This is a genomic window from Variovorax sp. Soil_C_12 (genome assembly GCF_057657375.1).
Genome location: NZ_JBDGIO010000009.1, coordinates 109,556 through 164,548, shown reverse-complemented (window position 1 = coordinate 164,548; position 54,993 = coordinate 109,556). Strand labels below are relative to the sequence as shown.

Genomic DNA, 54,993 nt, shown 5'->3' with positions numbered 1-54,993 from the left:
GTAGACCCGCCGCACTTCCGCATCGCCCATCACCGCCCGCGGCTCCCCTTCCGCCAGTTTCTGCCCAAAGTTGATGACGAACAGCCGATCGGCCAGCGACAGCAGTGCATGCACCACGTGCTCGATCCAGATCATGGTCACGCCGCGTGCCTTGATGCGCTTGAGCTCCTCCACCAGCAGCCTGGCCTCGGGCTCGGTCAGCCCGCCCGCGATCTCGTCCAGCAGCAGCAGCTTGGGCCGCGTCGCGAGCGCGCGTGCCAGCTCCAGCCGCTTGCGGTCCAGCAGTGTGAGCCCGCCGGCCGGCTTGTTGGCATGCGCCATCAGCCCGGTCTCGGACAGTACCTCGTGGGCTGTCTTCCAGGCCTCCCGCTCGGGCTGGCCGCCGCCGAAGCAGGCGGCCGTGACCAGGTTCTCGAACACGCTCATGTTCCCAAAGGGCTGCGGCACCTGGTAGCTGCGGCCGATGCCGGCATGGCAGCGCTGGTGCGGCTTGAGGCCGGTGACGTCACGCCCCTCGTACTCCACGCGCCCCGCATCGACGCGCACGTCGCCCGAGATCAGGTTGAACAGCGTGGTCTTGCCCGCGCCGTTCGGCCCGAGGATGCCCAGGGTCTCGCCCTCCGCCACCGCGAGCGTGATGTCGTCGGTGACCTTGAGCGCGCCGTAGGACTTGCGCACGCCGTGCAGCGCGAGAAGCGTCATGACAGCAGCTGCAATGTGCCCGTGGCCGGGATGTTCTTCGCGGCCTCGTTGTTGATGATGCTCAGCTCGACCTTGTATTTCTGGCCCTTGTTCCACTGGCCCAGCACCAGCGGCGTCTTGCTCACGTTCTTGAAGGGCCCCTGCCCGCCCCACTTCACCGGGCCGACCACCGTATCGAGCGAAGTTGCCGCGACGGCGTCGCGCACGTCGCCCGCCTTGGTCGACTTGGCGCGCGAGAGCGCGTTGGAGGCGACCTCGAACAGCGCATGCGCGAAGCCGATGGGCTGCGTCCACTGCTTCTTCGCGCCGGCCTCGTAGGCCTCGGCCAGCGACTTCGCGCTCTGCTTCGTCAGGCTCGACGTGAAGGGATGAGAAGGGCTCCACCACACCTCCGTGGACAGGCCGTAGCCCAGCTCGCCCAGCGCCTCGATCGCGCCCGGGAACAGCAGCGCCTTGCCCAGCGTGACGACCTTGGGCTTGAAGCCCTGTTGCCGGGCCTGCGTGAGGAAGGTCTTGGCATCGGGCGGGATCACCACGCCGGTCACGATCTCGACGTTGTCGCGCTTGAAGGCCGCGATCTGCGCGCTGAAATCCTGCGTGCCGTTCTGGAAGCGGCCCGGGTCGGTGAGCGTGAAGCCCATCTGCGACAGCGGCTTCGGAAAGCCGAGCTCCTTGTCACCCCAGGCGTTGCCGTCGCCGTCGTTGGGGAACAGCCCGCCCACCTTCTTGTTGGTGCTGACCGTCTTCCAGCCGTTGGTGAAGTTGGCGATGACGTCCTCCAGCCCCCAGAACAGGTGGTAGGTCCAGGCAAAGCCCTTGGCCGGATCGCCCTTGCGGCCGAAGAACCAGGGCTGCCAGGGCACCACGCTGGAGACGCAGGGCACTTCGTTGAGCTCGCAGGCGTCGCTCACCGGGTTGGCGGTCTCGGGCGTGCCGGCGGTAAGCACCAGCGCGACCTTGTCCTTGAGGATCAGGTCGTTGGCGACCTCGCCCGCGCGGTTGGGATTGGACTGGCTGTCCTTGAGCACGATCTGCACCGCGTACTTCTTCCCGCCGACGCCGATGCCGTCCTTGAAGGCGGTCTTCATCTGGTCGATGACCCACTTGTCGGCCTCGCCGAAGGGCGCGAGCGGGCCGGTCTGCGGCGAGACGTAACCGATCTTGAGCGTGTCGGCGGCGAACACCAGCGGCGCGGCGCCGCCGGCGGCCAGGGCGGCCGCGGCCTGGGTGAACTGTCTGCGATTGAGGGTCATGGTGGTCTCCTTCTTCGTTGTCTACCTGCACAAAATCAGTTCTCGGCCGGGCGGTGCGCCCTCGTGAAGTCGCGCGCGTTGGATGTTTCAGCGCACGAAGTGCGGCGGGATCTGCGCATCGACGTTGACCCACACGCTCTTGACCTGGGTGTACTCGCGCATCGCGTCGAAGCCCATCTCGCGGCCGTAGCCGCTCTGGCCCACGCCGCCGAAGGGCGAGCCCGGGTTCACGCGCTTGTAGCTGTTGATCCAGACCATGCCGGCATGCAGGTCGCGTGCGATCTTGTGGGCGCGCTGCAGGTTGGTGGTCCACAGCCCGCTGCCGAGGCCGTAGTCGGTGCCGTTGGCGATGCGCAGGGCCTCCTCGTCGTCCTTGAAGGTGAGCACGGTGACGAAGGGGCCGAAGACTTCTTCCTGCGCGACGCGGTCGCGGAAGGAGTTCGCGCGCACCACCGTCGGCTCGACATAGCAGCCCCGCGCCAGCTCGCCTCCGGGCGACTTGCCGCCCGCGAGCACCTCGCCACCCTCGCCCTTCGCGACTTCCACGTAGCTCAGCACGCGCTCGCGATGCTGGGCGCTCGTGAGCGGGCCCATCTCGGTGGCATCGTCCAACGGATTGCCGAGGCGGATCGATTGCGCCAGCGGGATGAACTTGTCGAGGAAGGCATCGGCAATCTTCTCGTGCAGCATCAGGCGCGAGCCGGCGATGCAGGCCTGCCCCTGGTTGTGGAAGATGGCCCAGGCGCTGCCGTTGATCGCTGCCTGCAGGTTGGCGTCCTCGAACACGATGTTGGGGCCCTTGCCGCCCAGTTCGAGCTGCACCTTCTTGAGGTTGCCGGCGCTGGCCGCGACGATGCGCTTGCCGGTCGCGGTGCTGCCGGTGAAGGCGATCTTGGCGATCTCCGGATGCTCGGCGATGTACTGCCCCGCGACGCTGCCCAGACCGGGCACCATGTTGACCACGCCCTCGGGCATGCCGGCTTCGGCCATCAGCTCGACGATCTTGAGCGAGCTCAGCGGCGTGATCTCGGCCGGCTTCATCACGATGCAGTTGCCGGCCGCGAGCGCGGGCGCCATCTTCCAGCTGGTGAACATCAGCGGGAAGTTCCACGGCACCACCTGGCCGACGATGCCGACCGGCTCGCGCAGCGTGTAGTTGAGGAAGCCGGCCTCGACCGGAATGGTCTCGCCCTGGAACTTGTCGGCCATGCCGCCGAAGTAGCGGAAGCAGGCCGCGGTGCGCGGCACATCGAGCGTGCGCGAGTCGCGCACCGGGTGGCCGGTGTCCAGCGACTCGAGGCGCGCGAGCTCCTCGGCGTTGGCCTCGATCAGGTCCGCGAGCTTCAGCAGGATGCGGCCGCGGTCCGCCGCCGCCATGCGGCTCCAGGCCGGGAAGGCGCGCTTCGCGGCGGCGACCGCCTTGTCGATGTCGGCCTTGCCGGCCAGCGCCACCTCGGCGATGGTCGAGTTGTCGTGCGGATTGAGGGTGGCGAGCGTCTCGCCGGACTCGGCATCGACGAAGCGGCCGTCGATGAAAAGCTGGTGGCGGATCGGCGTCTTGAGGCCGGCGGCCTGCTGGATGTCTGCGAGGTTCATGATGGTTCAGTTGTCGGTTCCCCGGGCGGCCAGCCAGGGATAGCGTGCCGTGTCCTTGCCCGCGTAGTCCGGGTCGAGGTAGATGAAGCAGCGCTGGATCAGGAAGTCGCGCACCTCGAACACATCGCACCAGCGGCCCGCGCCCCACTCCGGCACGCCGGCGCGCCAGGGTCCGTCGGCATGCTCGCCGTGGCTCGTGCCTTCGCAGGCGAACAGGTCGGTGCCCGTGAAGATCCAGTTGAAGCCGGCGTAGTCGTGGCGGATGGATTTGCCGCGGCTGCCGACCTCGCCGAAGAGCTTGCCGATCTCGTCCTTGCCGTTGGCCAGGCCCCACTTGGGGAAGTAGACCTGCGCATCGCTCGCGAACAGGTCGAGGATGGAGCCGCCGGTGGAGGTGACGCCGCCGTTGTCGTAGGCCTTGAGGTATTCGAGGGCCACCGACTTGCGTTGCTCGTCGGTCATGGTTTGACGGGTGAGGGCCATGGTGGGTCTCCTTCTTTCACTTGAGTGACTGCATGTACTCGATGAGCGCAGCGCGCTTCTTCGGGTCGTCCTGGAAATAGGCCATCGTGCTGCCGGGCGCGACGGCCTGGGTGTCGGCGAGCCACTTGTCGAGCAGCGCGCGGTCCCAGGTCTTGCCCTTCATCGCGTCGAGGTACTGCTTCGAATAGCTGAAGCCGGGGCTGGCCGCGGCGGGCTTGCCGAGCAGGCCGTAGAGGTTGGGGCCCACGCCGTTCGGCTCGCCCTTGCCGAAGCTGTGGCATTGCGCGCAGGCGTTCTGGGCCAGGCGCTGGCCGGGCGACTGGGCCTGGGCGAAGCTCCCGGCGAGCACGAGGAACGCAGCGAGCGGGAGCAGCAGCGAGGTCCTCATGCGGCGCTCCTTCCCTCGGCATGGGCCGCGTTCGCCGCGCGCAAGGCGAAGGCGATGATCGGCCCCAGCGTCGCGCCGCCGGCCCAGTAGGCGCGGCCGGAGGCCGAGGCCACGCAGTTGCCGACGCCGTAGAGGCCGGGGATCGGCTGGTCGCGGGCGTCGAGCACGCGGCCGTTCGTGTCGGTCTTCGGGCCGCCCTTGGTGTCCAGCGTGCCGGCCACCACCAGCGCCGCGTAGTACGGGCCGGTATCGGCCAGCGGCCACATGGTGGGGTTGCTGCGGCCGGGCTCGGCCTTCACGTCGCCGTTGAAGAGCTGCTCCACCACGCGCTCGCCGCGGTGGAAGTCCAGGTCCTTGCCGGTCTTCGCGAACTGGTTGAAGCGCGCGATGGCGGCCTGCAGGTTGGGCAGGAACTCGGGCGCCAACCGGGCGCCGCCGATGGCACTCGCGTACTTGGCGAAGCGCTCGTCGATGGCGCGCGCCAATTCGGCGAGCGTCGCACCCTTGATCACGTGGCGGTCGTCGGTGCCGGGCGGCACGATCAGCCGTCCGTACTCGGCGCTGGCCGAATGCTGCTGCGAGCGCTGGTCCCAGACCGCGATGCGCACGAGGTTGGGGTACTCGGCCTTGGCGCCATCCCATTCGAAGAAGGTCTGGGCCAGCTCGTTGTACTGCAGCTTCTCGTTGACGTTGCGATGCCCGTACTTGTTGACGAACAGCATCGAGTCGCCGGCCACCGAGAACATGCCGGAGATGGAGCCGTCCTTCGCAATCGCCTTCTCCAGCGGGATCGGGCAGGTCCAGGCGTAGTTCATGTTGCGCAGCTGCGCGCCCAGGGCACCGGCGATCGGCACGAAGTCGCCTTCGTTGCTCGGCGCCGCGCAGCCGCCGAAGATGGGGCCGTTGAGGAAGTTCTTGCGCAGCTCCACGTTGTGGGTGAAGCCGCCGGTGGCGAAGATCACGGCCTTGCGGGCGCGCAGGCGCACGGTGGCGTCGAGCTCGTCCTTGGCCTCGACGCCGATCACGCGGCCGCTCTTGTCCTGAAGGAGCTTCGTGACGCGCATGCCGGTGCGGATCGGGATGCCCTCCTGCCGTGCCTTGGTGGACATGGTGCGCACCGCCACCAGGCCGCCGTCGGACATGCTGGGGATCGCATCCTTGGGCACCAGCACGCGGCCTTTGGGCGCCTTGTCCTCGGGCAGCTCGGCGAAGTAGTCGGGCACCTCGGCCACGTGGCGGTAAGGCAGCGCGCCCTTGGTCGCCAGCAGCTCGGCCGCGGGCGAGGCGCTGTCGTAGAAGGCGGAGCACATGTCGTACTCCCACTGCGTGAAGCCGTAGCGCGGGTGGCTGGGGTCGTAGCCCTGCGGGTTCGACAGCCGCGCGACGTACTTCAGGAAGTCGGGCTTGGGGTCGGCGATGCCGGCCTTCTTCATGGCCTCGTTGTTCGGCACCCAGTACCAGAAGGCGGCCTTGGCGGTGGTGCCGCCGATGCTGCCGGCCTTCTCCAGGATCACGGCGCTGTTGCCCTGCCAGCGCGCGAACAGCGCCGAGGCCAGCCCGCCGCAGCCGCTGCCGGCGACCACGATGTCGTAGGTGGCGTCGAATGCAGGTGCGCTTGCTGCGTCGGCCTCCTGCGTCGAGAGCCCCAGGGTCGCTGCCGCGACGGCTGCCGAGCCTGCGCCGGCTTGCTGCATGAATCGCCGGCGCGAGCTTGCCCCGGCATCGGACCGGATGCGGTCTGCCATTTGTTGTCTCCTCTAGAAGGAAGCGAAACCCAGAAGGACGCGCCGCTTCGCGGCGCGTTTTCCTCCTAGAAGCTCACCGGGATCTCGGGGCTCTCGCCCTTCTGGATCTCGTAGACCAGGCTCGGCGAGCCGTTCTCCCACACCAGCAGCATCGAGCGCTTCGGGCTGAAGCCCTGGTGGCGGCAGTAGGCAGGCATGGCGGCCATGTCGCCGGCCTTCATGATCACGCGCGCCATGGGGCGGCCGGTGTTCTTGTCGCCGCAGTCCCAGTGGATCTCGTCGGTCATCTGGAAGAACCACTCGACGCGGTCGTTGCCATGGATGATCGGCAGGATGTGCTCCTCGGTGGTCGGGCACATGAAGCTGTGCTTGACGACGGAGGTGAAGCTCGGGTTCCACGTCACCTGCGAGCGGCTCAGGAAGCCGAACAGGTTGAAGGCATGCACCTCGTTCTCGAAGCCGGGCTCGGGATGCAACTCGGGCTGGGCCTGCGGCACGTCGGCGAAGGCGCGGTTGACCGGCGCGCCGGTGTCGTCGCTGCGCAGCCGCAGGTCGTCCTTCAGACCGACGCAGCGCTTGGCGAGCTCGCGGGCACGGGTGATCTTGGCCGTGTTGTTGCCCTTCTTGCGGCCGTAGGGCGAGCCGGTTTCCTGCGGCGCGGCGAAGGGGTCGAAGCTCTCGTTGGTCCAGTCGTCGAGCATGGCCTCGAAGGTGGCGCGGATCTGGGCGGTGGGGAAGTTCTCCAGCAGATCGATGCCGGCTTCCTTCATGGTGCCGTTGTAGCTGCCGGCGTAGAGGTCGACCGACTGGTAGTGGTTGACGGTGCCGACCACGTCGTCGAAGTTGACCCAGCCGTAGAAGAAGCCCCAGGCGACGTCGCGCATCAGGGCGCGCAGGTAGTTGCCGACGTCCAGGGTGTGGCTCATCGGGCGGCCGTCCCGGGTCTTCCAGGTGATGTGGGCGAAGTACTCGTCGCGACGGAAACCGAAGCTGCCGAGCGTGAATGCCTTGTAGCCGAGCGTGGCGTCGGGCTGGGACGCGATGACGTTGGCGAGTTCTGCGGGTGCGTTCATGGCTTTGTCCTCTGGTTTGGCTGGGCTCAGTGGGTCTGGCAGATGTCGGCCCATCTCTCGATCGAGAGGTCGCCCTTGCACGTTTGCAGCACGATCACGCCGGGCTCGCCGGGCGTGCGGAACTGGTAGGCGGTGTTCTTCGGCAGCAGGCCCTGGTGGCCGCGCGTGAGCTTCATCCAGCCCATCTTCTGGCCCTTGGGTTCGCCCTTCACGAGGACGGCGCCGTTCTTGTTCTCATCGCCGACGGTCTGGGAGGCATCGAGCTTGACGAGGTGGACCTCGACCTCGCCGTCCATCACCAGCGCGAACTCGTCGTGCGCGCAGGTGTACCAGGGCGAGCTGCCCTCGGCGCGCAGGGTCTCGAGCACGTAGATCTGGTTCTGGCCGAACACGACCTTCTCGTAGGGCTTGCTCTTGCTGGCGATGTCGAAACAGTTGGACATCGCGTAGTGCTTGACGTCGTCGGCGATGGGCTCGACGTGGCCCTTCTCGTAGCTCTTGAGCGATCCGAAGCGGGTCTGGTAGGCGGTGGCGGTCATGGGCTTGTCTCCTGGGGGTCGTCCTTGCAGCGCTGCTGCGATGGAACGAACTGTAGGAAGCCGGGGGCGCCTTCGGTAGGGATCAAAAGCGGGCCGCATTGTTCGCCGAATGCGATCAATCGGCAGGGTTTTCCCGGTGAAGCCTAAACGTCGGCCACCAATTCAGCCGGCAACAACCCCCGCTCGACCATCTCCGCATCCCAAGGCGCCACCCGCGTGAACGCCGCCGTGATGTGCTCGATGAAGAGCTTGAGCTTGAAGGCGTTGCGCGAGGTGCCCGCATAGACCGCGTTGAGCGAGAACGACGACAGCTGATGCTCCGGCAGCACCACCTTCAACTCCCCGCGCAGGATCGGATCGCCCGCCACCAACGTCGGCAGGCACACGATGCCGGCATGCTCCAGCGCGTACTCGCGCAGCAGGTGCACGCTGTTGGTGAGCAGCGCGGCGGTCATGTAGATCGTCACCTGCTCGCTCTCGTGATGAAAGGTCCAGCGGTCGCGGCTCGGGTAGCCGGAGTAGAGGCCCAGCCGGTGCTTGTGCAGCTCGCGCGGCGTCTGCGGCGTGCCGTTCGCGCGCAGGTACTCGGGCGTGGCGCAGAACACGCGGCGCACCGGGAACAGCGGACGCGACACCAGCTCGGTCGAGGCCGCGGGAAAGATCTGCAGCGCGCAATCCACCCCCGCCTTGACCGGATCGACCACCGTGTCGCTCACGATCAGCTCGAGGTGGATGTCGGGATAGCTGGCCTGGAAGGCGCGCAGCACCGACGCCAGATGGCCCAGCACGAAGCCGGTCAGCGCATGAATGCGCAGCGTGCCCGTGGGGCCGGCGCGCGCGCCGCGCATCTGGTCCATGACGTCGTTGGCCCGGCCCACGAGCTCGGTGCAGTCGCGCAGGAAGGCCTGCCCGACGTCGCTGAGCCGCACCACGCGCGTGCTGCGGTGGAAGAGCGGCGCGCCCACGTGCTCCTCCAATTGCTTGACCCGCGTCGTGACCACCGACTTGGCCACCCGCATCTGCCGGGCCGCCTCGGCGAAGCTCTGCGTCTGCGCGACCCGGACGAATGTCTCTATGTTTTCTAGTCGGTCCATGGCTTCGCAATGTAGCGGCCGCGCGCGGCATGCGCCCTTGGGGGCGGTGCTAACCTCGGTCCATGTTCAATCCCACCCAGGAAGAAGTGCGCCGCTTCTTCTGCGACGTCTACGCCAAGAGCCGGCAGGGCCGGCCGATGGAGGCGCTGGAGATCATCGCCAGCCGATGGATCGACGAGCACCCCGAGTACCACGCCGACCTGGCCGATGCCGACGCGGCGGTGGCCCGCGTCTACGACGGCAAGGACGGACGCGAGAACCCCTTCCTGCATCTGTCGATGCATCTGTCGATCAGCGAGCAGTGCTCCATCGACCAGCCCCGCGGCATCCGCCAGGCGGTCGAGCTGCTGGCCGCGCGCCGCGACTCTCTGCTCGACGCGCATCACGAGGCGATGGAATGCCTGGGCCAGATGATGTGGGAGAGCCAGCGCGCCGGCCGCCCGCCCGACGGCGAGGCCTACGTGGCCTGCGTTCAGCGGCGCGCCACGCGCGACTGATCCGCGCCGCTCTCGCGCAGCAAGGCGATCAGTGCCTGGCGCGCGGCGGAAGGTTCGGCATCGCTGCGCAGCAGCAGGCCCACCGGCTCCTCGGTGCCCGCGGTGTCGACCGCCAGGCGCACCAGCTGGCCGCTGGCGAGGTCGTCGCGCGCGGCGCCGACGGGCGTGAACCACACGGCATCCGAGCGCAGTAGCAGCGCGCGCGCCACCGAGAGGTCCAGCGTCTGCGTTCCATGCGCGGGCAGGCGCAGGCCGAGGCCCGACAGAAAGCTCTCGGTGTGATGGCGCGGGATCGTGCCCTCGCTGTAGATCACCAGGGGATAGTGCAACACCTCCTGCACCGAAGGCGCAGCGCCCGCCAGCGGATGGCCGGCGCGCGCGACCAGGGCCAGCGGCTCGGTGTAGAGCAGCTCGAAGGTGAGGCCGGCCATCAGTTGCGGATCGCTCATGCGGCCGGCCACCAGGTCCAGCTCGCCGGCACGCAGCGCATCGAGCAAGAGCGCGTTGGCGCCGGTCTGCACCAGAACTTGCACCTGGGGCAAGCGCTCGCGCAGCGCGGCCAGCGCCGCCGGCAGCAGGGAAGGCGCCACGCTGGGCAGCGCGCCGATGCGCAGGCGCTGCAGGCGCACGCCGGAGGCGGGCATCAGCGCCTGGGCGCTGGCATCGAGGGCCTCCAGCACGCGCAGCGCATGCGCCAGCAACTGCTCGCCCGCGACGGTGAAGCCCTGGATGCCGCGCCGCCCCGCGCTGCCGCGCTCCACCAGCCGGGCGCCGGCCAGCGCCTCGAGCTCGGCCAGGGTCTTGGACACCGCCGGCTGGCTCAGTGCCAGCCGCTCGGCTGCGCGCGCCAGATGGCGCTCCTGCGCCACCGCCACCAGGCAGCGCAGGTGCCTGAGCTGCACACCGCGCAGGAAGGCTTCGGACTTGGCGGCCATTCAATTACCAAGGCTTATGAAAAATAGCAAGAACGTCAATTTACATCAGCAATGCGCATGAATACAGTCACGCCATCCCCACGAACCCGGAGACAAGTTCATGAGCTCTTCCCCGCAAGACGGCGCGCTGCCCACTCTGACGCCGCGCGACTGGCCCAGCCACCCTTCCTACCTCTACTCCGGCTACAGGTCGACCGCCAAGCGCGGGCCGACGCAGCCGCTGATCCCGCTGAAGGCTTCGCTGGGCGAGCTGCGCCAGCCGGTGTACGGCCACAGCAGCATCGGCGAGCTGGACAACGACCTCACCCGCAACGCGCGCAGGAACGGCGAGCCGCTGGGCGAACGCATGATCCTCACCGGCCAGGTGCTCGACGAGCGCCGCCGCCCGGTGCGCAATACGCTGGTGGAGCTGTGGCAGGCCAACGCCTGCGGCCGCTACGTGCACAAGGTGGACCAGCACGACGCGCCGCTGGATCCGAACTTCCTCGGCGCCGGCCGCTGCCTCACCGACAACGAGGGCCGCTACCGCTTCCTCACCATCAAGCCGGGCGCCTATCCCTGGGGCAACCATCCCAACGCCTGGCGGCCGCAGCACATCCACCTGTCGCTGTTCGGCGAGCACTTCGCCAGCCGGCTGGTGACGCAGATGTACTTCCCCGGCGACCCGCTGATGCAGTACGACCCGATGATCACCGGCACGCCGGAGAAGGTGCGCAACCGGCTGGTCGCCGACTTCAGCCTCGACGTCACGGAAGAAGGCTACGCGCTCGGCTACGTGTTCGACATGGTGCTGCGCGGCGCCGACGAGACGCCTTTCGAAACCCGCTGAAGCACAGGAGACACGCACCATGATGAGCGCACTCGAAACCAACTTCGGCCAGACCCCTTCGCAGACGGTCGGCCCCTACTTCGCCTACGGCCTCGCGGCCACCCAGTACGGCTACGACTTCGACCAGCCCTTCGATGCCGTGCTCGCGCTGGACAACGCGCGCGGCGAGCGCGTCCGCATCGAGGGTCTGGTGATCGACGGCGACGGCAAGCCGATCGACGATGCGCTGGTGGAGATCAGCCAGCCCGACGGCACCGGCGCCTACCCACAGTCGGTGGAGGATGCGCAGGCCATCGGCTTCCGCGCCTTCGGCCGCGCGGGCACGGGCACCGATGCGCAGAAGCGCTTCGTGTTCCACACCGTCAAGCCCGGCGCCGAATCGGCCGGCGAAGCGCCGCACGTCAACGTGATCGTGCTGATGCGCGGCATGCTGCTGCACACCTTCACGCGCATCTACTTCAGCGACGAGGCGAAGGCGAATGCCGAGGACAAGGTACTGGCCGGCGTGCCGGCCGAGCGGCGGCAGACGCTGATCGCGCAGCGCATTGAGACGGGCGGGCAGGTCACGTACCGCTTCGACATCCACATGCAGGGACCCCAGGAGACGGTGTTCTTCGACGTCTGAGGGGGGCACGACCCAAAGAAGAAAGCCCGCTTGCAGCGGGCTTTCTTCTTGAGCGATACCGCTCTTACCTGGCGTGGTGGAGCTTCGAGTCCGGCACCGTTTTCAATTCGCCTGGCAAGGAGCTGATGTAGCTGGCCAGCTCCTTCAGCTCCGTGTTGCTGAACTTCTTGGCCTGCCCGCTCATCACGCCGTTGGAGCGGCCGATGGTCGCGTGCTTCTCGACCTTGTAGGACTTGAGAGCGACGTAAAGGTAGTCGGCGTGCTGGCCGGCCAGTTTGGCGACCGTGCCGTCGTTCGGGGTGTTGAAGTTGGCGCCATGACACTTGGTGCAGGCGTTGTCCTTGTCGCGCGAGATCAGGGCCTGCACGCGCTCGCTGGGCTGCTTGGCCACGGCGGCCGGCGGGGCATCGCCTTCCTGCACGCCTAGCTGGCTGTAGTAGGCGGCAACGTCGGCGATGTCCTGCTCGCTCAGCGAGTCGGCGATGGCGCGCATGGTGGGATGCTTGCGGTCGCCGCCCTTGTAGGCCGTGAGGGCCGAGACCATGTAGGTGGCGCTTTGGCCCGCGATCATCGGGACCTTGTGAACTTCAGGAAAGCTGGCCTGGTAGCCGACGATGCCGTGGCAGCCGACGCACATGGCCACCTTCTTCGAGCCGTTTTCGGCATTGCCCGTGATCTTCTGGGCTTGGGCGGAGACCGTCACGCAAGCGACAGCGAGGGCAAACACCGTGGACAACAACTTGTTCATTTTGCGCGCACAATCTCGTGGAAAACTGGTTTTCTAGTCAACATTTGATTATATGCGGGGGCTCCCGGCGGCCCCGTGCGTGAGGCACCCGTCCAGTGGACTCAGGCGTTGCGCGACGCAGATGAATGGAATGTTGAGTCCTTCATCCACCCCCTCTGCTTTACGCCATCCATGAAATTCAAGGGTTCCGACAACTACGTCGCCACACAGGATCTGATGCTCGCGGTCAACGCGTCCATCGCACTCAAGCGCCCGCTGCTCGTCAAGGGCGAGCCCGGCACCGGCAAGACGATGCTCGCGGAAGAGGTGGCGGGCTCGCTCGGGCTGCCGCTGCTGCAGTGGCACATCAAGTCGACCACCAAGGCCCAGCAGGGCCTCTACGAGTACGACGCGGTGAGCCGGCTGCGCGATTCGCAACTGGGTGACGAGCGCGTGAAGGACATCCACAACTACATCGTCAAGGGTGTGCTGTGGCAGGCCTTCACTGCCGATGAGCCGGTGGCCCTGCTGATCGACGAGATCGACAAGGCCGACATCGAATTCCCGAACGACCTGCTGCGCGAGCTCGACCGCATGGAGTTCTACTGCTACGAGACGCGCGAACTGGTCCAGGCGAAGCACCGGCCGGTGGTCTTCATCACCTCGAACAACGAGAAAGAGCTGCCGGACGCTTTCCTGCGCCGCTGCTTCTTCCACTACATCAAGTTCCCCGACGCCGAGACCATGAAGAGCATCGTGGCGGTGCACTTCCCCAACCTCAAGCAGGAGCTGCTGGCCTCGGCCATGAAGACCTTCTACGACGTGCGCAACCTGCCCGGCCTGAAGAAGAAGCCGTCGACGTCGGAGCTGCTGGACTGGCTCAAGCTGCTGGTGGCGGAGGACATCCCGCTCGAGGCGCTGCAGAGCAAGGACGACAAGGTCGCGGTTCCGCCGCTGGTGGGCGCGCTGCTCAAGAACGAGCAGGACGTGACGCTGTTCGAGAAGCTGGTGTTCATGCAACGCCACAACCGATGAGCGAAGGCCGTCCGTCCACTCGCCAGTTGATGCTGCTGGGCCTGGCACAGGCGGTCCTGTTCATCGTGGGCGCGCTCCTGGGCCGCTGGCTCGGCCTGGCGCTCGGGCTCGATGCCTTCGGGCCCGGCGGCTACAGCAACAGTGCCGTCTTCGGCATCTTGCTGATCGGCCTGGGCGGCGGCGCCGGCGCGCAGCTCGCACGGGCCTGGTTCACGCGAAAGTACGGTTCACCGAGGAGTTGAGGAAGATGGCATTCGTCGAGCCGGTCACGCTGAGGTCGCGCGGCATCGCGCTGGTGCCGCTGGCGCTGGACCACGAGGACGGCCTGCGCGCCGCCGCCGCCGATGGCGAGCTGTGGAAGATCCGCGTCACCTCGGTCCCCGAGCCGCAGGAAACGCGTGCCTACATCGAGACGGCCCTGGCCGCACGCGAGGGCGGCCACCGTTTCGCCTTCGCCGTGACCGACGAGGCCAGCGGCGCGGTGCTCGGGTCGACCAGCTACCATGACATCCTGCCCGCGGTGAAGCGCGTCGAGATCGGCTACACCTGGTATGCCGGGCGCTGCCAGCGCACGCACGTCAACACCACCTGCAAGCTGCTGATGATGACGCACGCCTTCGACACGCTGGGCTGCCACGTGGTGGGCTGGCGCACCGACAACTTCAACCATGCGTCGCAGCGCGCCATCGAGCGCCTGGGCGCCCGCAAGGACGGCGTGATCCGCGGCCATGCGCTGCGCCGCGACGGCACCATCCGCGACACCGTGATGTACAGCCTGCGCTCGGGCGAGTGGCCCGAGGTGCGGGCCCAGCTGCTCTACCTGCTGGACAAGCCGCGCCCTGAAACCCGGGAGTGATTCGCCATGCTGATCGACTTCTTCTACACCCTTCGCTCGGCCAAGCTGCCGGTGTCCGTCAAGGAATACCTCAGTCTGCTGGAGGCGCTGCAGGCCGACGTGGTCGGCCCGAATTCGGAAGGCGCCTTCGGCCTCGACGACTTCTACTACCTCTCGCGCACCGCGCTGGTGAAGGACGAGAAGCACTACGACAAGTTCGACCGCGCCTTCGCCGCCTACTTCAAGGGCGTGGAGCTGGTGACCGACTTCACCAAGGAAGTGCCGCTCGACTGGCTGCGCAAGACGCTGGAGCGCGAGTTCACGGCCGAGGAGAAGGCCAAGATCGAGAAGATGGGCTGGGACGAGCTCATGGAGACGCTCAAGAAGCGCTTCGAGGAGCAGAAGGAGCGCCACGAGGGCGGCAGCAAGTGGATCGGCACCGGCGGCACTTCGCCCTTCGGCCACGGCGGCTACAACCCGCAGGGCATCCGCATCGGCGGCGCGGGCAAGAACAAGAGCGCGGTGAAGGTGTGGGACCAGCGCGCCTACAAGGACTACGACGACAGCCAGGAGCTGGGCACGCGCAACATCAAGATCGCGCTCAGGCGCCTGCGCAAGTTCGCGCGCGAAGGCCACGAGGACGAGCTGGACCTGGACGAGACGATCCACAAGACGGCCGCCAACGCCGGCTACCTCGACATCAAGATGCGGCCCGAGCGCCACAACAACGTGAAGGTGCTGTTGCTGATGGATGTGGGCGGCACCATGGACGAGCACATCCAGCGCGTCGAGGAGCTGTTCTCGGCCGTCAAGACCGAGTTCAAGCACCTGGAGTTCTACTATTTCCACAACTGCGTCTACGACTTCATGTGGAAGAACAACCGGCGCCGCTTCTCCGAGAAGTTCGCCACCTGGGACATCATTCGCAAGTACAACAAGGACTACAAGCTGGTCTTCGTCGGCGACGCGACCATGAGCCCCTACGAGATCCTGCAGCCGGGCGGCAGCGTCGAATACAACAACGAAGAAGCGGGCGCCGAATGGATCCAGCGCCTGACCCATGCCTTCCCCAAGTTCGCCTGGATCAACCCCGAGCCCCAGGGCGTCTGGCAATACCGCCAAAGTATCGCGGTCATGCAACAACTCGTATCCCACCGCATGTACCCGCTGACCCTCAAGGGCCTCGAGGAGGCCATGCGGCTGCTCTCCAAGTAGGCGGCCTCCGACACGCGGCCTAGGCTGGAGGTGCTAACGTTTTTGGGCGGGCTATTGCGAAAAAAGTTGTCACAACTTAGAGACGCCGAGTTACAGTTAACACCTAAGGATTCAAATAAGGCGTTTCGTTGACGCCGGTCCGTGCTGGAGGTGTTGCCATGTCTGCCGTTCTTTCGCTGCCGCTCGATCCGCCGGTTCTCGAGCAACCCCTGCCCGCGGCGGAGCAAGATCCGCGCTTCCAGCCCCGGGGCGACTTCGTGAGCATCCGCGGCGTGCAGCTGCCGCGCGACGAGCTGGTCGATCGCGCCCTTTTCTCGCCGGCCCAGCGCGATCGCCTGCGCAACGCGCTGATGGCCGCCTCTCCCTTCCCGCACCTGGTGCTGGAGAACCTGTTCAATCCGGCTCTGCTGGACCTGGTGGCCGAGGAATTCGATGCCCAGCCCGGCAACTGCTGGGCCGAGGTCAAGAGCCGCTACGAATCGACCCGCCGCTCGGTGCTCGGGCCGACGCTGGGCCCGGCCACCCAGCTGTACTTCGACATCCTCCATTCCGGCTGGTTCATCGACTGGCTTTCGTCCCTGACCGGCGTGCCCTACCTGCTGCCCGACCCCAAGCTGTTCGGCGGCGGTCTGCACGAAAGCCGCACCGGCGCGACCTTCGCCGTGCACCGCGACTTCAACCGCCACCGGCACCTCGGGCTGAAGAACGAGATGGTCTTCATCACCTACCTCAACAAGGGATGGAACCCGGACTGGGGCTCGGGCCTGGAGCTCTGGGACAAGAAGCACGACCGCTGCGTGACCACCGTGCAGCCCGAGTTCGGCCGCACCATCCTGCTGCCGCACGGCCCGATCAGCTACCACGGCCACACCAAGCCGCTGCAGGCACCGGACGACCGCCCGCGCCGTTCGGTCGCCGCCTATTACTACAGCAGCCCGCTGGCCGGCAAACAGCACGGCGACGAATCGGCCTCGGTCTTCATGAAGATGCACCGCATGGACCGGGCCAAGGCCGTCGCACGCATGCTCACGCCGCCGGTGGTCTGGCTGCTGGCACGTAAGGTCACCGGCCGGGCCTGAGCCTCTGAGTTGCTCGCCGCGGCTCCCGCCTACGGGGGCCTCCCCGGGCGTGCTGTCAAAATGGCCGCATGCTCAGGGTGTTTCGGTTGCTCGCGCCGGCGTGGATGCCGGCGTTTTTTTGTGCAGGCCTGCTTCTGCTGCTGCAGGGCTGCAGCCTGCTGCCGAAGAGCGAGCCGGACGACACCGAAGCGGGCGCCAAGCCCGTCGGCGACGAGAAGCCGGCCGGCGCGCGCGAAGCCTTCAGCGTGTCGGTCCAGGCGCCCGACACGGTGCGCGAGTACCTCGAGCGCAACCTGGAGATCCAGCGCTATCGCCAGATCGACGACCTGGGCGCGGCCGAGCTCTCGCGCCTCATGGTGGCCGCCGAAGGCAATGCGCGCGAGCTGCTCGGGACCCTCGGCTATTTCACGCCCACGCTCACGCTGGAGCTGCAGGAGACACCCGAGGCCAAGGCGCCGCGCGAGGTACGCATCACGGTCGATCCCGGCGAGCCCACGCGAATACACCAGGTGCAGATCGACTTCAGCGGACCGATCGCAACCGACCCCACTGCCGAGGTCCAGCGCGAGGCCATCCGCAAGGACTGGCCGCTGCGAACCGGCCAGGTCTTCACCCAGCTCGGCTGGGACAACGCCAAGTCGGCCGCGCTGCGCAGCCTTTCGTCCAAGCGCTTCCCGACCGGCAGCGTGGCGCTGAGCCGGGCCGAGATCGATGCCGACCGCGGCCAGGCCCGGCTGCACGTCGACTACCGCTCTGGCCCGGCCTACCGCTTCGGTCCGCTGGAAGTGCGCGGCAGCGAGCGCTACGACGCCGACGCCGCGCGCCGCATCGCACGCGTACCCACCGGCAGCGACTATGACCAGCAGAAGCTGCTCGATGCGCAGCAGCGCCTGGCCAGCAGCGGCTACTACGACTCGGTCTTCCTCACGCTGGACACCGACGGCAGCAACCCGCTGTGGGCGCCCGTCATCGCCCAGGTGCGCGAGGCACCGCTGCAGAAAGTGGTGATGGGCGTCGGCTTCACCACCGACAGCGGGCCGCGGCTGTCGCTGGACCACATCCACAACCGCATGCCCCTGCTGGGCTGGCGCGCCGTTTCCAAGCTCTCGGTCGATCGCGAAACCCAGTCGCTGGGCACCGAATGGAACGCCGTGCCCGACGACAAGGGCTGGCGCTGGTTCGGCGCCGGCCAGCTCAAGAGCGAGACCTCCGGCAGCTACGAGGTCGACAGCGGGCGGCTGCGCGGCGGCTTGGGCAAGTCGAGCGACCACATCGACTACACCTACTTCCTGCAGTACGACTATGCCCGCAACCGCGGCGTCAACGCTCCGCCGTCGGCCTCGGCGCTGTCGGTCAACTGGGGCTGGACCGGGCGCTACTTCGACGACGCGGGCGTGCCGACGCGGGGCCATGGCCTGGCGCTGGAGCTCGGTGCCGGCTACACGCTGACCGGCGAGCACCTGCCCTTCACCCGCGTCTACGGGCGCTGGCTCGGCATCGTGCCGCTCGGCTGGGCCGACAAGGACGACAGCGCCAGCGCGGCCCGCAGCAGCCGCCTCCAGCTGCGCGCGGAGGCCGGCGCGGTGACCGCGAAAGACAGAGCGCAAATCCCTTCCACCCTGATGTTCCTGACCGGCGGCGACACCACCGTGCGCGGCTATGGCTACCGCGAGATCGGCACCCAGCGCACTGATGGCCAGATCGTCGCCGGCCGCTACATGACCGTGGCCAGCGTCGAATGGCAGCGGCCCTTCGTCTACCAGGGCAAGCTGACCGAGTGGGAGAGCGCAGTCTTCATCGACGCCGGTGCCGTCGCCGACCGGCCTGGCGACCTCAAGACGAAGGTCGGCGTCGGCGTGGGCGCGCGCTGGCGCAGCCCGATCGGGCCGGTACAGGCCGACGTGGCCTACGGCGTGGATACCAAGAAGTTCAGGCTGCACCTGCGGCTGGGCTTCACTTTCTGACATGCAGCCGGACGCACAGCCCTCCCCCACGCCCGTGCGCTCGCGCAGCCGGCGGGCCTTGCGTGCCCTGGCCTGGAGCCTGCTCGCCCTGGTCCTGCTGGTGGGCGCGCTCACGGCCGGCGCCTGGTGGTGGCTGGGCTCGAACCAGTCGCTGGCTTTCGCACTGGCGCGGGCGGCGCGCTACCTGCCCGCTGGCCAGAGCCTGGAAAGCCGCGAGGTCAGCGGCTCGCTGCGCACCGGCGGGCGCATCGGCTGGCTGCGCTGGCAGAGCGAGAGCCTGGCGGTGGAGGTGCATGAGGCCGACATCGGCTGGCAGCTCGCACCCTTGTTGAAGCGCAAGGTGCAGCTCGGCGAGGTGCATGCGACGCGGCTGCTGATCGAGCGCCGCGGGCTGGTGGAGGACAAGCCCATCGAGCCGCTGGCGCCGATCGTGCTGCCGGTGGACGTGGAGCTGCCCTTTCGCATCGACGAACTGCGCTGGGCCGGCCCGCCTGCGCTCCAGGCGGACAAGCTGTCAGGCCGCTATCGCTACGCCGGCGACGAACACCAGCTCGTGATCGAGGGCGTGGACATCGCCGAGGGCCACTACGGCGCACGGGTCACGCTGCAAGGCCCGGCGCCGATGGCCTTCGACGCCGCGCTCGAGGGCCGGGTGCGCGCGCCGCTGGCCGAGGGCCGCAGCATCGAGGTGCTGGCCGAGGCCAGTGCCAAGGGCACGCTCGCGACCGCCGATGCGCGGCTGGCCGTGGCAGCCCAGTTGAAGCCCGCCGAGCCCGGCGCCGAAGCGCCGATGGAAGCGCAGCTGCAGGCCAACATCGCGCCCTGGCAGCCGCAGCCCGTGATCGACGCCAAGGCGCAGCTTCGGAACCTGGACGCGGCCGTCCTGTGGCCCGGGGCGCCGAGCACGCTCCTGACGGGGGACATCGAGGCCGGCCCCGACGGCAGCGCGCCCGGCGGCAGCACGGTCTGGCAGGCCCGTGCCGACATCCGCAATGCAAAGCCCGGCCCCTGGGACAGCGGCCAGTTGCCCATCGAGCAGGTCCAGGCCCGCGCCACCTTCGACGGCAGCACCTGGGCCCTGCCCGAGGCCACGGTGCGCGCCGGCGGCGGCCGCATCGAGGCCGAGGGCCGCTGGAGCCCCGCGCCAGCGCCCTGGCAGGCGCGCGCCCGGGTGCGCGGCGTGCGCCCCGGCGCGCTGCACAGCGAGCTGGCCGGCGCGCCGGTGAGCGGGAGCCTCACCGCCGAGCAGCGCGGCGAGGCGCTGCTCTTCGACGTCGCGCTGCAGGCCGGGGGTGGCGCCGGCAGCAAGGCGCTGCAGGGCCTGCGCCTCGATCGCGCCCTGGCACGCGGCCAGTGGCAGGCCCAGGTGCTGGAACTGCGCACGCTGCGCATCGAGGCGGCCAACGCCAGCCTCGAAGGCAAGCTCCAGCTGCGCGTCGCCGAGCAGGCCGGCAGCGGCGATCTCAAGCTGGTGATGCCAGGCGGCAGTGCCCGGCTGCAGGGCCGCATCGCACCGGCCAGCGGCGGCGGCGAGCTCCAGGCCCGCGTCGACGATGCCGCCACCCTGCAGCGCTGGGTGGAGGGCCTGCCCGAGCTCTCGGCGGTGTTCGCGGGCAGCAGTGCCGAGGGCAGCGCGCAGCTCGACGCCGCCTGGCAGGGCGGCTGGCAGGCCGTGCAGCGCCGGCTGCAGAACGCGAGCGAACCGGCTTCCCGCGGCAGCACGGAGCCGACGCTCAAAGCCACGCTCTCCGTCCCCCGCCTGGCACTCAGGCTGGCGCCGCCTGACAGCGGGCCGGCGACGGAGCTCCAGCTGCGCGACCTGCGGGCCGAGCTGGCCGGCAGCCTCGCCCAGGCCACGCTGGCGCTCAAGGGCGAAGCCGTGAGCGGCACGCAGAAGCTCACGCTCGACACGCATGCCAGCGGCGGGCTCGAACGCGCAAGGCAATGGCGCGCCTCGATCGCCAGCTTGCGGCTGCAGGCGCAGGACACCCAGCGCCGCCCCGGGCCCTGGACACTGGAGCTGGATCGCACGCTGTCCGCCACCCTGAAGAGCGGCAACGCCGGCCGCCTCGAGGTGGAGGCCTCGGCCGCATCCGCCACGCTGCGCGGCCCGGTGCCGGGCACCGTGCGCGTCGAGTGGGAGCCGCTGCGCTACAGCCACAGCGGCACGGCGCCGAACCGCGCGTTCCGCCTGCGTTCGCAGGGCCGCTTGCGCGGCCTGCCGATGGCCTGGGCCGAGGCGATGGGCAACACCGCTACGCTGGCCGAGATGGGCCTCAGCGGCGACCTGCTGCTCGACGGCGACTGGGACATCGACGCCGGCGACGCGCTGCGCGCGCGCGTCCGGCTCGCCCGCGCCAGCGGCGACATCCGCGTGCAGGCCGGCGAGGCCGCACTGGTCACGCGCATCGAGAGCCGCGGCACCGGCACCGCCAGCGAGCGCAAGATGAACGCGGCGACCGAAGGTGCCAGCACCCCGGCCGGCCTGCGCCAAGCCGAGCTCGGGCTCGACGCCGAGGGCGACACCGTGCGCGCCACCCTGGCCTGGGACAGCGAGCGCGCCGGCCAGATCCGCGCCGAGGCCAGCACCCGCGTGCTGCACCGCGCGGACGGCTGGCAATGGGCGCCCGACGCGCCGCTCGCCGGTCGCGTGGCGGCGCGGCTGCCCAGCCTCGGCGTCTGGTCGATCCTGGCGCCGCCCGGCTGGCGCGTCGCCGGCACGCTGGATGCCAATGCCACGCTCTCGGGCAACCGTGCGCTGCCGCGGTGGAACGGCATGTTGTCGGCCGACCAGCTCGCGCTGCGCGCGATGGTCGAGGGGCTGGATCTGCGCGACGGACGCCTGCGTGCCTCGCTGACCGGCGAACGCATCGAGATCACGGAGTTCACCCTCAAGGGCGGCACCGGCAGCAGCACGCGCATCGCGGGGCAGAGCGGCAACATCAGCACCGCGGCCAGCGCCGCGGCCGCCGGTGGCGGCACGCTGTCGGCGCGCGGCGAGCTGAGCTGGGGCACGGCCCCGGCCCCGGCCAGCGGCACCGGCATCCGCATGGCCATGCAGACGCAGCTGCGCGGCCTGCGCGTGCTGGTGCGCACCGACCGTCAGGTCACGCTCTCGGGCGATCTGCAAACACGGCTGGACAACGGCCAGTTCAGCGTGCGCGGCAACCTCACGACCGACCGTGCCGTGATCATCCTGCCCGACGAGAGCGCACCCAGCCTGGGCAGCGACGTGGTGGTGCGCTCGACCGCCAAGGACCGCGAGGAGGCCGAAGCCGCGAAGCGCCGGGCAGCCAGCGAAGACGCGCAGGCCGCCAGGGCGCAGACCGCGAAGCCGCCGGACATCGCGATCGGCTTCGACCTCGGCGAGGACTTCGCGGTGCAGGGGCGCGGCCTGACGACGCGGCTGGAAGGCAAGCTCGACATTCGCAGCACCGCGCTGAACACGCCCCCGCGCATCACCGGCGAGGTGCGCACCGTGAAGGGCCAGTACCGTGCCTATGGGCAGCGGCTGGATGTGGAGACTGGCATCGCGCGCTTCAACGGCCCCTACGACAACCCGGCGCTGGACGTGCTCGCGATCCGGCCCAACATCTCGCAGCGCGCCGGCGTGCAGATCACCGGCACTGCGCAGTCGCCGCGCGTGCGCCTGTACTCCGAGCCGGCGCTGTCGGATGCGGAGACGCTGTCATGGGTAGTGCTGGGCCGCGCCTCGGCCACCAGCGGCGGCGAATCGCTGCTGCTGCAGCAGGCCGCGCTGGCGCTGCTCGGGCGGCTCGGGTCAGGCAGCTCCGGCGGAGGACTTGCAAGCCGCTTCGGGCTGGACGAGATCGGCTTCAAGGGGCCGAGCAGCGGCGGCGACGTGCGCGAATCGGCGGTCACCGTGGGCAAGCGCCTGTCGAAGGATTTTTACCTGACCTACGAGCGCAGCCTGTCGGGCACGCTGGGTTCGCTGTTCGTCTTCTACGACCTCACGCGTCGCCTCACCCTGCGCGGCCAGGCCGGCCAGCAAAGCGGCATCGACCTGATCTACACCGTGAAATACGACTGACCGTGACGAACTGGTAAAGTCGCCACCGCCTTCGTCCTCGTAGTTCAATGGATAGAACGGGGTCCTCCTAAGACTCAGATACAGGTTCGATTCCTGTCGAGGGCACCACGAGACCGAATCAGGGCGTCTCACTAAACATCAGAAACCACGTTCCCCAGCGGTAGCGCCGCGCTGGCGGCAGCGGCATGTACCTGCGCGTCAAGGCGGCAGGCAGGTACTGGCGCATGGACTACCGCGTGAACGGCAAGGCCAAGACCCTGGCTCTGGGCGCCGCGCGACGTGCTGGAGCGGGTTGGTCGCCGCGCAATGCCTATATGGAAATGCAGAGAGATCGGTCCATCCAGCCCGCCCCTGCTTGCGCGGCTGCTGCTTGTAGCCCAAACTGCGTGAAATGAATGCTTTGGTGTTCACCTCTATGGCGGTCAAGGTGATGAAAGAGATTCGACTGCGCTGGGTCGCAGGGGAAGAGCACATCGCGACCGAAAGCGCACCAAGGCGACCTTGCGGAGGGCTCTGGCGTCCCGATTCACCAGAAAATCGGGAGACGCTGCAGAACATCGTGGAAGCCGCTATAGAGGCCTACGGACCTGGTTCGCACTGGATCGAGGAGCGGGAGGCTTGACCCGCGCGCCAAGGGCACCGGGCCCATGTGCGCAGACCTGGTGGTGCGACCTGAACCCCAAAGGGCCGGCCGACGATCGCAGACCCCGCTGAAGCGCGCCGGCGCGAACGCGAACGACAGGCGCGCGACGTTGGCACCTCTCTCCTGCGCCGCCCAGCGCGGCGTCGACGTTGCGAGCTCTGAAGAGGCCAACGCTGGACAGGATGCTCCGCCCGTGACATTCCTCCCGTTGATGTCGCGCCTGAAGGTCGCATACTGTGCTGTGAAACTTTCCCATTAGCCTAGCGATGAACATCTCACCGGCCCGTGATGTGGTTGATCCGCCTGCTGCTCCAGATTGGTCAATGGAGGTCGATTCCGAGCGCACGAGCGACGGCATCCTCTACTTTGCCGACGTGAAGCGAGCCGGCAAGTTGATGTGCCGGGTTGCTCTTGCTGGAGCTGTTTCCGATGAAGCCGAAGCCAGACGGGTCCTGGCCAGCAAAGCTCGAGCCTGGATCGACGAATACCTGGCGCGGAGGCCGGTTAACTCGCCAAGCGAATGAGCGACCAGCCGAAGGCGATCATGAGGGCGACGATGATGGCTGACTTGAGCCACACACGCTCTTTCCGGCGGCGGTAGGAACCGTAGATTGGCCCCAAGGAAGAGGGCCGCATCTCACAACCGCTTTGCGGCAGATCTCGACACCGAGCCCGCCCAGCTTCATGAGGCACTGTGGGGCCGTCGCCAAGAGCAGCAGGAACAGTACACGGTGGGTTGGCGCCGGAATTTGTGCTTCATCGCCTTGGTGGTTGTCGTAGCCCTGGCGGCCATGCCGCCGCTGCCCGTGCCCGAGGTCGCGTTGGATTTGTTGAGCTCGTCCTTGAACGTGTCAAGTATCTGGTTTTGGGCGGGCGTGGACATCGCTACGACCAGCAAGGACGTCGCGCAGCCTCCCTCCTTCAGAACCCAAGACCTTGACGCGTTGGCGACCGGCTGACCGCTGGCTCGGCGCTTGCATGGGATTCCCCGGATGTGAAATTTTCACATCTACTTACTTTTCACTGTATATTGATACGCCCGCCCTACCCCAAGCCATGAAGGAGCCGCGCGATGGACTCGGACTTTCACCTTCGCAAGGTACAAACGCTCAGCCCCAAGGCGGCAAAAATCGCATTGCGAATACTGGATGCCGACCCCAACATCCCGGCCGAATGGATCCTGGCGCTGCGCCCCACCCTCGTGGAGCGCAGCAGCGAATCGGCGTCTTTCGGAACCACCGACTGGATGACGATCGCCGCCATCGAGAGCCCCGTGATCCGTCGGTTTACCGGCCGCTTCGAGAGCCGCGAACAGCGCCACGCGCGGCTGTGGGTGAGCAGCCTTCGCCAAGAGTCAATAAAGGCCGCTCGCTCTCCCATGACCGGCAGCGCCTTCGGCTCGCTCGAATAAAAGGGGAAAGCAAGGCGCTCGACTCGCAGCCCTTGCTCGGCCGAAGCCACCGCGTTTCATGTCGGCGCCGGCGGGGCCGCCTCGCTGACGCGAGAATGGATTCAACTTCTGTCGAGTCCAGTCGAAGAATCTTCCCCAGCGCAGCCATGGAACACGCCGGCAATATCGACCCCAGCCAGTTCATCCATGTGCGCATGGTGCTCAGCATGGTCGTGAGCCTGGTCATCGCGCGGCTGCTTCGGGCTTGGCCAAGTTCGCGCAACACCCGGGGCGCCTGAAGGTCTACGGCGTCCACCTGCTGTGGGCCGGCTTCATGCTGGTCATGCTGATCCACTTCTGGTGGTGGGAATTCGCGCTCATCCGCCTGACGCCTGGCATTTCGGCGCGTCTGCGTTCGTGGTCGGGTACGCGGCCGTGCTTTACCTGCTTTGCGCCATCCTGTTCCCTGACGATATAGCCGAGTACGCGACTACATGGACTACTTCCTGTCGCGCCGCAAGTGGTTCTTCGGCATTCTCGGGCTGATCTACGTTCTGGACGTCTTCGACACCTGGATCAAGGGAACGGCCCATCTGGTGGCGCAAGGCATCGAATACGACTTGCGCACCTTGGCGGGCGTCGTGCTCTGCGCCATTGCCGCGCGCGTCGAGAGCCGGCGTTTTCACTGGGTGTTTGCGGTCGGATGGCTGGCGTACGAGTGTGGTGGATTCTTCGCCTCTACCACGTCCGGGATTGATATCCGGCCAGAATGGCAGGCCAAGCTGCCGCTTTCCCCACAATGACCGCACGCCTTCCCGCCACGCACGAGCTCGCCGTCCTCATCGGCCGCTTCCAGCCTTTCCACAACGCCCACCATACGCTGCTGCGAAAGGCGCTGGATGCGGCGCCGCGCGTCGTGGTGGTGATCGGCTCGGCCTTCCTGGCGCGCTCGCCGAAGAACCCCTTCACGTGGCAGGAGCGCGCGGAGATGATCCGCCTGGCGCTCGCCGAGACCGAGCGACAGCGTGTGTGCTTCGTGCCCATGCGCGACCACTTCGACGAGGAGCGTTGGTTCGCAGAAGTGCGCCTGGCCATCGATGCGGCGCTCGTGCAACAGGGCGCGGCGCCGGCATCCACCACCGGGACGGTGCTGGTCGGTCATGTGAAGGACGCCACGCGCGACTACCTTCACGGCTTCGACGGCTGGACGCTGCAGGCCGAGCCGCGCGTGCACAGCGCGAGCGCGGCCACCGTGCGCGATGCGATCTTCGGCGGCGCAAAGGAAGCACCCGAGGTGCTGGCACGCGCGCTGCCGGCCGCTACGCTCGCCCACTTGCGTCCCTGGATGGAGACACCTCTGCATGCGGCGCTGGCACAAGAGTGGGAGCTCCTGCGCCAGCACGACGCCGCCTGGTCGGTGGCGCCCTACCCGGTGGTGCTGGTCACGGTGGACTGCGTCGTCAAGTGCGGCGGGCACGTGCTGCTGATTCGCCGCGGCCACGCGCCCGGCAAGGGGTTGCGCGCCGTGCCGGGCGGCTTCCTGGAAGCGCGCGAGACGACCTTGCAGTCCGCGCTGCGCGAGCTCGAGGAGGAGACGCACCTGGACCTGCCGCCCGCCGAACTGCTCGCCTGCCTCGCGAGCACCGAGGTGTTCGATCGCCCCGATCGCAGCCAGCGCGGCCGCACCATCACGCACGGGCACTTCTTCGACCTGGGCGACCGGCCGACACTGCCCGACGTGCGCGCGGATGACGACGCGGCCGCTGCGGAGTGGATACCGATTGAAGCGTTGTCCGGCCTGGAGGACCAACTCCTGGACGACCACTTCCAGATGCTCGACCACTTCCTGGGCCTGCTGCCGCGCCCCCTCCTCGGCGCCTGACGCGCCCTCCTGAGGATCCCGACGGCCCCGTTCCGACTAAGCGCAGCGCACGCCCATGACGCGGCCGTTTTCCTCGATTTCCACGATCAAGCGGGCGGCGTCGAAGGGCGTCTGTGCATCCGTCGCCAGCACGCTTGCGCAACGCGCGCGCCAGTGCGCAGGCGCATTTCCTCGAGCAGGGGCATATTGATGCGCCGCCCCAGCCCGAATCGGGCGCGCGCCGCTGTGCAACGCGCAGGCGCATCGATGAAGGCGGGCGGAGGCAGTGCTTCCGATGACAGCGGGCGCGGTTCGCTGCGGAACTGGCAGCCGACCAGCACGACGAGGGGCAGCAGAAGCAGCGACCGGCATACCGGCACGCGCCATCCGCCGACCGGTTTCATGACCGCCGCGGCAGCGGTGTGGCGATGGGACGGCCGGGCAGTTCGTCGTCCGATGTCCCGGCATGGGATGGGGCGCGGGCCGGCTTGCGCACGTTCAGGGACACCACCGTCCACAGCACGAATTGCATGAAGGCGAAGTGGACCACCACGGTCAGGCCTTCCACGTGCCCACTCTGCGCTCGCAGCACGGCAAAGGCCAGAAAGAGCAAGGCGGCGATGCAAAAGGGCCGGAGCCAGTGTGTCCTGCGCACATGCGCCAGACGCAGGATGTGAAGGAAGGCGGGGAAGCGCCGAAGCTGGCGGCCCTGGGCCTCCGCCTCTTGAAGGAAAGGCACGACAAGAAAGTTGATGGCAATTACCAGAAGAAGTGTGTCCATGGCTCGTCCAATCGCTGAGTGAGCGGGATGATGCCGGCCACAGCCTGCGCGAGAGGCAGTTCGCAACAATTGGTGAGATTCATGGGACGCCCGCTCGCGGGAACAGGCGATCTTTCACGATTGGGGCGTTCGACGCATCCTGGGGCTGGGTCGCCGTCTGCGCCCTCTGTAGGTCGCGACCCACGCAAGCGCATTGCCTTCTCCGGCAGGAAAGATGCGGGGCCGGCCGCTAAGCTGCATCAACTGCAGTCCAAAAGGACCTGCAAGGTCTTTCGACTTTCCTGCTGAATCCCGCACAGAACGGACCCAACAGTTTCCTCCTCCCCGGCGCCCCTGGCGCCGTTGCACAGCGCCCTGCGGGGCGCTGTTTTTTTGGCCGTCCGCTTCAGTCAGTGTGTCTCCCGCCACAAGACCTGCACGTCCGCGTGCAACGAGAGCGCCCAGGCGCGCCGGTCGCGGCCCCAGGAGGGCTGGGGCTCGCCGAAACGCACGATCGCGAGCAGCGGCGGCGCCTTCAGCACGTTCCACAGCGAGGTGGCGAGGTTGTCATCGTCGATGTAGCGCGGCGCCAAGCTGGTTTCCCCGCTGGCGGCATCGGTGAAGCGCAGGGCCATCGGCTGCACTGGAGCGCCCGAGGAGATGGCGGCTTGCAGCAAATTGGCATGGAAGGGTAGCAAGGTGCTGCCATCGCCGGTGGTGCCTTCGGGAAACACGGCGATCACGTCACCTCCGCTGAGCGCCTCGGTCATGCTGTGCACCACGCGCAGCGCATCGCGCCGGCGCTCGCGCTCGATGTAGAGGGTTCCGGCGCCATTGGCCAGGGTGCCGATCAGCGGCCAGTGCTGCACGTTCGACTTGGAGACGAAGCGCACATGCCGCGCCGCGTGGACAGTGAGGATGTCCAGCCATGACACGTGGTTGCTCACCACCAGAACCGGCCCACTCTCGGGCGGCGTGCCCTGCACCACCAAGCGGACGCCCATGATCGCGAGCATTCGCGTCGCCCACGCCTGCACCCGCTGCTCGCGTTCGGCCTGGGAGAGCTTGGGAAATTTGGAGCGGATGGTCCACCAGCCGACATGCGCATGGGCCAGCGCGCGTACGAGCTTCAGGAACGCGGACAAGGATTGCATCGGGCGGCGTTCGACCTCAACCGTGGACCAGCCGCCCGCCGACCAGTGTGTGGCGCGCCTTCCCGCGCAAGGCATAGCCGCCGAAGGGGGTGTGCTTGCCCTGGCTGCGCAGCGCCTCGGGCAACACCTGCCATTCGAGCGCGGGATCGACGACGCAGAGATCGGCCACCGCGCCCGGCGCCAGGCGCCCTGCTTCGGCGGCCCCGATCAGCCGCGCCGGCGCGGTGCTCACCACCTCGATCGCGCGCAGCAGTCCGGCGCCGCTTTGCTCGCCCCACTGCAGGGCCAGCGGCAGCAGCAGTTCGAGCCCGGTGGCGCCCGGCTCGCTCTCGGCGAAGGGCAGGGTCTTGGCGTCGGCCTCCACCGGCGTGTGATCGGACACCAGCGCGTCGATGGTGCCGTCGGCCAGCGCCGCCGAGAGCGCATCGCGGTCGCGCTGCTGGCGCAACGGCGGATTGAGCCGCGCACGGCTGTCGAAATAGCCGATGTCGGTATCGGCCAGGTGCAGCGAGTTGATGCTGACGTCGCAGCTGAGCGGCAGCCCCTCCGCTTTGGCCGCGCGCACCAGCGCCACGCCGGCGGCGCTCGACAGGCGGCACACATGCACGCGCGCGCCAGTGGAGCGCATCAGTTCGATGATGGTGAAGAGTGCAATGGTCTCGGCCGCCACCGGCACGCCGGACAGGCCCAGGCGCGTGGCGAGCGGGCCGCTGGCGGCCACACCCTGGCCCAGATCGCGGTCCTGCGGCCGCAGCCACACCGTGTAGTCGAAGGTGCTGGCGTACAGCAGCGCGCGCTGCAGCACCTGCGTGTTGTTCAGCGGGACATCCGCCTGGCTGAAGCCGATGCAGCCGGCCTCGGTCAGCTCGGCCATCTCGGTCAGCACCTCGCCCTTCAGGCCGCGTGTCAGTGCGCCCAGCGGGAACAGGCGCGCACTGCGCATCTTCTCGGCGCGGAACTTGAGCATCTCGACGAGGCCGGGCTCGTCGAGCACGGGGTCGGTGTCGGGCGGGCAGACCAGGCTGGTCACCCCGCCGGCCGCGGCCGCGGCCATCTCGCTCTCCAGCATGCGCTCGTGCTCGTAGCCGGGCTCGCGCAAGCGCGCGGCCAGGTCGACCAGGCCGGGCACGACCAGGCAGCCTTGCGCATCGAGCGTGCGCTCGGCGTTGAAGTCAGCCGGCGTGCTGCCGATGGCGAGCACCTTGCCGTCGGCAATGGTCAGGTCGGCCTGCTTGTCGAGGCCGGTGGCCGGATCGATGACACGACCGTTGGTGATCAGAATTCTCATGCTTCGTTACCTGCCACGATGCTCATGACGGCCATGCGGACGGCGATTCCGAAAGTGACCTGCGGCAGGATCACGCTCTGCTGGCCGTCGACCACCGCCGAGTCGATCTCGACCCCACGATTGATCGGGCCCGGGTGCATCACGATCGCATCGGGCTTGGCGAGCTGCAGCTTCTCGGGTGTCAGGCCGTAGGTCTTGAAGAACTCCTGCGACGAAGGCAGCAGTGCCCCGCTCATGCGCTCGTTCTGCAGCCGCAGCATGATGATCACGTCGCAGTCCCTGATGCCCTCCTCGAGCGAGTGACACACGCGCACGCCCATCTGCGCCATGTCGCCCGGCACCAGCGTCTTGGGGCCGACCACCCGCACCTCGGCGCAGCCCAGGGTGGTGAGCGCATGGATGTCGGAGCGCGCCACGCGCGAGTGCAGCACGTCGCCGACGATCGCCACCGTGAGGTTGGCGAAGTCCTTCTTGTAGTGGCGGATGGTGTACATGTCGAGCAGCCCCTGGGTCGGGTGCGCGTGGCGGCCGTCGCCGGCGTTCACCACGTGCACGTGGGGCGCCACGTGCTGCGCGATCAGGTAGGGCGCACCCGACTCGCTGTGCCGGACCACGAACAGGTCGGCGGCCATCGCGCTCAGGTTGGCGATGGTGTCGAGCAGCGACTCACCCTTGCTCGCGGAGGAGCGCGCGATGTCGAGGTTGATCACGTCGGCCGACAGCCGCTTGGCCGCGATCTCGAAAGTGGTGCGCGTGCGCGTCGAGTTCTCGAAGAAGAGGTTGAACACGCTCTTGCCGCGCAGGAGCGGCACCTTCTTGACCTCGCGGTCGCTCACGCTGGTGAAGTTGGCGGCGGTGTCGAGAATCTGCGTGAGGATGGCCTTGGGCAGGCCCTCGATCGAGAGCAGGTGGATCAGCTCGCCGTTCTTGTTGAGTTGGGGGTTGCGTTTGTAAAGCATCAGGCCTCCCGCCGGGCCGCCCCAAGGGAGGCCTGCGCGCCCTCGGGGGGCAGCGAATACACGTGGTGATGAGCGTGGGGGCAGTCCATTCAGGCTTGCTCCACTTGGAAGCTGAAAACACCCTTGTCGTCGCGCGCAAGCGCGAGCGACTGCGCAGCCGGCAACTCGAGCCGCGCCGCCGCGAAGTCCGCCGCCACCGGCAGTTCGCGACCGCCGCGGTCGACCAGCACCGCGAGCCGCACGCAGCCCGGCCGGCCGAAGTCGAACAGCTCGTTGAGCACCGCACGGATGGTCCGGCCGGTGTAGAGCACGTCGTCGAGCAGCAGCACGTCGGCGCCGTTCACGTCGAAGGGCAGCGAGGTCTGCGCGCTCGCGGCCATGCCGCGGCGCGCGAAGTCGTCGCGATGCATCGCCGAGGAGATGATGCCGGGGGTGCCGGGCAGGCCCAGGTCCTTCTGCAGCCGCTCGACCAGCCAGGCGCCGCCGGAGGTGACGCCGACCAGGCGCGTATCCGGGCGCATCAAGGGCTTCACGCCACTCAGCAACTCGAGATAGAGCGCTTCAGCATTCAGGGCCCCCACGCTCGGCACTGGCGTGTTGTCGCTGCCACCCGGAGGGGCGCTTGCCCCTCGGGGCAGCCCTTCGTTGCTCGGAATCGTATTCACGGGAGGTTCCTCAGAAACTGTTCAAGGATGATGCAGGCCGACGCCGCGTCGGCATCGCGCGCGCCCGAGGCCAGGGCCTCGGTGGTGCTGTAGCGCTCGTCGACCTCGTAGACCGGCAGGCCGAAGCGGCCCTTCAGCTGCCGCGCGAAACGCTGGGCAGCGCGGGTGTTGTCGTGCGCCGCGCCATCCGGGTGGTAGGGCACGCCCACCACCAGCGCGTCCGGCTGCCACTCGCGGATGCGCGCCTCGATCTGCGCAAAGCGGGCGTCGCCTTCGGCCCGGATGGTGACTTGCGGCGTCGCGCTTCGCAACAGCCGGTTGCCGCTCGCAACGCCTGTGCGCTTCTGCCCGAAGTCGAAGGCCAGGAAGCTTTGGAAATGGGAGGGAACGGAAGCAGGAGGGGCAGCGCTGTCGGGCATTGCCGGAACCCTCATGCATGCCCCGCTTCAGGCGACAGCGTCCAGGCCTGCAGGCCCAGCAGCGACAGGGCCTTGTCGTAGCGCTGCTCGATGGGCGTGTCGAAGATCACCTCCGGGTCGGCGCCCACGGTGAGCCAGCTGTTCTCGGCCAGTTCAGACTCCAGCTGGCCCTCGCCCCAGGCGGCGTAGCCGAGCGACACCAGCACCTTGCGTGGCCCGGCGCCGGTGGCCAGGGCCTCCAGCACATCCTTGGAGGTGGTCATTTCCAGGCCGCCGGGAATGGTCATGGTCGAGGCGTAGACCGACTCGTTGGGTTTCTCGCCCTCCCCGAACACCGGCTCGTGCAGCACGAAGCCGCGCTCGGTCTGCACCGGGCCGCCCTGGAACACCGGCGCGTTGCCGAGCTCGGGGCGCGACAGGCGCAGCTCGATCTTCTCGAACAGCACCCCGAGGTTGATGTCGCTGGGCTTGTTGATCACCAGACCGAGCGCGCCGCGCTCGCTGTGCTCGCAGAGGTAGACCACGCTCCGGCTGAAGGCCTTGTCCGTCAGACCCGGCATCGCGATCAGGAAGTGATGCGTGAGGTTCATCGGGGCAGAATCGGAGGCCATGCCGCCGATTTTACTGGCCGCCGACAAGACCTACGCCAAGGGCCTCATGTGGTTCCGCCGCGACCTGCGCGTGGACGACAACGCAGCGCTCTACCATGCGCTGCGGGCCTGTCGGCAACTGCTCTGCGTCTTCGTCTTCGACCGGGCGATCCTCGATGCGCTGCCGCGCGCGGACCGGCGCGTGGAATTCATCCGCGAATCGCTGGTCGAGCTGGAGACCGAGCTGCGCGGCCTGGGCGGCGGGCTGATCGTACGCCACGCCGTGGCCGAGGACGAGATCGCACCGCTCGCGCGCGCCCTGGAGGTGCAGGCGGTGTTCGCGAACCGCGACGACGAGCCCGAGGCGCTGGCGCGCGACGCCAAGGTCCTGGGCGCGCTGGCCAACGGCGGCATCAGCTTCCACACCTACAAGGACCAGGCCGTCTTCGACCGCGACGAGCTGCTGACGAAGACCGGCCAGCCCTATACCGTGTTCAGCGCCTACAAACGCGCCTGGCTGGCCAAGGTGGATGCCTTCTACCTGAAGCCCTACCCGGTGCGCAGCCATGCCGATGCGCTGGCGCCCGCACCCGCCACCTACCGCTCGCCCGTACCGGCGCTGGCCGAGATCGGCTTCGGGAAGAGCAACCTCTCCGACCTGGACATCCCGACCGGCAGCCAGGGCGGCGCAGCGCTCTTCGAGGATTTCTTCCAGCGCATCGACCGCTACCACCACGCGCGCGACTATCCGGCCGTGCGCGGCCCCAGCTACCTCGGCGTGCATCTGCGCTTCGGCACCGTCTCGGTCCGGCAGCTCGCAGGCGTGGCGCACCAGCTTTCGCTGCAGGGCGACGCCGGAGCCTCGACCTGGCTGGGGGAACTGATCTGGCGCGACTTCTTCTTCCAGATCCTCGCGCACCACCCCCAGGTCGGCGAAGGCAAGAGCTTCCGGCCGGAGTACGACCGGATCCAGTGGCATCACGGCAAGCACGCCGACACGCTCTTCGAGGCCTGGTGCCGCGGACGCACCGGCTACCCGCTGGTCGATGCCGCGATGGCGCAGATCAACCAGAGCGGCTACATGCACAACCGCCTGCGCATGATCGTGGCCAGCTTCCTCTGCAAAGACCTGGGCCTGGACTGGCGGCGCGGTGAGCGCTACTTTGCGCTGCAGCTCAACGACTTCGAGCTGGCGTCCAACAACGGCAATTGGCAATGGGCCAGTTCTAGCGGCTGCGACGCGCAGCCCTACTTCCGGATCTTCAACCCGGTCACGCAGAGCGAGCGCTTCGACCCCGAAGGGAAGTTCATCCGTCGCTATCTGCCGCAGCTGGCGAAGCTGCCGGGCACGAGCATCCACGCGCCCTGGACCGCGGCGCCGCTGGAGCTGGAAGCGGCCGGGGTGCGGCTGGGCGACAGCTATCCGGCGCCGATCGTCGACCACGCCGAGGCGCGAGAGCGCACGCTGCAGCGCTATGCCGTGGTGCGCGAGGCAAAGGGTGGAAGGAAGGGCGGCGCCTGAAGCGCCGCCCGGGCCCGATCAGGCCGCCATCGCCTGCGGCGCCTCGGCGCTGGTGTAGTGGCGCACCAGCCGCAACAGCTCGTCTTCCGCGTAAGGCTTGCCGAGGTAGTGGTTGACACCCAGCGCGCGCGCATGGTCGTGGTGCTTTTCCGCGATGCGCGAGGTGATCATGATGATCGGCAGACCGGCCAGCGAGGCGTCGGCGCGGATGTTGCGCGCGAGGTCGAAGCCATCCATGCGCGGCATCTCGATGTCCGACAGCACCACCGCCGGCCGCTCCTGCTGCAGGCGCTCGAGCGCTTGCAGGCCGTCGGCCGCCAGCGACACGCGGTAGCCTTCGCGCTGCAGCAGGCGCTGCGTGACACGGCGCACGGTGATCGAGTCGTCGACCACCAGCACGAGCGGGATCTGCGGCGGCACCGTCGGGGCCACCACGGCGTCCGCGCCGTGGGCCGAGCCGGCGGCCGATGCGCCGCTGGCCTGGAACTGCCGCGCCTGCTCGCCATGCACCGCCGCCAAGGCCACGGGGTTGTAGATCAGCGCGACCGCACCGGAAGCCAGCACCGAGATGCCGGCCATGCCCGGCAGCCGCGAGAGCTGCGGACCGAGGTTCTTGACCACCACTTCCTGGTTGCCCAGCACTTCGTCCACGTGCAAGGCCACCCGCTGGGCCGCGCTTCGCACGATAACGATGGTGTTGGTCTTGGCCGTCCCGCGCTCGCTGCGCGCGGACGATTGCAGCAGCGCACCGGCCCAGAAGAAGGGCACCTGATCGCCTCCGAAGGGGTAGCGCTGCTCCAGGTAAGCGGTCTCGAGATCGGAGGCCCCGGCGCGCTGCACCAGTTCCACCAGGTTCGACGGCACGCCGATCGAGGTGGCACCGGCACGCAGCATGACCACGTGCGTCACCGCCGTCGTCAGCGGCAGCACCAGCTTGAATTGCGTGCCCTCGCCCGGCTTGCTCTGGATCTCGATGCGGCCACCGAGTGCCGCGACCTGCGCGCGCACGACGTCCATGCCGATCCCGCGGCCGGCCAGCTCGGACACCTGCTCGGCGGTCGAGAAGCCGGGGGTGAAGATCAGCTCGGCCGTCTCGCCCTCGCTCGGCTGGTGGTCCGCAGCGATCAGGCCCAGGGCGCGCGCGCGCTCGACGATGCGCCGGTGGTTGAGCCCGGCGCCGTCGTCGCGGAAGCTCACAGAGACGTCGTTGCCCTCGTGGTGCAGCTCGATGGCGATGAGGCCGCTCGGCTCCTTGCCGGCCTTCTCGCGCGTCGCCGCGTCCTCGATGCCATGCGCGACGCAGTTGCGCAGCAGGTGCTCGAAAGCGGGCGTCATGCGGTCCAGCACGCCGCGGTCCATTTCGATGGTGCCGCCGACGATGTCCAGGCGCACCTGCTTCCCGGTGTCCTTGGAAGCCTGCCGCACCACGCGGTAGAGGCGCTCGGAAATGCCTTCGAACTCCACCATGCGCGTGCGCAGCAGGCCGCGCTGCAGTTCGCGCGTCTGGCGCGCCTGGGCGCTGAGGTCGTCTTCCGTCGCCTGCACGGTCTTCTGCAGCGTGCGCTGCACGGTCGCCACGTCGTTGACCGACTCGGCCATCATGCGCGTGAGCTCCTGCACGCGCGTGAAGCGGTCGAACTCGAGCGGATCGAAGCCCTGCTGCGAATCCTTGGCCTGCGCCAGGCGCGACTGCATCTGGCTCTCGGCCTGCACCTCGATGTCGCGCAGCTGCTGGCGCAGGCGGTCGAGGTTGCCGGTCAGGTCGCCGAGCGAGCTGCGCAGCTGGCCGAGCTCGGCCTCCAGGCGCGAGCGGGTGATGATGACCTCGCCGGCCTGCGCCACCAGGCGGTCGAGCAGGTGGGTGCGGATGCGCACCGCCTGGCTGGAGAGCGGGCGCAGCGGCGTGAGCGCCGAGGGCGAAGGCATCGGCAGCGCGAGGCGCGACCTTTCGGTGGCCTGGCCGGCCGTCGGCGAGACGGGCTCGGCGGCGTCCGTTTCCGGCACTTCGGCGCGCGCCTCGACGACCGGAGCCGAAGCCGGTGCGGCAACGGCCCGCTGTGCCAGCTCGCTCTGCATCGCGTTGTCGGCCGCGCGCAGCGCATCGAAGGTGGCCTGCAACGCATCGAAACGCGTCAGCAGCTGTTCGACCGAGGCGCGATTGGCGCCCGAGGACCCGATGGCCTCGATCTCGGACTCCATGCGGTGGGCGCGCTCGCCCAGGCGCATGGCGCCGGCCAGCCGGGCACTGCCCTTGAGCGTGTGCAGCGTGCGCAGCGTGGCGGCGCGCGGCGCCGGGTCGTCCAGGTGCTGCGACCATTCGCGCAGCGCGGTGCCCAGCTGCGGCAGCAGCTCTGCCGCCTCCTCCTCGAAGATCGGGAACAGGTCGACGTCGACCGCGTCGGCCACGTCGATTGCGTCCTCGCCCTCGTCGAGCGACACGTCGCCGCTGCCGGGACGCGGCGCGGCCACGACAGTGCCTGCGGCGGTATCGCCGATCTCGAGCGGCATGGGCGACGCCGCCACCTCGCGCAGTGCCTGCAGCGTCGCGTCGGCGGGTTCCTTGAGGAAGCCGGCCGCGAACTGATGCAGCAGGCGGCGCAGTTCGTCGGCTGCCGCGACTAGTACCACGCCCTGCGCCGGCGTGCCGCGGCCCTGCATGTACAGGTGCTGCAGCGCGGCCTCGAAGGAACGCGCCATATCCGACAGGCCCTGGAAGCCGACGGTCGACGAACTGCCTGCCAGAGAATGGGCCAGGTTGATGGCCGATTCCGGCACGCGCTGATTCGATTCGAGCGCCCACTCGCCGACCTCATGGGCCAGCTGCCGCGACCACTCGTCGGCTTCGACCAGGTAGACGTTGTAGAGCGCGATGCCGATGCGCAGCGGCCCGATGACCTTGACCTGATCGTCGGCGCCAGGGACCGGCAGCCTGTCGACGGGGATCGCCGCGGCAAACGCCGAGGCCTCGACGAGCGGTTCGGGTTCGTGCGCAGTCTCGGGCTTGAATTCGGACTGCGGCTCAGCTGCGGGCTCCGGCACCACCACGGGCGTGGCGGCCGGCACCTCCGGCTCTGTCTCGACCTGCGCTTCGATCTGCGGCTGCTCGGTCGGGTCTTCGGCCGCCGGCTCCAGGTGCAGTTCCAGCGAGAGCTCCGGCAAGGCTTCGCGTGGGGTCTCTTCGACCGACGCCTCCTTGAGCAGCGGCACGGGAAGCGAATGCGCCTCCAGAGCGACGGGCGGCTCGTCGGCCGGCATCGGCAAGGCGGGCTCGATGCTCACGTGCGCGGTCTCGAGGAAGTCGATCTCTTCCAGCTCGGCCGGCAGTTGCGGCTCTTCGACCAGTGGCGTGGGCTTGCTGTCGTAGTCCAGGAAGTCGGTCGAAGCGAAATCGTCGTCGGCGGTGGGCTGTTCCGGCGCCTCGGCGCTCGCAGGTTCGGGCTGGACAGCCGGCGGCGCGAAATCCGGCGCGTCGAAGGTCAGCGGTCCCAGGTCCAGGTCGGGCAAGTCCGGCAGGGGCAGTGGCTGGAGCTCGGGCTGCGCCTCGGGCACGGCCTCGGCTTCGATCCATGTCTCCTCGGCCGCGATGTGGCGCGCTGCCGCGACCAGCGTGTCGGCATCCGCCACAGGGGCGGGCGGCGCGATCGGCTCGCCGGTGCGCAGCGATTCCGCCACGCTGCAGAAGGGCGCGGACTGCCAGCCGTGCGGCTCGTTGGCGGCGATGGCTTCGACCCATTTCGCAAAGTCGGTCAACGCACGGCGCGTGCCGGCAAGCAGTTCGGGCGTGGCCGGACGCTGGTCGGCCAGCCAGGTGTTGAGCACCTGCTCGAAGGACCAGGCGGCTTCGCCGAAATCCATCAGCCCGACCATGCGCGAGCTGCCCTTGAGCGTGTGGAAGGCGCGGCGCAGCACGGTCAGTTCGCCGTTGTCGTCCGGGCGGGAGCCCAGCGCCGAGACGGCGGCCAGGCCGTTGTGCAGCACCTCGCGGGCCTCGTCGAGGAAGATGTTCTGGAGGTCGTCCTCCTCCAGCTCCCGCACTTCGGTATCGGGCAGAGCCTCCAGTGGCGCCGGGCCCGTGATCTTGGCGGTCCAGCTCGCGGCCGGGCGGCGGACCTCCTCGATCGGCGGCGGCGGTGCCTTGCGCGCCGGCGTCGCCAGCGCGGCGAGCTTGGCCGCGATCTGGGCATCGACTTCCTCCACGCTGAGCACGGAATCGGTGACCGAGACCGGCCCGGAGGCCGAGGCGAAGGAGGCGGACGCGGCCACCTCGGGCGCGGCCGCCTCGGCGGCCTGGCGGCCCATCAGCGGCTTGAGCTCGCCGGCTTCGGCGTCGAACACGAACAGACGCTTGGCCAGCGCCGGCTGATAGCTCAGCATGTCGATCAGGAAGCCCAGCGCGCCCAGGTTGTTGCCGAGCGCGTCGAAGTCCGTGGCGTCGGTGGCGGACGGCTCCTCCGCCAGCAGGCGGTCGACGTTCTCGCGCATGCGGTGCACGGTCTGGGCGGCCTGCTCAAGGCCGAGCACCGAGAAAACGCCCTTCATCTGCAGCAGCTGCGTCGGCACGGTGCGCAGCAGGCCCTTCTCGGTCGGCCGGCGGAAGAACTGGTCGAGCGATTTCTCGAGCTCGCTGAGGTGGCTGCGCAGCTCGCCGACCACGGTGCCCATGGTCTGGCGGTCGCTCACGCGGCGATAGAGCTCCTCCATCCAGGGCTCGAGCGGCTCCGAGCGGCCGCCTTCGCGCGCGCGCTCGATGCGGCCGGCCAGCTGGACGGTCCGCGCCGTCAGCTGGCGATCATGCGGATCGAGGTCTTCGAAAGCGGCCTCGAGGTAGAGCACCGAGGTCGCGACCTCCATCGCCAGCTCAGTGGCCGGCGGACGGCCCGAGCGCATGGAGGCATCGACCGCGTTGTTCAGGGCCTGCACCATGGGCTGGCTGGGCGGATGCAGCTTTTGCAGCGACTCGCCGAGCTGCACGAAGGTGTCGGCCACCTGGCGCGTGCGCGAGACGTCACCGCCGGAAAGCGCCGACCACATCTCCTTGGCGTTCTCGATGCGCTTGCGCGCCTGCATCAGCACCTGCGGGTCGAAGCGGCCGAACTGCTCGATCGTGTAGTCGACCTTCTGCTCGTTGGCCACGCCCCAGGCGACGCGCACCGCGCGCAGCGTGGCGGCCTCGTCGCGCGCGCCGGGCACGGCCTGGGCGCAGAAGAACAGCAGGTCCTGACCCAGGCGGTCGGAAACGGTGTTGTCACCGCGCGCCAGCGTGGCGTACTGCAAGAGCACGCGCGAGGCCGCGCGCTTGACGTGAGCGTCGGCGGGGATCAACGCCAGCGCCAGTGCCTCGAAGAAGCCGGCCGCCAGCGTCCAGAAGCTGGCCACCCGCGGCACCGAGGCGCCGCGGCCCAGGCTCAGGCACAGGGCCTGGAGCCGGCGCGCGGCGTGGTCGTCGCCGTTCTTGACGATCTTCAGCACCTCGCGGTCGAGCTTGGAGCGCACCGCGGGGTCGTACACCATCGCGGTCTGCGTGGGCGAGGGCTTGATCTCGGCCCAGCGCCAGTTCATGTCCCAGAGGTCGGCCGGATGCACGCGCTCGTTGCCCACCAGCTCGAGCACGTCGCGGTACTGGGGGAACAGGGCGACCGAGGACACGGTCTTGCCCCCCAGCAGCGCATTGAGGAAATCGGCGACGGCGAAACCCGCGCGGTCGATCTTCTGGGCCGCGGCCTCGGTGCAGCGCGCCGGCTCGGTGACGAAGCTCTGGACGGCGAACTCCATCGCCCCCAGCACCAGCGCAGGCGCCGAGTGCCCCACCATCTGCAGCGCGCCGACGGCCTGGTGCAGTTGCTGCCGGGCCAGGCGCAGGGGCGCGGTGTCGGCCTCGACGCTGCCGCCGGACTCGCGCGCGAAGCGCTTCAGCGTCTTGCTGGCGTTGTCGAGCGACTTCTGGATTTCTCCGAGCACCCAGGCCAGCGGCCCGAGATCTTCATGGGCCGGCGCGTGACCGGCTTTCGGGGCGGTGGCGGGGCTTTGGGTCGACACGTTGGATGCTCGGGGTTCAGGCAATCTTGAAGCGGGCCACCGACTGGCGCAGTTCCTCGGCCATGTGTGAGAGCTCGCGCACCTGCTGGGCGGTGGTGCGCGTGCCTTCGCCGGTCTGCTCGGTCACGGCGAAGATGTGCTGGATGTTGGCGGCCACCACGTTGGCCGAATCGGCTTCGCGGGACGCGGACTGCGAGATCTGCTCGATCAGCTCGGCGAGGCGGCGCGACACGCGGTCGATCTCGGACAGCGCGGTACCGGCGTTGTCGGAGAGCTTGGCCCCCTCGACCACGCCCTGCGTGGAGCGCTCCATGGCGCCCACCGCATCCTGCGTGTCGGTCTGAATGGCCTTCACGAGCGCCGAAATCTGGCGCGTGGCGTCCGCCGAGCGTTCGGCCAGGCGCTGCACTTCTTCCGCCACCACCGAGAAGCCGCGGCCGGCTTCACCGGCGGACGCGGCCTGGATGGCGGCGTTCAGGGCCAGCACGTTGGTCTGCTCGGTAATGTCCGAAATCAGCTCGGTGATTTCGCCGATCTCCTGGGACGATTCGCCGAGGCGCTTGATCCGCTTGGAGGTTTCCTGGATCTGGTCGCGGATGGAGTTCATGCCGCCGATCGCGTTCTGCACGGCCTGCAGGCCCGAAGACGCGGCCTGCAGCGACTGGCGCGCCACCGTGGCCGATTCCTGCGCTTGCGAGGACACGCCGTTGATGCGCTCTGCCATCGTCAGCACCGACTGGCCCGTCTCGCGAATCTCGCGCAGCTGCTCGGTCGAGGCGGCCAGCAGCTCGGTCGAGGTGCTTTCCACCTGGGAAGTGGTCTGCGCCACGCGGGTGGCCGTGTTCTGCACGTTGCCCACCAGCAGGCGCAGCTCTTCCACCGTGTAGTTCACCGAGTCCGCGATGGCGCCGGTGATGTCCTCGGTCACGGTGGCTTCCTGCGTCAGGTCGCCTTCGGCCACCGTCTGCAGTTCGTTCATGAGCCGCAGAATGGCCGCCTGGTTGGCGGCGTTGACGCGGCCCGCGTCCTCGCTGGCACGTTCGGCGGCGACCCGCTCACGTTCTGCGGCCAGTGCACGCTCGCGGCCCTCACGCACCTGCACGAAGCCGATCGCGCCGGCCAGCGCCAGGGCGGCCAGCGACAGCACGAAGAGCATCACCACCGTGCCGGCGCCGAGACCGGTGCGCGCCGAGAGCTTTTCCTGCAGGTCGCTGAGCGAGGTGCGCAGCGGCTCGCTGTCGGCCAGGATCGCAGCTTGCGCCTCGCGTGCCGCCACCAGACCCTGGAGGTTGCCAAGGATGGCGCCGGCCTGCGTGCGGGTCTGCTCATAGGTCTTGAGGATGGCCTCGAGCTGCTGGCGGGTCTGCGCATCGCGCGTGCCCGGCAGGCGCTGCTGGGCATTGCCCTCGAGCAGGCCGCGCGTGACTTCCTGGAAGGTGTTCAGGTCCTTGCCGAGCAGGAACACGGCGTCGGGGCTCACGCCCTCGACCGTCAGGAACTCGTTGGCCGACTTGCCGATGCGCTGCGTCAGCATCACCAACTGGCCGGCGGCCGAGATCTCGGGCAGCGTGGCGTTCTGCTGCATCTTCAGCGAGGCCACGGTCTCGGTCATTTCGAGCAGGTCGGAGGACTGGCGGTTGATGTCGCGCAGCGCGGTGCCGACCTGGGTCAGGATCTTCTGCTGGGCCAGAACGGCCTTGGCGCTCTTGTCGGCACGCTCGACCAGCGGCGTGATCTTGCCGAGCTCGGCTTCGTACTGGCTGCCCACGCGCTCCAGCTTGAGCGCGTCGTCGCCATTGGCCAGGCCCTGGACGCGGCGCGTCAGGTCGTCCGCGCTCTCCTTGACCTCGGTGAAGGCCGGCACGTTGCCCACGAGCGCCTGTGACACCGACTTGGCCAGGCGCTGCGATTGCATCAGCGACTGGCCGGTGGAGGCGACCTGCTGCGCCAGCCGTTCGGCGCGCAGGATGGCGGAGCCGGCCACCAGCAGCAGCAACAGCACCACCGCGGCGAGCACGATCGCCAGCACGCGCTGCTGGCGCGCGGGGTTAGAGCGCAGCGAGCCGCCGCCGGCCGTCGGTTGCGAAGGGGCGGCGCCGGGGGTCTCGGACAGCACGGGGTCGTTGTCGATCGTGACGGCCGGGGACTGGTCGTTGGCGGCGTCCATTGCGAGAACCACCGACTCGGGCGTCTCGGACGTCGAATCGCGTCGGATGCGCATCGTCTTTTCCTCGGGCGGCTGCAAGGTTTCGGAGCCATCCAGGGACAACGTCGACCCGCTGTCGACACGCATGGTGTCGCCACCCGCAGGCAGGAATTTCTTGAACTTGTCGGCGATCGAGCTCACGGTCGGTCCTTCAGGTAATGGTCGGTGCAAGGCGCTGCACTCAGGCGCCGATACTCAAAAATTGCGGTTGCTGCGACAGCGCCTGCAGGTTGATTTCCTGCCAGCGCTCACCGGCTGCGTCGGTGTACGAATGCCCCAGCCAGGCGGGGGCGTCGCCGTCCGGCGCCTGCGATTCGGTGAAGGCTTCCACACCGCGCAGACCCACCAGCCGGTCGATCAACAGGGCGCAGTTGACTTCCAGCATTTCGTTGAGCGCCACCAGGCGCGATTGGGCTCGCGCCGAATCGCCGCCGGCGGGCGCGGCCTCGCGGGAAGCGAAGGTGGACAGCTGGACGATGCCGTACAGGCCGCCGCGCAGGTTGGCGACGCCAAGGAACCAGGGCTGTGCGTAGGGCACCGCCTGCGGCGGGGTCCAGGGGAAGATCTCGCCGGCATGTCCGAGCGGGAACAGGTATTTCGCCTCGCCCGCCTCCACCGCGAGCCAGGAGGCGGACACACCCGAAGTGCGGGCCGCCTGCAGGCGGCTGGCAAGCCGGGACTGGAAAGCGCGTAGGGCGTCGCGGTTGGCCATGAACGAGAGAAAAAAGAAAAGCCGCCGGTCAGGCCAGCGCGCTGATCTTGGCGATCAGCTCGGCCGCATTGACCGGCTTGACGATGTAGTCGCGAGCACCCTGGCGCATGCCCCAGAGCCGATCGGTTTCCTGATTCTTGCTGGTGCACATGATGATGGGCACCGAAGCGTACTGCGGGTTGCGCGCGATCGCGCGGGTGAGTTGGAACCCGTTCTGGCCCGGCATCACGACATCCATGAGGATGAGGTCGGGCTGCTCTTCCTCGAGGCGGCGCATGGCGTCCTCGGCGTTCTCGGCAGTCTTCACCGAGAAGCCGTTCTTCTGGAGAAGATCGGTCAGGAAGATCAACTCGGTCTTGGAGTCGTCGACAACGAGCACTTTGCGAATGGCCATTACTGCACTTCCTGCGAAACGACGCCGAACTGCTGCACCGCCTGCAGCAGCTGGTCTTTGGTGAAAGGTTTGGTGAGATAGTCCTGCGAGCCGACCATGCGGCCGCGCGCCTTGTCGAATACGCCGTCCTTGGACGAGAGCATCACGACGGGGACATTGGAGAAGTGGGCGTTGCGCTTGATGATGGCGCAGGTCTGGTAACCATCGAGGCGCGGCATGAGAATGTCGCAGAAGATCAGGTGCGGCTTGTGGTCGTTGACCTTCGACAGCGCGTCGAAACCGTCCTCCGCCAGCAGCACCTCGTGACCGCCCTGCTTGAGGAAGATTTCGGCGCTGCGCCGAATGGTGTTGCTGTCGTCGATGACGAGAACCTTGTAACCGGATCCGTTCGAGCTCATTCTCGCCGCTCCTTTATGACACTCTAAGACCGAAACGCCCCTCGTGGGGCGCCAAGAAGCACGGCCCTATGCCATGCTTCAGATTTCAACCATCTCGAAGTCTTCCTTGCGTGCCCCGCATTCGGGACAGGTCCAATTCATCGGAACATCTGCCCATGCCGTGCCGGCCGCAATACCATCCTCTGGCACCCCCACCGCTTCGTCATAGATCCACCCGCAAATCAGGCACATCCAGGTTTTCGTATTCATCGCAGCTTAAAGTCCCTGTTCATAGAATGCAACGATCGTATCCAAACGTATCTCAAAATCGCGTGATAAGCGTCTCAGATACGCCACCATCTGCCGAGCCCCGCTGCGTATGACAACTTCCTTATTACCACCGGAGCAAGGCCACAAAGTGAGCGATCTTACCGACCCCACCAGCGACGAAGTCAGCGCCGAGAGCGAGCCGAATCCGCCCTGCGTGCTGGTCTTCAACGCGAGCGACCCCAGCGGTGCCGGCGGGCTCGCCTGCGACGCCGTGGCCATCGCCTCGGTCGGTGCCCACATGCTGCCGGTCGTCACCGGCGCCTATGCGCGCGACACCGCAGAGATCTTCGACCACTTCCCCTTCGACGAAGAGGCCGTCGCCGAGCAGGCCCGCACCATCCTCGAGGACGTGGAGGTGCAATTGATCAAAGTGGGCTTCGTGGGCTCTCCCGAGAACCTGAGCACCGTGGCCGAGACCGCGACCGACTACCCCGAAGTCCCTGTGGTTGCCTACATGCCCAACCTCTCCTGGTGGGAGGACGCGCAGATCGAGGCCTATCTCGACGCCTTCCGCGAGCTGGTGCTGCCGCAGACCACCGTGCTGGTTGGCAATCACAGCACGCTGTGGCGCTGGCTGCTGCCGGACTGGGCCGGCGAACGGCCGCCCACCGCACGCGACATCGCGCGCGCCGCCGGCGAGGTGGGCGTGCCCTACACGCTGGTGACGGGAATAGTGCTGCCCGACCAGTACTTCGACAACGTCCTGGCCTCGCCGCAGTCGGTGCTCGCCAGCGAGAAATACGAGCGGCTCGACGCCGTGTTCACCGGCGCCGGCGACACGCTCTCCGGCGCGCTGGCTGCGCTCCTGGCCAGCGGCACCGACCTGGCCGCCGCCGCCACCGAAGCGCTGAGCTACATGGACCGCTGCCTCGACGCGGGCTTCCGTCCGGGCATGGGCCATGTCCTGCCGGACCGCCTCTTCTGGGCCCAGCCCGAGGAGGAGGACGCCGAAAATGAGGACTCCGCCACCCCCATCGACTTCGCCCTGCCCCCCCACGACACAAGACACTGATGCCCAGCGCCACCGACCCCAACAGCATCCTCTTCGAGCGCGCCCGCGCCGTGATCCCCGGCGGCGTCAATTCGCCGGTACGCGCCTTCCGGGCCGTCGGCGGCACGCCGCGCTTCGTGAAACGCGCCCAGGGCGCCTACTTCTGGGACGCGGCCGACCAGCGCTACATCGACTACATCGGCTCCTGGGGGCCGATGATCCTGGGCCACGGCCATCCTGCGGTGGTGGAGGCCGTGCAGCGCGCCGTGACCGACGGCTTCTCCTTCGGCGCCCCGACCGAGCGCGAGATCGAGCTCGCCGAGGCCATCCTCGCGCTCGTGCCCTCGATGGAGATGGTGCGCCTCGTGAGCTCGGGCACCGAGGCCGCAATGAGCGCGCTGCGGCTGGCGCGCGGCGCCACCGGCCGCAAGTACATCATCAAGTTCGAAGGCTGCTACCACGGCCATGCCGACGCGCTGCTGGTCAAGGCGGGCTCCGGCCTTGCGACCTTCGGCAACCCGACCTCGGCCGGCGTGCCGCCCGAGGTCGTGCAGCACACCCTGGTGCTCGAGTACAACAACCTCGCGCAGCTGGAGGAAGCCTTCACGCTGCACGGCCACGAGATCGCCGGCCTGATGATCGAGGCCATTGCCGGCAACATGAATTTCGTGCGCGCGAGCGCGCCCTTCGCGCAGCGCTGCCGGGAGCTTTGCACGCAGTACGGCGCGCTGCTGGTGTTCGACGAGGTCATGACCGGCTTCCGCGTCGGCCTGCATGGCGCCCAGGGCGTGCTGGGCATCCGGCCCGACCTCACGGTGCTGGGCAAGGTGATCGGCGGCGGCATGCCGCTGGCGGCCTTCGGCGGGCCGCGCGCGATCATGGAGCAGCTGGCGCCGCTGGGCCCGGTCTACCAGGCCGGCACGCTGTCGGGCAATCCGGTGGCCACGGCCTGCGGCCTGGCGACGCTCAAGGAAATCGCCAAGCCCGGCTTTTACGAAGCGCTTTCGAAGAAGACCCGCGCGCTGGTCGACGGGCTGAAGGCCGTTGCTGCCGCCGAAGGCCAGCCTTTCAGCGCAGACAGCGAGGGCGGCATGTTCGGCTTCTTCCTCATGGATGCGTTGCCGCAGAACTATGGCGCCGTGATGACGACCGACAGCGCCAGGTTCAATGCGCTGTTTCACGGCCTGCTCGATCGCGGCGTGTATATTGCGCCCGCGCTGTACGAAGCCGGCTTCGTCAGCGCCGCCCACAGCGACGAGGACATCGCTGCCACCATCGAAGCTGCCCGCCAGATCTTCGGAAGGACCAAGCCACCGAAGTGAAGCCCCTGCGTCTGCTGCCGGCCTGGTGAGCGGCTTCGACGGCTACCCGAACCACCGCAACGGCAACGGGTTCCCGGCGCTCATTCCACGGCGGCCATCGAGGGCAAGAACTGGGGGCTCAACATCGCCAACGTGCCGGCGATCAAGAACCGCCTCTATGGTGCGATCAGCTTCCAGCTGAAGTACCGCTTCGGGGGCAAACAGGAAAAAAGAAAAAGGCGGCACGAGCCGCCTTTTCCTCGCCATGCGCCGGACGCGCTCAGTGGCGGAAGTGCCGCACACCGGAGAACACCATGGCCACGCCGCGCTCGTCCGCGGCAGCTATCACTTCCTGATCACGCATCGAGCCGCCGGGCTGGATCACGCAGCTCGCGCCGGCATCCACCACCACGTCCAGCCCGTCGCGGAACGGGAAGAAGGCATCGCTCGCCACCGCCGTGCCTTGCAGCGACAGGTTCGCGTGCTGCGCCTTGATGCTCGCGATGCGCGCCGAATCGAGTCGGCTCATCTGGCCCGCGCCCACGCCCATGGTCATGCCGTCGGCGCAGAACACGATGGCATTGCTCTTGACGTACTTCGCGACCTTCCAGGCGAACAGCAGATCCTGCAGCTGCTGCGGCGTCGGCTGCTTCTTCGTCACCACCTTGAGCTCTTCGATCGACAGCTCGCGGTTGTCCGCGGTCTGCATGAGCAGCCCCGAGCCGATGCGCTTGACGTCCACCGCGTTGCGGCCCTGCTCCCAGGCCGACTTGCCGCCGGGCGGCAGCGCGATCTCGAGGATGCGCACGTTGACCTTGCTCTTGAAGACCTCCAACGCCTCGGGCGCGTAGCCCGGGGCCATCAGCACCTCGACGAACTGCTTCGAGATCGCCTCTGCAGCGGCGCGGTCCAGCGGCCGGTTCAAGGCGATGATGCCGCCGAAGGCCGAGGTCGGGTCCGTCTTGAAGGCCTTCGAGTAGGCCTCGTGCGCGTCCTTTCCGATCGCCACGCCGCAGGGGTTCGCATGCTTCACGATCACGCAGGCCGGCGTGTCGAAGCTCTTCACGCATTCCCAGGCCGCGTCGGCATCGGCGATGTTGTTGTAGCTGAGCTCCTTGCCTTGCAGCTGCTTCGCGCTCACCAGCGAGCCGGGGGCCGGGTACAGGTCGCGGTAAAAGGCGGCCTGCTGGTGCGGGTTCTCCCCGTAGCGCAGGTCCTGCAGCTTGACGAATCGGCCATTGCTTTGCGCCGGGAACAGCGCCTGCGTGCCGTCCTCCTGCAGGCCGGAGAGGTAGTCGCTGATCGCGCCGTCGTACTGGCTGATGCGGTTGAAGGCCGCGACGGAGAAGGCGAACTTCGTCTTCCTGCTGAGCTGGCCCTCGGCCTTCAGCTCGGCCAGCGCCTGCGGGTACTGCGAGGCGTCGGTCAGCACGCCCACGTCGTTCCAGTTCTTGGCCGCGCTGCGCACCATCGCGGGACCGCCGATGTCGATGTTCTCGATCGCATCTTCCAGCGTGCAGCCCGGCTTGGCGACCGTGGCCTCGAAGGGATAGAGATTGACCACCAGCAGGTCGATGGTGTCGATGCCGTGCTGCGCGAGCGCCGCCATGTGCGCCGGCACATCGCGCCGCGCCAGCAGGCCGCCATGCACCTTGGGATGCAGGGTCTTCACCCGGCCGTCGAGCATTTCGGGGAAGCCGGTGAGCTCGGCCACCTCGGTGACGGGCAGGCCGGCATCGCCCAGCAGCTTGGCGGTACCGCCGGTGGACAGCAAACGGACGCCCAGGCCATGCAGGGCTTGCGCGAATTCGAGGATGCCGGTCTTGTCGGAAACGGAAATCAGTGCGGTCAGTGCCATTTGGGCTTATTTCAGGAGTTTGTGTTCGACCAGCTTCTTGCGCAGCGTGTTGCGGTTCAGGCCCAGCCACTGGGCGGCCTTGGACTGGTTGCCTTCGGCCCGCGTCATCACGACGTCGAGCAGGGGTTTCTCGACCACGCGCACCAGCATGTCGTACATGCCGTCGGGTTCGGTGCCACGCAGATCGCGGAAGTAGCTGTCCAGACTGCTTCGCACGCAGTCTTCAATGTGTTTCTTGCTCATGGCCCTCTGCTCTTCTCTTCTTGTTCATGTCATGCCAACGCGTCGGCCTGCTCGTCGCTGGGCGTTTGCGCGTTGCCGCCTTCGTCGGGCGGAATGCGGTCCATCTGTGCCGCCAGCACATCGAAGAACTCCGCGACCGCGCGCCACTGCGCGTCGCAATCCTCGATGGCATTCATCTCGCTGCGGAACTGCTCGCCGCCCGGCAGGTCGCGCACGTACCAGCCGATGTGCTTGCGCGCGGTCCGCACGCCGCTGTAGTCGCCGTAGAGCGCGTAGTGCTGCTGCAAATGCTCGAGCAGCAAGCGCCGCACCTCGGCCACCAGCGGCGGCGCGAGCTGCGTGCCGGTCGCGAGGAAGTGCGCGATCTCGCGAAAGATCCATGGCCGCCCCTGCGCGGCCCGGCCCACCATCAGCGCATCGGCGCCAGTGAGTGCCAGCACTTGGCGCGCCTTCTCGGGCGAGTCGATGTCACCGTTGGCGACCACCGGCACGCGCACTGCCGCCTTGACCGCAGCGATGGTGTCGTACTCGGCCTCGCCCTTGTAGCCCTGTTCGCGCGTGCGGCCATGCACGGTGAGCATGCGCACGCCGACGCTCTCGAAGCGCCGCGCCAGCGCGACCGCGTTGCGATGGTCCTCGCTCCAGCCGGTGCGCATCTTGAGCGTGACCGGCACGTCGTGCGGCGCCGCGGCACGCACCACCGCTTCGACGATCTCGAGGGCCAGCGGCTCGTCGCGCATCAATGCGGAGCCGGCCCACTTGTTGCAGACCTTCTTGGCCGGGCAGCCCATGTTGATGTCGATGATCTGCGCGCCGCGCTCGATGTTGTATTGCGCGGCCTCGGCCATCATGGCCGCATCGGTGCCGGCGATCTGCACCGCAATGGGGCCCGGCTCGCCCTCGTGGTTGGCACGGCGCGAGGTCTTGAGCGAGTTCCACAGCTCCTTGCGCGACGTGACCATCTCGCTCACCGCATAGCCGGCACCGAGCTCGCGGCACAGCATGCGGAAGGGCCGGTCGGTCACGCCCGCCATGGGCGCGACGAACAGACGGTTCTCCAGCACGATGTTGCCGATCTGCAGGGTCATGGAGGAAAGTGGCGAGCGCCGGGGGCTGCTGAAAAATGAGGCACGATTGTAGCGGTGCCGCGAAGCCGCCGCTGCAACGATTTGCACTTTTGTCGGCGGGCTTCCGGCGTTCGACGATCTATACGCCCGCACCACATATCGCCGCATCTTTCTATACTGCGCCGCACATGCAAGCCTGGCTCGAATCCTTCTTTGCGCTTCTCGCGCTGCCGCAATACGGGCTCAGCACCCTGTTCGTCGCCGCTTTCGTCTCGGCCACCTTGGTGCCGGTCGGCTCAGAGCCGGCGCTCTTCGGCCTGCTGAAGCTCAATCCCGAACTGTTCTGGCCCGCGGTCGGTGTCGCTACCGCGGGCAACACGTTGGGCGGCATCGTCGACTGGTGGATGGGCTATGGCGCGCACCAAGTGGCGGACAAGTACTCGCATTCCAAGCATCACATGCGTGTGCTGACGTGGCTCGAAAGACTGGGACCCAAGGCCTGCCTGCTGGCCTGGCTCCCCCTGGTGGGCGATCCGCTTTGCGCCGTTGCGGGCTGGCTGAAGCTTTCCTTCTGGCCTTGCGTGCTCTACATGGCGATCGGCAAGTTCCTGCGCTACGTCACGATGACCGTGGCACTCCTCTACATCTGGCCGAACTGAGCGCGCCGCCGGCGCACCCGGTTCAGCTCAGCTCAGCAAGCCGTAAGGTCCGCCGCGCTCCAGCGCGCGCTGGTACGCAGGCCGCGCGTGGATGCGCTCGAGGTAGGCCATCAGCTTCGGCCGCTTCGCATCGAGCCCGCCGCGCGCCACCGCAGCCTCGACCGGAAAGCTCATCTGGATGTCGGCGCCGGAGAAGTCAGCGCCAGCAAACCATTCGCTCTTGCCGAGTTCGGCTTCCATGAAGTTCAGGTGGTTCGTGATGTTGGGCATGATGAAGGCCGCCTTCGCCTTGCTCGCGATGCCCTTCGCGATCGGCCTGGCGAAGAAGGGCATCTTCGCCTTCTCGATCCGGTCGAACATCAGCTTGAGCAGCAGCGGCGGCATTGCCGAGCCCTCGGCGTAGTGCATCCAGTAGCGGTAGCGCAGCGCCTCGGGCGTGCCCGCCGCCGGCGCCATGCGGCCGCTGCCATGGCGCTCGATCAGCGACTCCAGGATTGCGCCCGACTCCGCGAGCACCAGCCCGTCGGTCGTCGTCACCACGGGCGACTTGCCCAGCGGATGCACAGCGCGCAGGCTGGGCGGTGCAAGCATGGTCTTCGGGTCGCGCTGGTAGTGAACGATCTCGTAGGGCAGCTCGAGCTCTTCGAGCAGCCACAGCACGCGCTGCGAACGGGAGTTGTTGAGGTGATGGACCGTGATCATGTTCAGGCGCTGAACAGGAAGTTCATCACGTCCCCATCCTTGACGACGTATTCCTTGCCCTCGGCCCGCATCTTCCCGGCATCCTTCGCGCCCTGCTCGCCTTTGTAGGCGATGTAGTCGGCAAAGGAGATGGTCTGGGCGCGGATGTAGCCCTTCTCGAAATCGGTGTGGATCACGCCGGCCGCCTGCGGGCCGGTGTCGCCGATGTGGATGGTCCAGGCGCGCACTTCCTTCACGCCGGCGGTGAAGTAAGTCTGCAGGCCCAGCAGGCTGTAGGCCGCGCGGATCAGACGGTTGAGGCCCGGCTCTTCCTGCCCGATCTCGGCGAGGAACATCTTCTTGTCCTCCTCGTCCATGTCGGCCAGCTCGGACTCGATCTTGGCGCTGATGGCCACCACCGGCGCGTTCTGCGCGGCCGCGTACTCGCGCAGGCGGTCGAGGAAGGGGTTGTTCTCGAAGCCATCCTCCGCCACGTTGCCGACGAACATCGCGGGCTTGGCGGTGATGAGCGAGAACTGCTTGATCAGCGGCTTGTCTTCCTTGCTGAACTCGACGGTGCGCACCGGCTTGTTGTCGTTGAGCGCGGCCTGGCATTTCTCGAGCAGCGCGACCAGCTTGATCGCCTCCTTGTCGCCCGAACGCGCGGTCTTGGTGTGCCGCTGCAGCGCCTTCTCGACGGTGGCCAGGTCGGCCAGGCACAGCTCGGTCTGGATCACCTCGATGTCGGAGATCGGATCGACCTTGCCCGCCACGTGGATCACGTTGTCGTCCTCGAAGCAGCGCACCACATTGACGATGGCGTCGGTCTCGCGGATGTGGGCGAGGAACTGGTTGCCCAGCCCTTCGCCCTTGCTGGCGCCGGCCACCAGGCCCGCGATGTCGACGAACTCGACGATGGCCGGCACGACGCGCTCCGGCTTCACGATCTCGGCCAGCTGGCCCAGCCGGGTATCGGGCACCTCGACCACGCCGACGTTCGGCTCGATGGTGCAGAAGGGATAGTTCTCGGCCGCGATGCCGGCCTTGGTCAAGGCGTTGAAGAGGGTGGACTTGCCGACGTTGGGCAGGCCGACGATGCCGCACTGGAGACTCATGGCGGGACTTTCAGGATGCTTTGGGGGAACCGGGGATTCTAGGCGCGCCGATTCGCCCTCACTCGAAGCGCAGGTTGGCGCCGACCGGCTGGCCGCGTCGGAGCATGTGCTCGATGCCCTGCAGCACGATCGCGTTCATTCCGAAGGTGATGGCGCCATCGACGCGCGGATCGGCACGGTAGGTGCGCAGCGTGTCGCCGACCTCGGGACTGGATTCGGCGGTCGCCGGGTCGATGTCGGGAATGGGGCAGCGCGTGCAGGGCTTCACCGGCTGCAGCTGCGCCTCGCCCTCGCCGGTGCCCACGTACAGCATCTCCACGCGATCCTCGTCGTGCGCCTCGATGCCGGCCAGCACGATGTTGGGACGGAAGCGCTCGATGCCGACCGCCGCATGGCCCTGCGCAGCGAGCCGCGCATTGAGCTCCGCCAGCGAGCCCTCGCTCGCCACCAACAGGGGATAGCCATCCGAAAACTGGTTCTGCGCCTCGGCGCCGCCGGTCCACTTCATGTTCGACAGCCGCTTCTGCTCGGGATCGAAGCGCACCAGCCGCAGCTTTTGCGGGCGGCCGGGCTGCGACAGGAAGTCGCTGAACCACTGGGCCGCGATGTCGCCCATGTCGTAGGCGGCCACCTCGTCCTTCCAGACCCGCACGCGCACCGGCTGCTCGACCCGGTCGAAGGCGATGTGCAGCGCCAGCATGCCGGGGGCGCGCAGCACCATCTCCGAATGCTTCATCTGCGGGCGGATCAGCGCCATGCGCGGCAACTCGCGCTGGGTGACGAATTCGCCCTCGGCGTCGACCACCATCCAGGCGCGGTCGAATTCCAGGCCGGTCTCGGTCAGCAGCGCCTCGGGCAGCTCGACGCCGGCGCAGGACTTGATGGGGTAGACGAAGAGGCGGGCGATGGTGGCCTGGAGGTCGAAGTCGGTAGGTACGGTCACGGGGGAGTCCTTGGCTGGAGCGCGCGATTGTCCCGTACGCCGGGCACATCGGCCTCCTACAATGCCCCAATGGCCCTTCCTCCCGAGGTTTGCATTCGCGGCGCCGGCATCGTCGGCCGGACGCTGGCGCTGCTGCTGGCGCGCGAACGCGTGCGCGTGGCGCTCGTGGCGCCCCCCGCCGCGACCGACAAGCAGGACGTCCGCGCCTACGCGCTCAACGCGGCCTCGAAGACGCTGCTCGAATCCCTGCGCGGCTGGCCCGACGCCCCCCATGCCACGCCGGTGCGCGAGATGCTGGTGCATGGCGACGAAGGCGGGCGCGTGCAATTCCACGCCGCGCGGCAGAAGGTGGAGGCGCTGGCCTGGATCGTCGACGTGCCGGCGCTGGAACAACAGCTTACCGACGCCGTGCGCTTCCAGTCCCGCATCGACATCGTGGCCGAGCCTGTGCAGGCGCCGCTCACGGTGGTCTGCGAGGGCCGCATCAGCGCCACCCGCGAGACGCTGGGCGTTCGCTACGAGGTCACGCGCTATCCGCAGCACGCGATCGCCGCCCGCCTGGTCGCCGACGAGCCGCACGATGGCGCCGCGCGCCAGTGGTTCAACGACCGGGGCGAGGTCTTCGCGCTGTTGCCGATGCAAGACAAACAGCTTGCGCTGGTGTGGTCCGTCGACCAGCTGCGCGCACCCGAGCTGCTCGCGCTGACGGCCGACCAGTTCAACACCGCCTTGCACGAGGCCAGCCACGGCGCGCTGGGCGCGCTGCGCGTGGTGAGCGATCGGGCCTCATGGCCGCTGCAGCGGGCGATTGCCGACCGCTGGACCGGCCGGCTCGCCGACGGCAATGCCTGGGCGCTGGCCGGCGACGCGGCGCACACGGTGCATCCGCTGGCGGGCCAGGGCCTCAACCTGGGCCTGGCCGATGCCGCTGCGCTGGCGAACGTGATCAAGGGCCGCGACTACTGGCGCAGCGTGGGCGACGCCCGGTTGCTGCGCGCCTACGAACGCTCGCGCCGGGCCGAGGTGCTGGCCATGAGCCTTGCCACCGACGGCCTGCAGCAGCTCTTTGCGCACAGCGCCGACCCGCTGCCGGCCCTGCGCAACTGGGGCATGCGCGGCTTCGATCGCTCGCGGCTCATCAAGAGCTGGGTCGCGAAGCAGGCCATGGGCCTGGCATGAACTGATTTCCGCAAGCAAGACCACCATCATGAAACCCGCATCCGCACTTCTTGCCGCGCTCGCACTCGGCTGCAGCCTGGGCGCCATGGCCGGCGAAGCCGAGATCCGCCAGAACCTGGCCGCGCGCATCCCGCAGTTCGCCAAGATCGACGAAATCCGCAAGGCGCCGATGCCGGGACTCTACGAAGTGCGCATCAACGGCTTCGAGATCTTCTACACCGACGAGCAGGGCAACTACCTGCTGCAGGGCAATCTGATCGATGTCAAGGCGCGCCGCAACCTCACCGAGGAGCGCGTCGAGAAGCTCAGCGAGGTGGCCTTCGACAAGCTGCCGGTGAAGGACGCCTTCAAGATCGTGCGCGGCAACGGCAAGCGCAAGCTCGCGGTCTTCGAGGACCCGAACTGCGGCTACTGCAAGCAGTTCGAGCGCGACCTGACCAAGGTCGACAACGTGACCATCCATCTCTTCCTCTACCCGGTGCTGGGGCCGGACTCGGTGACCAAGTCGCGCAACATCTGGTGCGCCAAGGACAAGGCCAAGGCCTGGGCCGACTGGATGCAGCGCGGCGTCACGCCCGAGGCGGCCGAATGCGACACCGCGGCGCTCACCCGCAACCGCGAGTTCGGCCAGAAGTACAACATCACCGGCACGCCCACGCTGATCTTCAGCGACGGCACGCGCGCTCCGGGAGCCATCCCCGCAGCGCAGGTCGAGAAGCAACTCGCCGCGATCAACTGATGGCGGGGCAGGCCATCCATTACCGCGTGGAATGCGCGGATCGCAACGCGCACCTGTTCGCCATCACGCTACGCATCGAGCGGCCCGCCGCACGTCAGCGCGTCTCGCTGCCGGTCTGGATCCCGGGCAGCTACCTGGTGCGCGAATTCTCGAAGAACCTGCAGCAGCTGCAGGCGAGCCAGGGCCGGCGCAAGCTCGCCGTGCAGCAACTCGACAAGCACAGCTGGCAGATCGATTGCGTTCAGG

The 54,993-nt window shown here is 68.1% G+C and carries 55 protein-coding genes and 1 tRNA gene (2 of these 56 only partly in view); 26 read left to right on the top strand and 30 right to left on the bottom strand.

Features of this window, described 5'->3' with window-relative positions:
- The 9 genes from AC3A6X_RS23570 to AC3A6X_RS23530 form a co-directional block, all read right to left on the bottom strand.
- On the bottom strand, nt 1-702 hold the 5' portion of the coding sequence (locus AC3A6X_RS23570) for an ABC transporter ATP-binding protein (protein WP_487844469.1). Its footprint begins 18 nt before the window's first position; only the first 702 of its 720 coding nucleotides appear in the window; its start codon is at nt 700-702; the stop codon falls past the left edge of the window.
- Entirely contained in the window at nt 699-1,955 is a 1,257-nt protein-coding gene (locus AC3A6X_RS23565) for an ABC transporter substrate-binding protein (RefSeq protein ID WP_487844468.1), read from the bottom strand. The genes AC3A6X_RS23570 and AC3A6X_RS23565 overlap by 4 nt, the downstream gene beginning before the upstream one ends.
- 87 nt (nt 1,956-2,042) lie before the next feature.
- On the bottom strand, nt 2,043-3,506 hold the full coding sequence (locus AC3A6X_RS23560) for an aldehyde dehydrogenase family protein (protein WP_487844543.1): 1,464 nt from the start codon (nt 3,504-3,506) through the stop codon (nt 2,043-2,045).
- 51 nt (nt 3,507-3,557) lie between these two features.
- The gene (locus AC3A6X_RS23555) at nt 3,558-4,034 is read right to left on the bottom strand and encodes a nuclear transport factor 2 family protein (RefSeq protein ID WP_487844467.1); all 477 of its coding nucleotides are present in this window, start codon (nt 4,032-4,034) and stop codon (nt 3,558-3,560) included.
- Nucleotides 4,035-4,050: 16 nt separating this feature from the next.
- The gene (locus tag AC3A6X_RS23550; RefSeq protein WP_487844466.1) at nt 4,051-4,422 is read right to left on the bottom strand and encodes a c-type cytochrome; all 372 of its coding nucleotides are present in this window, start codon (nt 4,420-4,422) and stop codon (nt 4,051-4,053) included.
- A complete protein-coding gene (locus AC3A6X_RS23545; RefSeq protein ID WP_487844465.1) occupies nt 4,419-6,167 on the bottom strand; it encodes an FAD-dependent oxidoreductase in 1,749 nt (582 codons plus the stop codon). The genes AC3A6X_RS23550 and AC3A6X_RS23545 overlap by 4 nt, the downstream gene beginning before the upstream one ends.
- Nucleotides 6,168-6,232: 65 nt before the next feature.
- Nucleotides 6,233-7,240 (bottom strand): hydroxyquinol 1,2-dioxygenase, encoded by a 1,008-nt coding sequence (locus tag AC3A6X_RS23540; RefSeq protein WP_487844464.1) that lies wholly within the window; start codon nt 7,238-7,240, stop codon nt 6,233-6,235.
- A gap of 26 nt (nt 7,241-7,266) precedes the next feature.
- Complete coding sequence (locus tag AC3A6X_RS23535; protein ID WP_487844463.1) at nt 7,267-7,779, bottom strand: cupin domain-containing protein; 513 nt, start codon at nt 7,777-7,779, stop codon at nt 7,267-7,269.
- A 143-nt stretch (nt 7,780-7,922) separates the two neighbouring features.
- Nucleotides 7,923-8,873 (bottom strand): LysR family transcriptional regulator, encoded by a 951-nt coding sequence (locus tag AC3A6X_RS23530; RefSeq protein ID WP_309967490.1) that lies wholly within the window; start codon nt 8,871-8,873, stop codon nt 7,923-7,925.
- A 62-nt stretch (nt 8,874-8,935) separates the two neighbouring features.
- Between AC3A6X_RS23530 and AC3A6X_RS23525 the strand changes: the two genes are divergently transcribed.
- Nucleotides 8,936-9,370 (top strand): DUF1841 family protein, encoded by a 435-nt coding sequence (locus AC3A6X_RS23525; RefSeq protein ID WP_309967493.1) that lies wholly within the window; start codon nt 8,936-8,938, stop codon nt 9,368-9,370.
- Here AC3A6X_RS23525 and AC3A6X_RS23520 read toward each other — a convergent pair.
- A complete protein-coding gene (locus AC3A6X_RS23520) occupies nt 9,346-10,305 on the bottom strand; it encodes a LysR substrate-binding domain-containing protein (protein ID WP_487844462.1) in 960 nt (319 codons plus the stop codon). The two genes, AC3A6X_RS23525 and AC3A6X_RS23520, sit on opposite strands and share 25 nt — an antisense overlap.
- Before the next feature lie 100 nt (nt 10,306-10,405).
- Here AC3A6X_RS23520 and pcaH point away from each other — a divergent pair, with 100 nt between their 5' ends.
- Complete coding sequence (pcaH, locus tag AC3A6X_RS23515) at nt 10,406-11,134, top strand: protocatechuate 3,4-dioxygenase subunit beta (RefSeq protein ID WP_106559631.1); 729 nt, start codon at nt 10,406-10,408, stop codon at nt 11,132-11,134.
- Nucleotides 11,135-11,153: 19 nt separating this feature from the next.
- A complete protein-coding gene (gene pcaG / locus AC3A6X_RS23510) occupies nt 11,154-11,759 on the top strand; it encodes a protocatechuate 3,4-dioxygenase subunit alpha (RefSeq protein ID WP_487844461.1) in 606 nt (201 codons plus the stop codon).
- Between the two features lie 64 nt (nt 11,760-11,823).
- Here pcaG and AC3A6X_RS23505 read toward each other — a convergent pair whose 3' ends face one another.
- Nucleotides 11,824-12,507 carry a c-type cytochrome gene (locus tag AC3A6X_RS23505; protein ID WP_487844460.1) on the bottom strand — a complete coding sequence of 228 codons (684 nt, stop codon included), beginning with the start codon at nt 12,505-12,507 and terminating at the stop codon, nt 11,824-11,826.
- A 171-nt stretch (nt 12,508-12,678) separates the two neighbouring features.
- Between AC3A6X_RS23505 and AC3A6X_RS23500 the strand changes: the two genes are divergently transcribed.
- From AC3A6X_RS23500 to AC3A6X_RS23425, 16 genes are all read left to right on the top strand, one after another.
- A complete protein-coding gene (locus AC3A6X_RS23500; RefSeq protein ID WP_309967507.1) occupies nt 12,679-13,521 on the top strand; it encodes an AAA family ATPase in 843 nt (280 codons plus the stop codon).
- Entirely contained in the window at nt 13,518-13,763 is a 246-nt protein-coding gene (locus AC3A6X_RS23495; RefSeq protein ID WP_487844459.1) for a hypothetical protein, read from the top strand. The genes AC3A6X_RS23500 and AC3A6X_RS23495 overlap by 4 nt, the downstream gene beginning before the upstream one ends.
- 5 nt (nt 13,764-13,768) lie before the next feature.
- The gene (locus AC3A6X_RS23490) at nt 13,769-14,377 is read left to right on the top strand and encodes a GNAT family N-acetyltransferase (RefSeq protein ID WP_487844458.1); all 609 of its coding nucleotides are present in this window, start codon (nt 13,769-13,771) and stop codon (nt 14,375-14,377) included.
- Between the two features lie 6 nt (nt 14,378-14,383).
- Complete coding sequence (locus tag AC3A6X_RS23485) at nt 14,384-15,571, top strand: vWA domain-containing protein (protein WP_106559637.1); 1,188 nt, start codon at nt 14,384-14,386, stop codon at nt 15,569-15,571.
- Between the two features lie 158 nt (nt 15,572-15,729).
- Nucleotides 15,730-16,650: a 2OG-Fe(II) oxygenase gene (locus AC3A6X_RS23480; protein ID WP_487844457.1), complete on the top strand. Its 921-nt coding sequence runs from the start codon at nt 15,730-15,732 to the stop codon at nt 16,648-16,650.
- Nucleotides 16,651-16,718: 68 nt separating this feature from the next.
- Complete coding sequence (locus AC3A6X_RS23475; protein ID WP_487844456.1) at nt 16,719-18,614, top strand: autotransporter assembly complex protein TamA; 1,896 nt, start codon at nt 16,719-16,721, stop codon at nt 18,612-18,614.
- Nucleotide 18,615: 1 nt separating this feature from the next.
- Nucleotides 18,616-22,665 carry a translocation/assembly module TamB domain-containing protein gene (locus AC3A6X_RS23470; RefSeq protein WP_487844455.1) on the top strand — a complete coding sequence of 1,350 codons (4,050 nt, stop codon included), beginning with the start codon at nt 18,616-18,618 and terminating at the stop codon, nt 22,663-22,665.
- 33 nt (nt 22,666-22,698) lie between these two features.
- A tRNA-Arg gene (locus AC3A6X_RS23465) sits at nt 22,699-22,773 on the top strand.
- Between the two features lie 77 nt (nt 22,774-22,850).
- Entirely contained in the window at nt 22,851-23,060 is a 210-nt protein-coding gene (locus tag AC3A6X_RS23460; protein WP_487844454.1) for a hypothetical protein, read from the top strand.
- Entirely contained in the window at nt 23,057-23,287 is a 231-nt protein-coding gene (locus AC3A6X_RS23455; protein WP_309967528.1) for a hypothetical protein, read from the top strand. The genes AC3A6X_RS23460 and AC3A6X_RS23455 overlap by 4 nt, the downstream gene beginning before the upstream one ends.
- A gap of 287 nt (nt 23,288-23,574) precedes the next feature.
- Nucleotides 23,575-23,832, top strand: a complete 258-nt coding sequence (locus AC3A6X_RS23450) for a hypothetical protein (protein ID WP_487844453.1) — start codon at nt 23,575-23,577, stop codon at nt 23,830-23,832.
- Between the two features lie 87 nt (nt 23,833-23,919).
- Nucleotides 23,920-24,267: a hypothetical protein gene (locus AC3A6X_RS23445; protein ID WP_487844452.1), complete on the top strand. Its 348-nt coding sequence runs from the start codon at nt 23,920-23,922 to the stop codon at nt 24,265-24,267.
- 113 nt (nt 24,268-24,380) lie between these two features.
- Nucleotides 24,381-24,719 (top strand): hypothetical protein, encoded by a 339-nt coding sequence (locus AC3A6X_RS23440; RefSeq protein ID WP_487844451.1) that lies wholly within the window; start codon nt 24,381-24,383, stop codon nt 24,717-24,719.
- 146 nt (nt 24,720-24,865) lie between these two features.
- The gene (locus tag AC3A6X_RS23435) at nt 24,866-24,997 is read left to right on the top strand and encodes a hypothetical protein (RefSeq protein WP_487844450.1); all 132 of its coding nucleotides are present in this window, start codon (nt 24,866-24,868) and stop codon (nt 24,995-24,997) included.
- Between the two features lie 195 nt (nt 24,998-25,192).
- On the top strand, nt 25,193-25,501 hold the full coding sequence (locus tag AC3A6X_RS23430) for a hypothetical protein (RefSeq protein ID WP_487844449.1): 309 nt from the start codon (nt 25,193-25,195) through the stop codon (nt 25,499-25,501).
- Nucleotides 25,498-26,580, top strand: a complete 1,083-nt coding sequence (locus tag AC3A6X_RS23425; protein ID WP_487844448.1) for an NUDIX domain-containing protein — start codon at nt 25,498-25,500, stop codon at nt 26,578-26,580. Before AC3A6X_RS23430 ends, AC3A6X_RS23425 begins: the two co-directional genes overlap by 4 nt.
- Nucleotides 26,581-26,959: 379 nt before the next feature.
- Here AC3A6X_RS23425 and AC3A6X_RS23420 read toward each other — a convergent pair whose 3' ends face one another.
- From AC3A6X_RS23420 to AC3A6X_RS23390, 7 genes are all read right to left on the bottom strand, one after another.
- On the bottom strand, nt 26,960-27,340 hold the full coding sequence (locus AC3A6X_RS23420) for a hypothetical protein (RefSeq protein WP_487844447.1): 381 nt from the start codon (nt 27,338-27,340) through the stop codon (nt 26,960-26,962).
- Between the two features lie 389 nt (nt 27,341-27,729).
- Complete coding sequence (locus AC3A6X_RS23415; RefSeq protein WP_487844446.1) at nt 27,730-28,473, bottom strand: lysophospholipid acyltransferase family protein; 744 nt, start codon at nt 28,471-28,473, stop codon at nt 27,730-27,732.
- 16 nt (nt 28,474-28,489) lie between these two features.
- A complete protein-coding gene (locus AC3A6X_RS23410) occupies nt 28,490-29,761 on the bottom strand; it encodes a dihydroorotase (RefSeq protein WP_487844445.1) in 1,272 nt (423 codons plus the stop codon).
- Entirely contained in the window at nt 29,758-30,720 is a 963-nt protein-coding gene (locus AC3A6X_RS23405; protein ID WP_487844444.1) for an aspartate carbamoyltransferase catalytic subunit, read from the bottom strand. The genes AC3A6X_RS23410 and AC3A6X_RS23405 overlap by 4 nt, the downstream gene beginning before the upstream one ends.
- Nucleotides 30,721-30,809: 89 nt before the next feature.
- Nucleotides 30,810-31,301 carry a bifunctional pyr operon transcriptional regulator/uracil phosphoribosyltransferase PyrR gene (gene pyrR / locus AC3A6X_RS23400; RefSeq protein WP_487844542.1) on the bottom strand — a complete coding sequence of 164 codons (492 nt, stop codon included), beginning with the start codon at nt 31,299-31,301 and terminating at the stop codon, nt 30,810-30,812.
- 80 nt (nt 31,302-31,381) lie between these two features.
- Entirely contained in the window at nt 31,382-31,804 is a 423-nt protein-coding gene (gene ruvX, locus AC3A6X_RS23395; protein ID WP_487844443.1) for a Holliday junction resolvase RuvX, read from the bottom strand.
- 11 nt (nt 31,805-31,815) lie between these two features.
- Nucleotides 31,816-32,415 carry a YqgE/AlgH family protein gene (locus tag AC3A6X_RS23390; RefSeq protein ID WP_487844442.1) on the bottom strand — a complete coding sequence of 200 codons (600 nt, stop codon included), beginning with the start codon at nt 32,413-32,415 and terminating at the stop codon, nt 31,816-31,818.
- Between AC3A6X_RS23390 and AC3A6X_RS23385 the strand changes: the two genes are divergently transcribed.
- Nucleotides 32,414-33,916, top strand: a complete 1,503-nt coding sequence (locus AC3A6X_RS23385) for a cryptochrome/photolyase family protein (RefSeq protein WP_487844441.1) — start codon at nt 32,414-32,416, stop codon at nt 33,914-33,916. The genes AC3A6X_RS23390 and AC3A6X_RS23385 overlap by 2 nt on opposite strands.
- A gap of 18 nt (nt 33,917-33,934) precedes the next feature.
- On the opposite strand, the gene AC3A6X_RS23380 is transcribed toward AC3A6X_RS23385, so the two are convergent.
- The 6 genes from AC3A6X_RS23380 to AC3A6X_RS23355 all read right to left on the bottom strand — a co-directional run bounded on the left by AC3A6X_RS23380 (nt 33,935) and on the right by AC3A6X_RS23355 (nt 43,911).
- Nucleotides 33,935-39,952: a hybrid sensor histidine kinase/response regulator gene (locus tag AC3A6X_RS23380; protein ID WP_487844440.1), complete on the bottom strand. Its 6,018-nt coding sequence runs from the start codon at nt 39,950-39,952 to the stop codon at nt 33,935-33,937.
- 16 nt (nt 39,953-39,968) lie between these two features.
- Nucleotides 39,969-42,299: a methyl-accepting chemotaxis protein gene (locus tag AC3A6X_RS23375; RefSeq protein WP_487844439.1), complete on the bottom strand. Its 2,331-nt coding sequence runs from the start codon at nt 42,297-42,299 to the stop codon at nt 39,969-39,971.
- A 40-nt stretch (nt 42,300-42,339) separates the two neighbouring features.
- Nucleotides 42,340-42,870: a chemotaxis protein CheW gene (locus AC3A6X_RS23370; protein ID WP_106559654.1), complete on the bottom strand. Its 531-nt coding sequence runs from the start codon at nt 42,868-42,870 to the stop codon at nt 42,340-42,342.
- A gap of 28 nt (nt 42,871-42,898) precedes the next feature.
- The gene (locus AC3A6X_RS23365; protein WP_106559655.1) at nt 42,899-43,264 is read right to left on the bottom strand and encodes a response regulator; all 366 of its coding nucleotides are present in this window, start codon (nt 43,262-43,264) and stop codon (nt 42,899-42,901) included.
- Nucleotides 43,264-43,662 carry a response regulator gene (locus tag AC3A6X_RS23360; RefSeq protein ID WP_106559656.1) on the bottom strand — a complete coding sequence of 133 codons (399 nt, stop codon included), beginning with the start codon at nt 43,660-43,662 and terminating at the stop codon, nt 43,264-43,266. Before AC3A6X_RS23360 ends, AC3A6X_RS23365 begins: the two co-directional genes overlap by 1 nt.
- Nucleotides 43,663-43,740: 78 nt before the next feature.
- Complete coding sequence (locus tag AC3A6X_RS23355) at nt 43,741-43,911, bottom strand: rubredoxin (RefSeq protein ID WP_007838397.1); 171 nt, start codon at nt 43,909-43,911, stop codon at nt 43,741-43,743.
- A gap of 109 nt (nt 43,912-44,020) precedes the next feature.
- On the opposite strand from AC3A6X_RS23355, the gene thiD reads away from it, so the two are divergent.
- Both thiD and hemL read left to right on the top strand, forming a co-directional pair.
- Nucleotides 44,021-44,983, top strand: a complete 963-nt coding sequence (gene thiD, locus AC3A6X_RS23350; protein ID WP_487844438.1) for a bifunctional hydroxymethylpyrimidine kinase/phosphomethylpyrimidine kinase — start codon at nt 44,021-44,023, stop codon at nt 44,981-44,983.
- Nucleotides 44,983-46,284, top strand: a complete 1,302-nt coding sequence (hemL, locus tag AC3A6X_RS23345; RefSeq protein WP_487844437.1) for a glutamate-1-semialdehyde 2,1-aminomutase — start codon at nt 44,983-44,985, stop codon at nt 46,282-46,284. Before thiD ends, hemL begins: the two co-directional genes overlap by 1 nt.
- A gap of 259 nt (nt 46,285-46,543) precedes the next feature.
- Here the strand turns inward: hemL and purH are convergent, their stop codons facing one another.
- From purH to dusB, 3 genes are read right to left on the bottom strand one after another with little or no spacing between them, the layout of a single operon-like run.
- Nucleotides 46,544-48,121: a bifunctional phosphoribosylaminoimidazolecarboxamide formyltransferase/IMP cyclohydrolase gene (gene purH, locus AC3A6X_RS23340; RefSeq protein ID WP_487844436.1), complete on the bottom strand. Its 1,578-nt coding sequence runs from the start codon at nt 48,119-48,121 to the stop codon at nt 46,544-46,546.
- A gap of 6 nt (nt 48,122-48,127) precedes the next feature.
- Complete coding sequence (locus tag AC3A6X_RS23335) at nt 48,128-48,364, bottom strand: Fis family transcriptional regulator (protein WP_068683508.1); 237 nt, start codon at nt 48,362-48,364, stop codon at nt 48,128-48,130.
- A gap of 29 nt (nt 48,365-48,393) precedes the next feature.
- Entirely contained in the window at nt 48,394-49,452 is a 1,059-nt protein-coding gene (gene dusB / locus AC3A6X_RS23330) for a tRNA dihydrouridine synthase DusB (protein WP_487844435.1), read from the bottom strand.
- Between the two features lie 167 nt (nt 49,453-49,619).
- On the opposite strand from dusB, the gene AC3A6X_RS23325 reads away from it, so the two are divergent.
- Complete coding sequence (locus AC3A6X_RS23325; RefSeq protein ID WP_487844541.1) at nt 49,620-50,090, top strand: YqaA family protein; 471 nt, start codon at nt 49,620-49,622, stop codon at nt 50,088-50,090.
- A gap of 27 nt (nt 50,091-50,117) precedes the next feature.
- Here the strand turns inward: AC3A6X_RS23325 and AC3A6X_RS23320 are convergent, their stop codons facing one another.
- From AC3A6X_RS23320 to AC3A6X_RS23310, 3 genes are read right to left on the bottom strand one after another with little or no spacing between them, the layout of a single operon-like run.
- Nucleotides 50,118-50,792 carry a glutathione S-transferase gene (locus AC3A6X_RS23320; protein WP_487844434.1) on the bottom strand — a complete coding sequence of 225 codons (675 nt, stop codon included), beginning with the start codon at nt 50,790-50,792 and terminating at the stop codon, nt 50,118-50,120.
- 2 nt (nt 50,793-50,794) lie between these two features.
- Entirely contained in the window at nt 50,795-51,886 is a 1,092-nt protein-coding gene (gene ychF, locus AC3A6X_RS23315) for a redox-regulated ATPase YchF (protein WP_487844433.1), read from the bottom strand.
- Nucleotides 51,887-51,944: 58 nt separating this feature from the next.
- The gene (locus AC3A6X_RS23310) at nt 51,945-52,829 is read right to left on the bottom strand and encodes an MOSC domain-containing protein (RefSeq protein WP_487844432.1); all 885 of its coding nucleotides are present in this window, start codon (nt 52,827-52,829) and stop codon (nt 51,945-51,947) included.
- Nucleotides 52,830-52,898: 69 nt separating this feature from the next.
- On the opposite strand from AC3A6X_RS23310, the gene AC3A6X_RS23305 reads away from it, so the two are divergent.
- The 3 genes in view from AC3A6X_RS23305 to AC3A6X_RS23295 are tightly spaced (at most 28 nt apart) and all read left to right on the top strand, a layout consistent with a single transcriptional unit that may run on beyond the window.
- Complete coding sequence (locus AC3A6X_RS23305; protein ID WP_487844431.1) at nt 52,899-54,008, top strand: FAD-dependent monooxygenase; 1,110 nt, start codon at nt 52,899-52,901, stop codon at nt 54,006-54,008.
- Between the two features lie 28 nt (nt 54,009-54,036).
- The gene (locus tag AC3A6X_RS23300) at nt 54,037-54,747 is read left to right on the top strand and encodes a DsbC family protein (RefSeq protein ID WP_309967621.1); all 711 of its coding nucleotides are present in this window, start codon (nt 54,037-54,039) and stop codon (nt 54,745-54,747) included.
- Nucleotides 54,747-54,993, top strand: partial view of a M61 family metallopeptidase gene (locus AC3A6X_RS23295; protein WP_487844430.1) — the 5' portion only. Its footprint extends 1,547 nt past the window's final position; only the first 247 of its 1,794 coding nucleotides appear in the window; it begins with the start codon at nt 54,747-54,749; its stop codon lies off the right edge, out of view. Before AC3A6X_RS23300 ends, AC3A6X_RS23295 begins: the two co-directional genes overlap by 1 nt.

Bases quoted from the DNA above. Each gene is read 5' to 3' on its own strand.
- AC3A6X_RS23565 (WP_487844468.1), bottom strand. From the start codon at position 1,955: ATGACCCTCAATCGCAGACAGTTCACCCAGGCCGCGGCCGCCCTGGCC.
- AC3A6X_RS23555 (WP_487844467.1), bottom strand. From the start codon at position 4,034: ATGGCCCTCACCCGTCAAACCATGACCGACGAGCAACGCAAGTCGGTG.
- AC3A6X_RS23550 (WP_487844466.1), bottom strand. From the start codon at position 4,422: ATGAGGACCTCGCTGCTGCTCCCGCTCGCTGCGTTCCTCGTGCTCGCC.
- AC3A6X_RS23545 (WP_487844465.1), bottom strand. From the start codon at position 6,167: ATGGCAGACCGCATCCGGTCCGATGCCGGGGCAAGCTCGCGCCGGCGA.
- AC3A6X_RS23540 (WP_487844464.1), bottom strand. From the start codon at position 7,240: ATGAACGCACCCGCAGAACTCGCCAACGTCATCGCGTCCCAGCCCGAC.
- AC3A6X_RS23535 (WP_487844463.1), bottom strand. From the start codon at position 7,779: ATGACCGCCACCGCCTACCAGACCCGCTTCGGATCGCTCAAGAGCTAC.
- AC3A6X_RS23530 (WP_309967490.1), bottom strand. From the start codon at position 8,873: ATGGACCGACTAGAAAACATAGAGACATTCGTCCGGGTCGCGCAGACG.
- AC3A6X_RS23525 (WP_309967493.1), top strand. From the start codon at position 8,936: ATGTTCAATCCCACCCAGGAAGAAGTGCGCCGCTTCTTCTGCGACGTC.
- AC3A6X_RS23520 (WP_487844462.1), bottom strand. From the start codon at position 10,305: ATGGCCGCCAAGTCCGAAGCCTTCCTGCGCGGTGTGCAGCTCAGGCAC.
- pcaH (WP_106559631.1), top strand. From the start codon at position 10,406: ATGAGCTCTTCCCCGCAAGACGGCGCGCTGCCCACTCTGACGCCGCGC.
- pcaG (WP_487844461.1), top strand. From the start codon at position 11,154: ATGATGAGCGCACTCGAAACCAACTTCGGCCAGACCCCTTCGCAGACG.
- AC3A6X_RS23505 (WP_487844460.1), bottom strand. From the start codon at position 12,507: ATGAACAAGTTGTTGTCCACGGTGTTTGCCCTCGCTGTCGCTTGCGTG.
- AC3A6X_RS23500 (WP_309967507.1), top strand. From the start codon at position 12,679: ATGAAATTCAAGGGTTCCGACAACTACGTCGCCACACAGGATCTGATG.
- AC3A6X_RS23495 (WP_487844459.1), top strand. From the start codon at position 13,518: ATGAGCGAAGGCCGTCCGTCCACTCGCCAGTTGATGCTGCTGGGCCTG.
- AC3A6X_RS23490 (WP_487844458.1), top strand. From the start codon at position 13,769: ATGGCATTCGTCGAGCCGGTCACGCTGAGGTCGCGCGGCATCGCGCTG.
- AC3A6X_RS23485 (WP_106559637.1), top strand. From the start codon at position 14,384: ATGCTGATCGACTTCTTCTACACCCTTCGCTCGGCCAAGCTGCCGGTG.
- AC3A6X_RS23480 (WP_487844457.1), top strand. From the start codon at position 15,730: ATGTCTGCCGTTCTTTCGCTGCCGCTCGATCCGCCGGTTCTCGAGCAA.
- AC3A6X_RS23475 (WP_487844456.1), top strand. From the start codon at position 16,719: ATGCTCAGGGTGTTTCGGTTGCTCGCGCCGGCGTGGATGCCGGCGTTT.
- AC3A6X_RS23470 (WP_487844455.1), top strand. From the start codon at position 18,616: ATGCAGCCGGACGCACAGCCCTCCCCCACGCCCGTGCGCTCGCGCAGC.
- AC3A6X_RS23460 (WP_487844454.1), top strand. From the start codon at position 22,851: ATGTACCTGCGCGTCAAGGCGGCAGGCAGGTACTGGCGCATGGACTAC.
- AC3A6X_RS23455 (WP_309967528.1), top strand. From the start codon at position 23,057: ATGAATGCTTTGGTGTTCACCTCTATGGCGGTCAAGGTGATGAAAGAG.
- AC3A6X_RS23450 (WP_487844453.1), top strand. From the start codon at position 23,575: ATGAACATCTCACCGGCCCGTGATGTGGTTGATCCGCCTGCTGCTCCA.
- AC3A6X_RS23440 (WP_487844451.1), top strand. From the start codon at position 24,381: ATGGACTCGGACTTTCACCTTCGCAAGGTACAAACGCTCAGCCCCAAG.
- AC3A6X_RS23435 (WP_487844450.1), top strand. From the start codon at position 24,866: ATGGAACACGCCGGCAATATCGACCCCAGCCAGTTCATCCATGTGCGC.
- AC3A6X_RS23430 (WP_487844449.1), top strand. From the start codon at position 25,193: ATGGACTACTTCCTGTCGCGCCGCAAGTGGTTCTTCGGCATTCTCGGG.
- AC3A6X_RS23425 (WP_487844448.1), top strand. From the start codon at position 25,498: ATGACCGCACGCCTTCCCGCCACGCACGAGCTCGCCGTCCTCATCGGC.
- AC3A6X_RS23420 (WP_487844447.1), bottom strand. From the start codon at position 27,340: ATGGACACACTTCTTCTGGTAATTGCCATCAACTTTCTTGTCGTGCCT.
- AC3A6X_RS23415 (WP_487844446.1), bottom strand. From the start codon at position 28,473: ATGCAATCCTTGTCCGCGTTCCTGAAGCTCGTACGCGCGCTGGCCCAT.
- AC3A6X_RS23410 (WP_487844445.1), bottom strand. From the start codon at position 29,761: ATGAGAATTCTGATCACCAACGGTCGTGTCATCGATCCGGCCACCGGC.
- AC3A6X_RS23405 (WP_487844444.1), bottom strand. From the start codon at position 30,720: ATGCTTTACAAACGCAACCCCCAACTCAACAAGAACGGCGAGCTGATC.
- ruvX (WP_487844443.1), bottom strand. From the start codon at position 31,804: ATGCCCGACAGCGCTGCCCCTCCTGCTTCCGTTCCCTCCCATTTCCAA.
- AC3A6X_RS23385 (WP_487844441.1), top strand. From the start codon at position 32,414: ATGCCGCCGATTTTACTGGCCGCCGACAAGACCTACGCCAAGGGCCTC.
- AC3A6X_RS23390 (WP_487844442.1), bottom strand. From the start codon at position 32,415: ATGGCCTCCGATTCTGCCCCGATGAACCTCACGCATCACTTCCTGATC.
- AC3A6X_RS23370 (WP_106559654.1), bottom strand. From the start codon at position 42,870: ATGGCCAACCGCGACGCCCTACGCGCTTTCCAGTCCCGGCTTGCCAGC.
- AC3A6X_RS23365 (WP_106559655.1), bottom strand. From the start codon at position 43,264: ATGGCCATTCGCAAAGTGCTCGTTGTCGACGACTCCAAGACCGAGTTG.
- AC3A6X_RS23360 (WP_106559656.1), bottom strand. From the start codon at position 43,662: ATGAGCTCGAACGGATCCGGTTACAAGGTTCTCGTCATCGACGACAGC.
- AC3A6X_RS23355 (WP_007838397.1), bottom strand. From the start codon at position 43,911: ATGAATACGAAAACCTGGATGTGCCTGATTTGCGGGTGGATCTATGAC.
- thiD (WP_487844438.1), top strand. From the start codon at position 44,021: ATGACAACTTCCTTATTACCACCGGAGCAAGGCCACAAAGTGAGCGAT.
- hemL (WP_487844437.1), top strand. From the start codon at position 44,983: ATGCCCAGCGCCACCGACCCCAACAGCATCCTCTTCGAGCGCGCCCGC.
- purH (WP_487844436.1), bottom strand. From the start codon at position 48,121: ATGGCACTGACCGCACTGATTTCCGTTTCCGACAAGACCGGCATCCTC.
- AC3A6X_RS23335 (WP_068683508.1), bottom strand. From the start codon at position 48,364: ATGAGCAAGAAACACATTGAAGACTGCGTGCGAAGCAGTCTGGACAGC.
- dusB (WP_487844435.1), bottom strand. From the start codon at position 49,452: ATGACCCTGCAGATCGGCAACATCGTGCTGGAGAACCGTCTGTTCGTC.
- AC3A6X_RS23325 (WP_487844541.1), top strand. From the start codon at position 49,620: ATGCAAGCCTGGCTCGAATCCTTCTTTGCGCTTCTCGCGCTGCCGCAA.
- AC3A6X_RS23320 (WP_487844434.1), bottom strand. From the start codon at position 50,792: ATGATCACGGTCCATCACCTCAACAACTCCCGTTCGCAGCGCGTGCTG.
- ychF (WP_487844433.1), bottom strand. From the start codon at position 51,886: ATGAGTCTCCAGTGCGGCATCGTCGGCCTGCCCAACGTCGGCAAGTCC.
- AC3A6X_RS23305 (WP_487844431.1), top strand. From the start codon at position 52,899: ATGGCCCTTCCTCCCGAGGTTTGCATTCGCGGCGCCGGCATCGTCGGC.
- AC3A6X_RS23300 (WP_309967621.1), top strand. From the start codon at position 54,037: ATGAAACCCGCATCCGCACTTCTTGCCGCGCTCGCACTCGGCTGCAGC.